The sequence below is a fragment of the Streptomyces sp. B5E4 genome, assembly GCF_039871555.1.
Classification (GTDB): Bacteria; Actinomycetota; Actinomycetes; order Streptomycetales; family Streptomycetaceae; genus Streptomyces.
On the sequence record NZ_JBDPMI010000044.1, the window covers coordinates 1 to 52,475 of the forward strand.

Genomic DNA, 52,475 nt, shown 5'->3' on the forward strand with positions numbered 1-52,475 from the left:
CGCGCGAGGTACCCGATGCCCCCCGCCGTGGCCCGGCCGCCCACCCCGACACCGCCCCGCCGCGCCCCCCACGACAAGGCCCGGGGGCCGTTTCGCCCCCGGGCCGCTGCCCTGCTCCTGCGGGTCGCGTCGTGGTGATCGGAGGAGTATCACCCCCGTCGCGTCCCGCCATCCCGTCTCACCCCGCGGTGGCTTCCCCGCTCGCCGCCGCGCTGCGTTCCCTCACTTCGTCCACGAACCTCCCCCGCTCGTTGCTCCTCGGGAACGGCCCATCCGGCACCGGCACTCCCAGGAACTCGCACAGCGGCTCCCAGCCCTCACTCACCCGGAACACCAGCAGCCGGTCCGGGTCTATCTCCTCCCGTATCGCCGCCTCGTGCTCCGCGAAGACCTTCAGAGCGTGCTCCTTCTCCGTGAACCGCCCGTCGAACACGCCGTCCCAGATCACCTCCATCGACATGTCCCGCAGCCGCACGAATCCCTCGCCCACGTCCGCCGGGGGCGGGGCCACCGCCGTGGCGTAGATGCTGCTCGCCGCGCTCGCGTACCAGCTCTCCGGGTCCCGTACCGTCAGCACCACCTTCGCTTCGGGGAACGCCCCCGCTATCTCCCGCCAGAAGCGGGCCCCCGGCCAGTCCACCGTCGAGCCGTACTTCTCGTACACCTGGCGCCAGTCCACGGGCTCACCGCGGGACGCCGCCTCCCACAGGGGTATCTGCTCGACGTCCTCGAAGAGGCCCAGCATGTGGTGGCACGGGCCGAAGCCCAGCCGTTCCAGCGCCGTCTTGAGCGACAGCGTTCCCGTACGGCCCACTCCCGCGCCTATGACTTCCAGCATCACCTTCTCCTTCCGACTTCCGGCTTCCGGCTTCCGGCTTCCGACTTCCGGCTTTTCCCTTCCGGCTCCGGTCCTCGCTTTTCGGCTTCCGGCTCCTTACGCGTCCCTACGTACCGCGCAGCAGCAGCGCCCAGACCGTCGCACCCGGCCCGCACGCCAGCACCACCCCGTGCTCTCCCGCCGCCAGCGGCCGCGTCGTCTGCAGCCGCCGCAGCACCGCCAGCACCGCCGGGGCCGCGGTGTTGCCGTACTCGCGCATCACCTCCCGTGCCGTGGCCATCGACTGCTCCGGCAGCCCCAGTGCCTCGTCGACGCGGTCGAGGATGCGCCGGCCGCCCGGGTGGACGGCCCACCACGCGACGTCGGACCAGCGGACCCGGTGCCGGGCGAGCAGGGCCCGCGCGGGTATCGCGACGGAGCCCGCGACGACGTCCGGCATGGACGGCTTGAGCCTGATGCGCAGGCCGTTGTCGCCCATGTGGACCTGGAGGTCGTCCGCGTGGGCCGGCGCGGTGAGTTGCTCGGCGTCGACGATCTCGGCGCCGCCCGGCTCACCCGCCTCGGGCGGCAGCAGCACCACTGCCGCCGCGCCGTCGCCGAACAGCGTGAGGACGACGGCCTGTTCCTTGTCGTACGGGGGCGGCTGCACATGCGGTGAGAAGAGGTCGACCGCGAGCAGCACCGCCGGGCGCCGCTTGGCCGCGACCCAGTGCGCGCACGCGGACATCGTCGGCACCGCCGCGTAGCAGCCCATCGGGCCGAGGGACAGCGTCTCGACGTCGGGGCGCAGCCCGAGTTCGGCGGCGAGGGCGTCGAGGCCGGGGGTGGAGTGGGTCGTGGTGGTGACGGTGGCGAACAGCCCTACGTCGTCGGGGCGCAGGCCGGCCTCGGCGAGTGCCGCGGTGACGGTGGTGCGGCCGAGGCGGCGGGCTTCGGCGAGGCTGCGGTCCATCCGCCGTCGCGTGGTCCAGCGGCGGGGGTCTTCCAGCAGGGCGTTGACGGCCATGCCCTTGGTGGTGATCGCCGAGTTCCGGATGACCTGGGCGACCGTGTCGCCTCCGGGGTCTGCGGCGACGAGGTTGGCGAACTCCTCCATCTTGACCAGCGGTGGGGTCCGGAACGTGACGGCCACGATCCGCGCTTGGGACATCGTGTTCTCCTGACTCTGCGAGGCGTCGGCAGCCTTCTGTCAGTGCCGGCCGGGCCGGGCGGCCTCTGCGGTCTCTGCGGTCTCGACGGCCTCGACCGGCGAGGACCCGATGACCCTGCCGCGCGCGTCGAGGGCCTGGACCTGCACGTAGTCGATGTCCCGTGCGTCGGGCGGCAGTCGCACCTCCGTATCGAGTCCCTTCCACTCCGCGCGCGCCACGGGCCGCAGCGCCGACTCCTTCTCGCCGCCCAGTACGCGCCAGTCCTCGACCTCCGTGGCGCCGTTCCACACGGCGCCGACCGCGGTGACCGTGTCGTTCACCTCGGCGTCGGGGGCGGTGTCGGGCGTGCTCTTCCAGGGGGCGCGATAGCCCCTGTAACTACTGATGTCCTTCGGCAGCGCGCCGTCGAAGACGAGCCGGCCCGAGGGCGAGAACTCGGAGATACGGCCCGAGGGCGAGCCCCAGCTCACGAAGGTGTTGCCGTTGGGCAGCGCCTGACTGCTGCCCTCCACTCCGGTCGTCAGCCGGTCCGGGTGGACCTGCTGGCGTACGAGCTCCGCGGTCATCCGCCGCTCGTCGATGCGCAGCCACGCGACCCGCGACTCGTAGCCGGGGCTGCCCATGTTCTGGTTGTCGAAGACGCGGTACGTGTCCTCGCCGGCCGGCTCGATGTTGTGCTGGCCGATGGTGCGGGCGCCGGCGCCGAGGCGGAAGTCGCTGCGCTTGCCGCCGAGTCGCCAGACGACCTCGCCGGTCTCGCGGTCGACCTTGTAGATGGTGCTGGTCTCGCGGCCGGAGAGGAGGAGATCGCCGTCGTGGTCGAGACCGACGGCGTTGAGGTGCATGTACGGGAACGGGGTGGTGGCGCCGGGGTCGGCGCGGCGGTCGGAGTCGGTGATCGGGATGTGGTCGAGGCTGTGCCAGTCCATGACCTTCTCGCCGGTGGCGATGTCGATCTCCTGCACGACGTAGTCGAGGACGTGACCGTCTTTGGGCCCGCCGACGGGGGTGAGGTCGTACGGCTCGTCGCGGTAGCTGAGGATCAGGGCCGTGCCGTCGGGGGTGAGGCGGAACTCGTGGAAGTCGGTGCGCTCGCCGGCGTCGGGGGTGGTGACGGTGGCGATGACGTCGTAGTTCTCGTCGGCGATGTACCCGGTGCCGGAGCCCGTGCCGGTGGGGGAGCTTTCGCCTTCCCACCAGGTGAGCACCTTCTCGCCCCGGTACTCCTGCACCTGGAAGTCGGCGGCGACGAAGCCCTGGGGGATCAGGTGGTACCAGACCGGGCGGCCGCGGTCGTCGACGATCTGGGGCCCGCGGGGCGTCTCGTGGCGGCCCTGGGGGGTGAGGAAGAGGAGGCCGGGGGCCAGGCCCTGGCCGCGCTTGAGCACGTCGAGCCTGGGCGGGGCCTCGCCGTCGACGGCGGCGGCCTGGTCGGCGGCGGAGCCGGGAGCGGCAGAGCCGCCGGCGGCTGAGCCGGAGCCGGTAGCGGCCGTGCCGGAGTCGGCGGCATGCTCCACCGCGGCGGCGCCGGTCGCCGGGGCCGCCGCGGTGAGTGCGGCGACCGTGACTCCGCAGAGCACGAAGGTTGCGTACGTACGCGGTAAACGGGTGGTCATCCGTAGGTCTCCCGTCAGGTGGAGGGTCCGGAGCGCTGAGCGGCCTGCGTACGGCAATGTGGTGGCGCCGCGTGGCTGCTTGATCAGCGATCTTGCTCAAACGTTGTAACAAGCGCGCGGTTACAGCGTGGTGACGCCGCAAAGGCTTGCTGACCAGGGCCGTTGAGCAGTTGGACGCCGTTGCCGCAGAGGGCGTACGGGCGATCTTGGGCGTCCTACGTTCTAGTCGACCGGCGGTGACAGGGCCGTCACGATCGACGCGGCGGGACCTTCGGAAGCCACCTGACTCCGCCCGACCGGGGCGGACATCTCTTGTCACAGGTGTGCTGCAAACGGTCCTCTGAGTGTGCTGGTGTGGTGAGGGATCTCCCTATAGTGTCGGCGACTTGAGCACCTGCGAGCACGTTGCTCAACCCGGCGCACACACCCGACCTGGGACAGGCCACCTGCCCGGAGGAGCCCGTCGATGACCGCGCACCAGGATGCAGCCCCGCCCCGGGCCTCGCGTTCCCGACTCCCCGCACCACTGTCGGCCCTGTTCGTCAGCGTGCCCGCGACCGCCGTCGCGGTACTGGCCGCGGCCGTCGTGGGACCCGAAGACCACACCAGGCACATCGTCTACGCCGGTGGCGCCGCCGCCGTCCTGCTGTGCATGGCCATCGCCGCCGCGGCCGGCTACCGCGCCAAGGCCGCCCGCGCCGACGAGCGCGCCGCCACCGCCGCCGGAGCCGCCGCCGTCTTCGCCGACCGCGTCGTGCCCGAGGTGCTGCGGAAGATCGCCGCCGGGGCGCCCGTCGACGAAGCGCTCGCCGCCGCCCCGCAGTTGGACAACCAGGCGTACCGGCGCGCCGTCCAGCAGGTCGCCGAGGAAGCGCGGCGCAGCGAGAACCGCCGGGCCGCCGCCATGGCCTCCTGCGCCAACGCCGCCGGCCGGATGCAGGCGATCACCACGAGCATGCTCGCCGACCTGCGCGAGATGGAACACCGCCACGGCGACGCCGACGTCCTCGGCGACCTCCTCCACCTCGACCACCGCACCGCGCAGGCCGGCCGCGTCGCCGACAGCATCGCGGTGCTGAGCGGCGCCCGCTCGGGCCGCCGCTGGGCGAAGCCGATCGCGATGGAGTCCATCCTGCGCGGCGCCATGGGCCGCATCGCCGGCTACCAGCGGGTGCGGCTGCGCGCCGTCTCCGAAGTGGCGGTCGCCGGACACGCCGCCGAAGGCGTCATGCACGCCCTCGCCGAACTCCTCGACAACGCCTGCAACTTCTCGCCCCCCACCACCGAGGTGCACGTCTACGTCTCGGAGGTGCCCGCCGGCGCCGTCGTCACCATCGAGGACAGCGGGCTGATGATGAGCGAGGCCGCGCAGCGCCGCGCGGAACGCGCCGTCTCGGGCACCGCCACCGACCTGTCCACCCTCACCGGCACCCGCCTCGGCCTGCCCGTCGTCGGGCACCTGGCGCAGAAGCACGGGCTGACCGTCTCGTTCCGGCCCTCCGCCATCGGCGGTACGGGCGTGGTGCTGATGATCCCGCAGGACCTGATCTCCCGCGCCCGGCCCGCCGAGCCCGTACGGACACCGGCCCTGCCGATGCCCACGGAGGACACCGGCAGCACGCCGCTCCCGCTGCCGCGACAGCGGGACGTGGCGGCCGGCGAGGACGCGGACGAGCAGGCGGGCGACGGCGGGCACGACCCGTTCGCACTGGCCGCGCTGCCGCGGCGGCGCCGCGGGCGCACAATGGCGGGCGCACACCCGGGCGGGGTGCCCGACGGCGGCGCGCCGGGTGACGCTACGGGCACGGGCACGGGCGTCGCCGGTACGGGTACCGGCGCCCCGGGTGCCGCCGGTGACGACACCGGGTCGCAGCGCAGGCGCGAACCCGCCGGCTCCGCCGCCCGGTTCGGCGCCTTCCGGCGCGCGGTGACCGGCCAGGAGCGCAGCGCCGACGACGCGGGCACGACGGGCGGCGCCCTGGTCGCCGCCGTCAACGGCCGCAAGCGCGACACCGGCCGGGCAGACGGCGTACGGAACGAAGGCGACGCACGGGCCGAAGACGGTGCACGGACCGACGACGGCGTACGGACCGAAGGCCCCGCACCCGACGAGCCCGCCGCATCCGCACCGCAAGAGCAACCCGCGGAACGCGAGGAACCCGCGGCGCCCGCCGGCGGCCCCGACTCCTCCGCCGCACCCCCTGCACGCAATGCCGCTTCATCTTCGGAGGACGACCGATGACCCAATCTCCCGCCGAGGCCACCGGGCTGACCTGGCTGCTGGAGGGGTTGCTGGAGCGCACGCCCGGCGCCAGGCACGCCCTCGTCCTCTCCCGCGACGGACTCAAGCTCTGCCACACGCCCGAGCTTTCCGAGGACCGCGCCGACCAGCTCGCCGCCATCTCGGCCGGCATCCAGAGCCTGTCGCACGGCGCCTCCGTCGAGTTCGGCGACGGCAGCGGCGGCGTACGGCAGTCGATGACCGAGTTCTACGGCGGCATCCTCTTCATCGCCGAGGCCGGCTCCGGCAGCCACGTCGCCGTGATCGCCACCGAGACGGCGGACCCCGGGCTCGTCGGGCACAACATGCTGGAGCTGGTCGAGCAGCTCGGCGAGCACCTCAGCGCGCCGCCCCGCGGGCCCGTGCCCGCGGCCGAGGGGGTCGCGGCGGAATGACCCGCCCCGGCCGGGACGACGACCCGGACCGGCTGTACACCCTGACAGGAGGGCGCAGCCGGCCCGCCAGCGACGAGTTCGACCTCGTCACCCTGGTGGTCGCCGAGGACGAGCCGACGCCGGGCATGCAGTCGGAGCACGCCGCGATCCTGCGCATCTGCCGCACCCCGACCGCCGTGGTGGAACTCTCCGCCGACCTCGGACTGCCCGTCGGCATCACCAAGATCCTGCTGTCCGACCTGCTGGCCGCCGGCCGGATCACCGCGCGCCATCCGCGGTACGCGCCCCCGCGCACGCCGGGCGGCGTCCGGTTCGCCGATCCCGAGACTCTGGAGAAGGTGCTCGTTGGACTCCGCCACCTCTGATGCCCGCGCGACCCCCACGCCGCCGGGCCGCGCGGCCGAGCGCGCCCCCCTGGCCCGTACGGCCGACAACGGGCTGAAGATCGTCGTCGTCGGCGGCTTCGGCGTCGGCAAGACCACCATGGTCCGCTCCGTCAGCGACATCCGGCCGCTGAACACCGAGGAGACGATGACCCTGGCCGGCCGCGGCATCGACGACCGCAGCGCCGTGCCCGGCAAGACCGCCACGACGGTCGCCTTCGACTTCGGACGGATCAGCCTCGACGAGCGCACCGTGCTCTACCTCTTCGGGGCACCGGGACAGGAACGCTTCTGGTTCCTGTGGGACCGGCTGTTCTCCGGGACGCTCGGCGCGATCGTCCTCGTCGACCACCGCAGGCTCGCCGACTCCTGGTACGCCATCGACCGGCTGGAGCACCACGGCACGCCGTTCATCGTCGCCCGCAACGACTTCGGCGGCCCGCCGTACACCAGCGCCGAAGTGCGCGAAGCGCTCGACCTCGACCCGCACGTCCCGCTGGTCGACTGCGACGCGCGATCCCGCGAGTCCAGCAAGGGCGTGCTGATCGCCCTGGTCGAGCACCTGCAGCGCCTCGCCGCCAGCGCGACCGCCGGCGCCCCGGCCACCGCCGCAGCCACCGTTCCCACCGCACCGGAGACCGCGACATGACCCCGACTCCCGAGGACCAGGCCGCACATGAGGGGAGCAGCAGCCCGTCGGCACCGCGTACGGGCGCGCTGGACGAGGCCCTGGCGCCGGGTGCGCCGGGTGCGCCGTCGGCCGGGCCGGGTGCGCCGGGTGCCGCGCCGGGTGAGCCGGCCGGCGGGCCCGCGCCCGCCGACGCCGACGCGCCCCTCGGCGCGAACGCGCCCCCCGGTGCCGACACACCCCCCGCCGGCTGCCCCGCGCACGCCGGCGCCGCCGGGGCCGTACCCCTCAGCGGTCCCCGCTTCCACACCGACCCCCGCGACCTCTACCGCGAGATGCGCCGCGACCACGGCCCCGTCGTCCCCGTCGAACTCCCCGGCGACATCCCCGCCTGGCTCGTCATCGGCTACCGCGAACTGCACCAGGTCACCTCCGACCCCGACCTCTTCGCGCGCGATCGCGGCCTGTGGAACCAGTGGGAGAAGATCCCGCCCGACTGGCCGCTGCTGCCGATGGTCGGCCAGGTCATGCCGTCCATCCACTTCACCGCCTCCGCCGCCGACCACCGCAGGCACGCCGTCATGGTCGGCGCCGCGCTGGAGAGCGTCGACCCCTTCGACCTGCGCCGGCACTGCGAGCAACTCGCCGACCGGCTCATCGACTCCTTCTGCTCCCGCGGCAGCGCCGAACTCGTCGGCGACTACGCCGTCCCCCTGCCCGTGCTCGTCCTCGCCCGGCTCATCGGCTTCCCCGACGCCCAGGGACGGCAGCTCGCCCAGGTCCTCAACGAACTGGCGGACGGCGGCCCCGGGGCGCTCAAGGCGTACGAGACGTTCGTCGAGCACATGACGCGACTGGTCGCCGAGAAGCGGCTCGCGCCCGGCCAGGACGTCGCCTCGCGGATGCTCGCCGACCCCATGCACTTCACCGACGAAGAGGTCATGCTCGACCTCAAGGACACCACCGCCGCCGGCTTCCTGCCCACCGCCGACTGGATCGGCAACTCCGTCCGCCTCATGCTCACCGACGACCGCTTCGCCGCCGCCCTCGGCGGCGGGCGGCACAGCGTCGGCCAGGCGATGAACGAGGTGCTGTGGGAGGACACCCCGACGCAGATCCTCGTCGGCCGCTGGGCCGCCCGCGACACCCAGCTCGGCGGCTGCCCCGTCGGCGCGGGCGACCTGCTGCTCCTCGGCCTCGCCGCCGCCAACGACGACCCGCAGATCCAGCAGGCCCTGGGCGGCCCCGGCGGCGGATACGGGAGCGCCGGCGTACCCGCGCAGGCGGGCAACAGCGCCCACTTCGCCTTCAGCTACGGCGACTTCCGCTGCCCCTTCCCGGCCCAGGAGATCGCAGAGATCATCGCCCGGACGGGCCTTGAGGTACTCCTCGACCGGCTGCCCGACCTGGACCTGTCCGTGCCGGCCCGGACGCTGGTGCGGCGGCCGTCCGCGTTCCTGCGCGGCATGACCGCCCTGCCGGTCACCTTCACCCCCGTACGCGCTGCAGGAGGCCGTCCGTGAACTGCCCGCATGCCGCCGGCTCCGCCGCCGCCCCGACCGGCTCCGGGGCCCTCCCCGGGCCGCTGGCCATCGACCCTCTCGTACGCGACCTCGCGGGCGAGACCGCGCAGTTGTGCGCCGCCCCGCCGCTCACCCGGATCGAACTGCTCGGCGCGCCCGCGTGGACCGTCACGCGGCACGCCGAGGCGCGGCAACTGCTCACCGACGCCCGGCTCGTCAAGGACATCGGCGCCTGGCGGCTGTGGCAGACGGGCGAGGTCACGGCGGAGTGGCCGCTGATCGGGATGGTCAACCCGGGCCGGTCGCTGTTCACGGTCGACGGCGCCGAGCACCGGCGGCTGCGCGCCAAGACGGCGCAGGCCATCACGCCGCGGCGGCTCGACGCGCTGCGGCCGGTGGTCGAGCGGGTGACGGCCGAGCTGCTGGACTCCCTGGAGTCCGCGGCGGCCGAGGGCGACGGGGTGGTCGACCTCAAGGAGGTCTTCGCGCAGCCGCTGCCGATGCGGGTGGTGTGCGCGCTCATGGGCGTCCCGGAATCGGAGATACCGCGGCAGATGCGGCTGTGGAAAGCCTTCTTCTCCATGCTCACGCCGCAGGACGAACGGCTCGCGGTGATGGCGGAACTCGACCGCGTGTTCACCGACATGGTGCGGGAGAAGACCGCGGCCCCCGCCGACGACCTCACGAGCGCGCTGATCCTCGCCGACGAGGGAGGTGAGCCGCTGACCGAGGAAGAGGTCGTCGGCAACCTGAAGTCGATGATCGCCGCCGGGCACGAGACCACGATCACGCTCCTGCTCACCACCGTGCGCGGGCTGCTGACCGATCCCGGTCAACTCGGCATGATCCGCGAGGGCAAGGTGACGTGGGAGACGGCCATCGAGGAGGCGCTGCGGTACGACCCGCCCGTGACCCATCTGCTGATGCGGTTCGCGACGGAGGACATCGAGATCGCCGGCACGGTGATCGAGAAGGGCGAGGGCGTCGTCATCTCGTACCGCGCGATCGGGCGCGACGCCGGGCACCACGGGGCGGACGCGGACGCCTTCGACGTGGGGCGGCCGACGCCGATCCGGCACATGACCTTCGGGCACGGGCCGCACATCTGCCCCGGCGCGGCGCTGTCGCGGCTGGAGGCGGCGGTGGCGCTGCCGGCGCTCTTCGCCCGGTTCCCGGAGCTGCGGGCGGCGGTGCCGCTGGGGGAGCTGCGGAACCTGCCGGTGATGACGCAGAACGACCTGGAGTCCTTCCCGGTACGGCTCGCCTGACGACGCCCGCCGGGGCGCGCGGAACCGGCGCGCGCCGGTTCCGGCCGGCGGTGTGCCCGCTCGGCTGTACCCTCTGGCTGCGGTCCGCCGGCTCGCGTCTCCTGCGACTGTCTGCCCGCGACCCTCGCTGTAAGGCTGCTTGTCACCCGCCTGGCCCCCCGCGGTCGCCGGCCCTCCCAGGGCACGAAACCCTGAGGGACGACGGTGAGGGTCCGCGTGTCGGCCGCAGGGAGGACAGCGCAGGAACGGCAGCGCAAGAGAGAGCAGGTGCAGCCGGTGCGGGAGGACGGCACGCAGGGCGCGGAACGGGACGCGGGCGGGCGCGGCGGACAGGACGGCGGTGAGCCGGATCACGAGGGCCACGGCCCGTACCGGGAAGGGCGCGGCCCGTACCGGGAAGGGCGCGGCCCGTACCGGGAAGGGCGCGGCCACTATGGCAACGGGCGCGCCTACCGCGCGGGCAGCGGCGCGCTGGACACGTCGGGCCGGCTCCGCCGCTCCGAGGTGACCGGCGGGGGCGAGGGGCACGTCCAGTGGGCGCTGCGGTGGCTGCCCGCCGGGCTGATCGTCGCTGGGACGCTGTTCTTCTGGTTCACGCCGCAGGGGCTCAGGTCGTCGCCGGTCTTCGAAACCACCCCGCTGCTCGCCGCCGCGCTGCTGACCCTGCGCGGCACTGTGGCGGTCGCCGTCTCCACCCTTGTCGTGTATGTCGCACTTGAGGTCCTCAACGGCACCGCCACGGCCCCCGGTGCGATCACCCAGATGGTGTCGCAGGCCGTGCTCGGTGGCCTGGCGATCGGCATCAACGTCCTCATCCAGCGCAACTACCGCCGGCTGACGTCCTCCCGCCACGTCGCCGTCGCCGCGCAGCGCGCCGTGCTGCCGAACCCGCCGGACGGCTTCGGCACCCTGCGGGTCGCCGCCCGCTACCAGGCCGCCGACGCCGACGCCCGTATCGGCGGCGACCTCTACGCCGTGCAGGAGGGCCCGTACGGCGTGCGCTGCATCATCGGCGACGTACGCGGCAAGGGGCTGGAGGCGGTGGAGTCCGTGGCCGTCGTCATCGGCGCCTTCCGGGAGGCGGCCGAGGAGGAGGCGGGGCTCGCCGGGGTGGCGCGGCGGCTGGAACGCGCGCTGCAGCGCCAGGAGACGGGGCGCAGCGGCCTCGACCGGGTGGAGGGGTTCACGACCGCGGTGCTGGCGGAGGTCGACCGCGAGGGCGGCGCGCTACGGCTGCTGAACCGCGGCCATCCGGCGCCCGTGCTGCTGGGGCCGGACGGCGCGGCGCGCACGCTGCACCCGCACGAGCACGCGCTGCCGCTGGGCATGGGCGAGCTGGGCACGTGGCCGGACGAACTGCTGGAAGTGGCGTTCCCGCCGGGAACGGCCCTCGTCCTGTTCACGGACGGCGTGACCGAGGCGCGGAACAAGGCGGGCGTCTTCTACGACCCGCTGACGCGGCTGGACGGCCTGGTCTTCGACGGACCGCACGAACTGCTGGACAGCCTCCTGGACGACGTGACCCGCTATACGGGCGGAATGGTCGCGGACGACATGGCGCTGTTCGCCCTCGCCCGCTCTCGTACACCGTTCGGAGAGCCGTCGGACCCGCCCTCGCCCCTTCACGCTCCGTAGTGGAATAGCGCCCCTCCGCATAACAACTGATGCACGATCAGCTAACGACCGGACCTCACCGCGCGTAATCAGCCCGTCAACTTGTCCGTTTCCGCTGGTACATGCCCGGATCGTCCGCGGTGAAGCACAACTGAATAACGGGAACGACTTGGAATCGAACGCCGTCGTCCGCTAGCGTGCGGTAACGCAGCGCGGTCGTCACTGCCGTCGTAAGAGGCGGCACCGTGCGCCGTCGCCGAATCCCGCACGCGTCACAACTGCAGCAACGGCAACACCTAGGGAACCGGGGAACCACCACCTTGGGGTGAATCGGGCCAACCTCCGCCAGGAGGCGGCCCGTAGGAGACCTTCCTGCTCCGAACCCGTCAGCTAACCCGGTAGGCGAGAAGGAAGGAAAGGAGTACGCCTTCGTGGCGTCCTACAGGTCTGGGCCTGGCTACGGCCATGGCTATGACGATTACGGCTACGACGGCAATGCGTCCGGCGGCTACGCCCCCGAGGGGTATGCGCCGACCGGTTACGCCGCCGAAGAGCCGGTCGACGAAGTCCTCCCCGAGGACGACCTTCCCTCTCGCGGCCGTCGGCGCCTCCCCCGGCAGCGCGGCGGCAGCATGGCGCGCAGCGGCGCCGTACTCGGCGTCGGCGTCTTCGCCGCCGTCGGCGCGGGCAGCATCGCCACCGCGCAGGAGAAGCCGCCGGTCGCGATATCCATGCCCGACCAGGTCGACACCGTTGCGAACCGGATAAGCGCCCAACTTCCGGACGCGGAGAGCCTGCCGGGCGTCGGCGACCTGATACCGAGCGAGGAAGAGCCCGCCTCCGACACGGTCGTCACCACGGCGCCGCTCACCCAGGTCAGCTACGCCGGCGACACCGACACCGCGACCCAGCCCGCCGACTCCGGCGAGGCCCTGCGGGCGCGCATCCTGCAGCAGGCGGAGCAGCAGCAGGCGGAGGCCGACGCCTCTGCCCGCGCGGCCGCCCAGGCCGAGGCCGCCCAGCAGGCGGCCGACGAGGCCGCCGAGGCGAAGGCGCAGGAAGAGGAGCGCCAGCGCCAACTGGAGGAGGAGCGCCGCCGCAAGGCGGAGGAGGAGGCCCGCCGCAAGGCGGAGGAGGAGCGCCTCGCCAAGCTCGCCGCCAGCTACGTCGCCCCGGTCGCCAACTACACGCTCACCTCGACGTTCGGCGAGTCCGGCGACATGTGGGCCGCGGGCCACACGGGCCAGGACTTCGCCGCCTCCACCGGCACGCCGGTCAAGGCCGTGCACGGCGGCACGATCACCGAGGCCGGCTGGGCCGGCTCGTACGGCTACCGCATCGTCCTCACGCTGGAGGACGGCACCGAGGTCTGGTACTGCCATCTGTCCTCCATCATCCAGTCCTCGGGTGAGGTCACGACCGGAGACGTCATCGGGCGCGTAGGCGCCACGGGCAACGTCACCGGCCCGCACCTGCACCTGGAGGTACGACCCGGCGGGGGGGACGCAGTGGACCCCCTCGCCTGGCTGCGCAACAACGGCGCCCCGGTCTGACCGACGCGGCGGGCACGGTGCCCCGGCTTTCTCGGCCGGGACGGGCGCCCGCCGCACGGACCGCAAGCCCCCATAACCCCTTTCCCACGTCTCCGGCGTGCCCGTACGCACCTTCCCCCGTGGCGTCCGTGCGCGCACCGAGACCGCCGGCGGCCCTGGTGGCCGACCCCCCGACACCAGGGCCGTCGGCTTTTTCCCGGGGCCTACTCCCCGGGCCCGCAGAGACAGAACGGATGCCCGGCGGGATCGGCGAACACCGGGCAACTGCCACCCGCTTCGGAGAGCCGCGTGGCCCCGAGCCGCAGCGCCAGCTCGCCCGCGGCGGTCGAGTCGTCGACGCCGAAGCAGAGGTGCATCTGCTGGGGATAGGTGCGGTCGAAGTCGGGCCAGAGCGGCGGCCGGTAGCCGGCGACTTCCTCGAATGCCAGCCGTGGAAAGCTGTCTTCGTCCTTGGCGATCACCATCCAGTCGTCACGAATGACCCGCATGCCGAGCAACTGCGTATAGAAGTCGGCAAGCTCGCGGGCGTCGGCGCAGTCGAGCACGATGTTCCTGACATGGGCGTCCATGGCGGCCACCCTGCCACGCACCACGGACATCGCCGGGAAACCCTGCGGCGCCTCACGCAGCCGCGGTGGCAGAAGCGGCGTCGGAGGCGCCGGCGCTGGCGGCGGCACCGGCACGAGCAGCCGCACCGGCAACTGCGTGGGCAGCCGCGGTGGCAGCCGCAGCAGCGCCGGCGGCACCACGCGGGTCCCCGGCGGCGAGCTCGCCCAGGGCGGCGCGGATCGTGTGGAGCATCCGCTGGGGCCGCTCGAAGACGTCGGCCGCGGTGAACCGCAGCATGCGCCGGACCTCGGGACAGCGCCCCAGGTCGTTGAAGCGCTCGACGTCGGCCAGATGAGCGGCCCGGCTGCCGTGGAAGGCGTAGCCCTCGATCTCCACGACGAGCCCGGCCACCGGGAAGAAGAAGTCCACTCGTATCCGCCGGCCGTTGGACGCGGTGAACGGCACTTGGCTGAGCGGCCGTAGCCCCGCGTCGTACATCCGCAGCCGCGCGACCGTCTCCGCGGGCGACTCGGAGCGCGGATCGACGAGCGCCAGCCGCTGCCGCGCCGCGACGACCCCCCGCCGCTGCCCGATACCGGCAACGGCCTCGGAAACCGCGTGCAGATCGATCACCTGCTCCCGCCACCGCCGCGGCCATCCCCCAGCGGCCCCCAACGGCCGCCGGGTCAACGCCGACTCCACGGCCACCAGCGCCGCATCCCGCTCCGCCGTACGCAGCAGGTCGACCAAAGTCCGCGCGGCGTCGGTCACCCGCAGCCCGGCAACGGTGACGATCTCCTCGTCACTCACCGCGGTCCGATGCAACACGCACCCCTCGGGCGCCCGTCCCCGCCCCCGCACGTGCGTGAACTCGGGCCGCACCCCGAGCACTTCGACCCCGAGCAGATGAGCCGCCGCACTGTGGCTCACGACCAACTCCGCCCGCCCGGCCTGCGCCACCCGCAACCGCAGCCGCAGATCATCAACCCGCCCCGGCTCCACCCAAACCCCGGCCCGAACCTTCCGCCACCCCTCCTTCCGCAACCGCCGCACCAACACCCCGGACGACCATCCGGCCGCCAAAGCCTCGGCACAAACCAACACGCCACCATTGCCCGCCGCCAACGCACCCAGCGACCCAAGTTCCCCCGTCATGCCCCCACCCTCTCCCGGATCCCCACCCTCCGCTTCCCCCTGTGGATAACTCCGGCTCCAGAGAGCTTCGGGCAGGTCAGAAGCGCTCGGCGAACTCCCCGGCCCGAACCCCCGCAACGAAGGCCCGCCACCCCGCGGCAGAGAACGCGAGAGCAGGCCCATCGGGATCCTTGCTGTCCCGCACAGGAACAACGCCGGAGGCGGCAACCGCCGGCGCGCCCACTCGACACAGCCGCCGCCATCACCGTTCCTATAGCGGACTTGATCCAGCGGATCGTGCCCAGTGGGAGCGCCTCCTTCACGAGGGGTGTCAGCTTCGGGAGCGCCTATTGCTTTCTGCTTGTTGCGCCGCCAGTCGGCGCAAGACAGCGCGGTCAGCCTGCGGGATGGAGTCCAACAGGTCCATGAACCATGGTGCGATCCACGATGAGTTCCGGTGGAGCCACTCACCTGGCGGGAGGGCAGTGCCGGGTACCCAGTTCTGGGAAGGCGGCTCGCTGCTTCGCGTGGCCGTCGCAATAACTACAGACGGCTCCGTTTCTCCTACAGACCGCCGCCCGAGCTGAGCAGTCACCCCGATCAGCCACCACTGGAACAACCGACGGGACGGCGACGCTGACTCGAGAGCCACACGCACGGTCGAGGAGACGAGTCCCACCGAATTGAATGCATCAAGCGCCAGCCCGTCCGGCGGTTCCAGGTGAGCTGCTGTTTCCTCCGTTACCAGCAGCGGTGTGTCCGGGACCTTCTCCTCAAATGACTCTGACACCCGCTCGATCTCCGCGTACGTATCCGCAGCGAGCTCGGCGTCCAGGAACTCTCTGACGCCGCCGAAGAAGTGCGGTGGCGTCTCGACCCTCAAGTCCGCCTGTGCCCTCCGTCTCAGCTCGTCGACAAGACTGGGCCACGGACGGGAGCTGCTTGGGCCGGAGCCCTGCTCGTACCAGTCCTCCTTCTTGTCGTTTGATACAAACAGCACACGGCGGCTGCCGGCCGGGAGCTTGCGGGCATGCTCGACCAGTTCTTCCCAGAGGAGGAAGTCGCCAGCGGACTTGAGCGGCGTGTCCTTGCCAGAGTCAGAGAATCCGGGAGGGATCTTGTTCGGGAACCGGAAGGCGGTGGCCTCCTCTAGACGTCCGCGCACGACGCTGTCCTCCGGCTGCTGACCGATGCCATCTCCGTAGAGTTTCGCGATGTGCACAAGGATAGGGTCTTCCGCATCAGCGGAACTTAGTGCTAATCCGTGGTCTGCTTTGAGCATGTCCAGGTGGCGTTTGAACTCGTGCCGGTACACGTCGAGGTGGGCATCAACGTCTGAACCCGCGACGAGTGCATCGAGCCCTGCTATCTCCTGCTGAGCCCTGGCATACTTGTCGAGCTGGGCGCACACGACGTTCTTGGCGTCGACGATCGCTTTGCGCGCTGCCATGAGCTTCTTGTTGACTTCTGAGGCGGCATCGGAGAGGGCCCTCTTGCGAGACTCCAGAGTGCTGCGGCGGCCGCGGACGAACTCAAGACCGACCTGGTAGGGCATCCACAGCCGTCCAGCAGTGTGCTCAAGCGCCGACAGCACCTCTTTCCTGGAGGTCTCGGTGTACTCATACAGGCTCAGCAGGACGTTTGTGTCCAGCACGATGATGCCGTCGTTGAAGAAGGAACTTCGCTCCGCGTCCTCATCCAACGGACCGGGCTGGAGCCAGGCTGCGAACCGTTGCAGCAGTACCGGATCTCCCATCTTCCCCTCCGTTTCGATCACCGCTCCCTGGCCGGTCATCTTGGCGCGAGCATCTGAATTCCTCGGAGGTCCGCGTCTGCAGCGGCCGTGCCGCCCCTTGGGCCCGGGCGCAAGGGGCGGTCCCGCTACACCTCGTCAAAGTCGACGAGCATGGTTGACACACGGGCGGGGGCTTTGTCGAGGAGAAAGTCATCGACGAACACCACGTCCGGAACTCCTCGGCTGTCGGCCGCGGTGGCGTTGCGCACCGAGCTGATGCGAGGGGAGGACAGAGCGGCGTCGGCAGCCTCGAATGGGCCCTTGGGAGCGACCCAAATCCGCTCCTTGATGAGGACCGCGGGACCGGTGCCGCCCAGGTCGTCTACGAATTTCGCCTCACCGGGCGGGAAGTCGGACGCCCAGTTCCGCAGCAGTCCTGCTGCCTGGTGGCCATGCTTGCTGCTTTCGGGGCCTGCCCCTTGGAGGATGGCCAGGAGCTCGCCGGCCAGCCGCCAGTCTAGGAGGCTGTGATACGACATATTCGTGTAGTCGCGCAGGCACTGGTAGCACGAGCCGCGGCAGGTGCGGCCGTGTGCACCGTCGGCGAAGCCGGCCAGCATCTTCTTGGCAGTCGCCATGAGCTGCTCGAAGATCTCCCGTTCCGCGAGGTGTGTGCAGTAGCCAGCACCGTTGTCCAAGGTGTCTGAGAGGAAGGCGAAGGTGCGCGCCTTGCTGCTGCCTGAGCCTGCGCCGTGGATGCCGGAAGCGATCTCGTTGGGCTGCACCTGAAGGAGCGAGCCCGCGGCCGTGCGCAGGAGGGCCGCCAGCGAGTACCAGGCCGCGCGCCTGCCGGAGCGGTCGTCGGGGAAGCCGGTGCTCTGTGGCACGGAATTGAGGTTGAGGCGCAGACCGAGCGTAGGGATCTCGCTTGCTTGGGGTCCGAGCAGGAACAGGTCCGTGCGCTGGGCGGCGCCGATGGCGGTGGTGAGCGGTTCCTCGTCGGCGGCGATGTCCTTGGCGAGCCATGGGAACAGATCGGCGACCCCTGCCTCCAGATAGGCGCCAGACCAGCGTGTCGTCGGGCTCACTCTCGAGAAGTGGAACAGGCGGCCGCCGTTGTCGTTGACCGCGTACCGCTTGCCCTTTCCGGCGTGTACCACCATGCCAGGAATCTCGATCTTCAGCGGTGCCCCGTGTTCAAGGTCTGCGGCGGTGCGGGGGGCGAGCGACCTGGCCCTCCAGGCGAAGTTACCGTCGAAGTCGCGAGCCTTACCCGCGGCGTAGAAGCCGGCCGGTTCGCGCAGTTCGATCTCGCGGTAGGAGCCATCGGTTGTCCCGCAGGCGCGGCAAGGGCGCGGCGGGCCATCCTCCTGCTCCGGCAGCGCCTGCACGTCCTCTGCAAGGTGCCCGCAGGCACGGCAGATGCCGATGAGGACGGGCTGCCCCAGCGGTTCCGGCACGGCTCGGGGGACTCGCCCGGTCGGCTCGAACGCGACAGCACCGGCGGCCGTGTGGACCTGTCCGTCTTTGACGGTCTCGGCGCCGGGAGCGAATTGAGAGATCGCGATGTCCAGAGACCGGTCGACTACCCCGCTCGGCGGCCAGGGATAGGAGTCGGAGGGGCGCTTCGTATAAAGGTAGCGGGCTGAGGTGGGGAATCCGAACATCGGCAGCAGGCCTGACTCCGCGAGTCGCTGGCTAAGTTCGTGGTGACCGCGAGGCTCGTGGGCAATCTGGGTGACGCGCTTGGTGAGTTCCTGGCCCACCCAAAGCGCCGCCTTCGCCGGAGGCCAGGCGCTGCGGGTGCGGTCGGCGAGGGCTTCGGCTAGATGGCGGATCTCGGCGTCGTGCGACTTGATCCATACACTGATCTTTTCGCTCACGGCGGGCCAGTCCGCAGTGTGGCCAAACTGGCCGTGGACGTTGCGGGTCGGGTCGGCCTCCATGTCATCCCCTGCCGCGCGCCGCACTGCCTCGAAGGCCCTGCGGAGCACTTCGGCACCGAGGACCCGCTGGAAGATGTCCTTCATATCGGTGGACAGGTAAGGCGGCGGGGTCGCATCGTTGGTGATGCGCTGGGGGTCTTGAAAATAGTGCTCGTCGTGGCTGCGGCCGCGGCACACGGTGAGCGCGAGCGCGACCGGCGAGGTGCGCCGTCCTGCCCGACCGACCCGCTGCTGGTAGTTGAACCGCGTCGGCGGCATATTCGCCATCAGGACAGCGGACAGCGGGCCGATGTCGACTCCGGCTTCCATCGTGGTGGTGACGGAGAGAACATCAAGGCTGTCGGGAAGCGTGTGCTCCTTGCCGTCGAGGAAGATGCCTTGGAATCGGGCTTGGCGGGCCTGGGCATCCAGGCGGTCGGTCTGGCCGGTGAGTTCGGCCGTGTTGAGGCGGAACTTACCGAACCGCCTCCGCGCCATCCAGGCGTAATAGTCGGCGTCTGTGCCCTCGAAAGGCTCGGGCGTCGCAGGGAGAGGTTGCCGGCACTTTGTGCACACCCCGACGCCGGGGTGGAGGTGCCGTCGGCGGCAGACGGGACAGGTCCAGGACACCGCTCGGCCGTGGCGCAAGGCGACGTGCTCGGGTTGGATGACGAAGCTCTTGACTGCATCTCCCCAGATCTGCCCTACGGTCTCGCGGAGGTCGTCTGGGTCCTGCCCGAGGTGGTCCGCTGCGCTGGCCCAGAAGTCCCGCAGCTTCTTCGGCGGTTCGTCGGCCGGGCTGCGCAGTCCTGCGAAACGACGCATGTGACCGAGGACTCGCAAGCTGGCCCGGGCCAGTGCGGCATCGGAGGCCCGCTCGGCTTCGAGCGGCGCCTGGTCGGTGGCGAGGGTGAGCCAGCCCAGGCCCAGGGACTCGAAGTCACGTCCGACGCTGCCGAACAGCCCGTTGAGCAACTCGCCAGTGAGGGATTCACGGATGTCCTGGCGCAACTGCTCTTGCCGTTCGCTCAGGACCAGGCTGGATTCGTCACGTACTTTGCCGCCGGGGAGCTCGGGCCACTGATACAGAGAGGTCCAGGACTGCGGCTGGGAGCCCTTCTGGTAGCTGGTCTGCTGCAGGGATGCCTTCGGGCCGCCGGGATTGATGCCGCACTGGAGCAGCCGTTCGGCGACGGCGGAGCCGTGGCTGTCGAGGCTGGGCACCCGGCTGAGGCGGCCGTAGAGCGCGGCCTCTTCTGCCGGGTCGGGGAGGTCGTCGTCGAGATCGTCGAGACTTTCGGATGCCTTCTGGAGCTTCACCCAGGCGTCGTAACTCTCCGGATCGCGGATGCGCAGCCGGTCGCGGGCGGCTTTGGCCGTCTCCTTATCGACGGGGTTGTCGGGGGACTTGCGGTAGAAGCCCGAAACGGCTGCCAGGTCGGCGACTGGATCCCCCTGGCCGTCGACCTCCTCGGCGAGCAGCAGGCGTAGGAGATCCTGGTAGTGGCGAAGCCCCAGGCCAGCGGACAGCTTCGCTGCATCCTGGCGGCTGTCGGAGAAGACCACGGCCTGCCTGTTCTGCAGGTGGGAGAGGATCCCGGTGGTCAGCACCTGGTTGACCTTTTCGAAACCAGTGCGCATGGACCTGACCGGCGTACGCATCCGGCGCGGGTCGGCCAGGCTGAAATGCTCGGTCCCAACCTGCCTGACTTCCCAGTTGTCGGCGCAATTGGGGCACTGGGTCGGTGGGGCGGGGAGGTCCTCTGCTCTGAGCCGGGGCCGCCCCTTCTTGCGCTGCGGCAGACCCGTGTGGAAGGACCAGCCGGTGTGGTCACGCTGGTTGCGGAGGATGCCGGTGCGCGGGTCGTACTGGCTGCGCTTGAACTCGAAGTGAGCGCTCAGCGCGCCCTTGTCCGAGGTGGAGCTCCACTGCAGCTTCTCCACCGCCGGCTTGTCCTTGCGTGGCCAGTAGACGATGTAGTTGGCCGCGCTCGGCCCCATAGCAGCGGCGTCAGGCAGGGAGTCCAGGTCGGGCAGGTCCGCGAGCAGGCCGGCTTCGAAGTGCCCCTTGGCCGCGTTGCGAAAGGCGGATGCTGGTGCATACCCGCCGAGGAATGCATCTCCGCAGGTCTGGCAGTAGAGAAGTTCCAGTACGCGAGCGTCGCAACTGCATCGCGGCGTGGGGCGCGAGTACAGTTTACCGATTGTCCTCTCCACGCCTTCCCGGCGCGGGGCGTCGGGGCATCGGGGGTCTGAGCAGGCCCAGACGCCGGGGATGTTGCGGAAGAAGAGATGTCCGCGCAGCTTGGGTGTCCGGGAATCGGCTGAGCGACGCAGTGCGATGAGGACTCCGCGCAATGCCCTTTCCTGCCCGGCGCCGTCGGCTGCCGGGAAGATGCGGGCGGCGACAGCGTCGTCAAAATCGGCGATAAGCTGGTCACCATCCCGCAGGGCGTTGACCAACGCGTCACCGGCGCCAGTATCTGCCAGTAGCTGGTCCGCTTGGGCGGGCCCGGTGTCCGGGGCCAGGGCGGCGTAGGCGTCGGCGTGCCCGGAGATGTCAGTGCGAGTGTGCGTCGGCAGCACAAGCTTCCCGCCGAGGACCACGAACCGGTTGCGGTCGACGCCGAAGAACTCCTGTAGGAAGTCCAGGTCACGCGGGGCTTCGAGGGACGCGGAGGCGGCCAGGATGCGGAACTTGTCCGGCCTGTGGTCAAGGCCGAGGCGGTGGCGCAGGTTGCGCAGAAGATAGGCGATCTCCGTGCCTGCGGTGCCCCGGTACATGTGGAGCTCGTCGACGACCAGGGTGAAGCGGGCGTCGTGCACCTCCTCCAGCCAGCGGCGCGTCTTGTCGAAGATCCGCGACTCGCGCGAGCGCATCAGCATGACGTTGAGCATGCTGTAGTTTGTGATCATGATGTCAGGCGGGGCCTGGATCATGTCCCAGCGGCAGCGCATTTCGGCGCCGTCCAGCCGGGGGATGAAGTATCGGCCGTTGCCGGGGGCGTTCTGTGCCTGGCGGGCGCGCTCCTCCGTAGCAGCGAACTCCCTGCGTAACGTCTTGACGCCGGCTGCCGAGCCGACCTCGCCGGGGACGGGGGTTGCTCCTGTGTAGCGGCCGAAGTAGAAGTGGTGGCCGGGCCGCGACCGGGCAAGCCACGCCCTGGTGTCGTCGCTGTCCAGGGCCGTGCGGAGACGCATCATCTGGTCATCGACGAGCGCGTTCATGGGATAGAGGATGAGGCCGCGTACCGCTGCGTGTCGGCCTGTCTCGCCTGCCCGCTGGGGCTGGTAACTGCCGTCGGGTGACGCCCACCAGCGGTTCGACGGCAGCGAGTCGACCGGCCAGTCGGCAGATTCGCGGACGAGGTCAGCCAGGATGGGCAGCATGAACGACTCTGTCTTGCCCGAGCCCGTACCGGCCGTGACGACGACATCGCGTCCGTCCCGCGAAGCGGCGACCAGCGTCCGGTGCTGGTGCTCATACAGGGAGGGGACGTCCTGCAACAGTCCGAGCTCCACCAGCTCCGCGAGGTCGGGGTGGGCTCCTGCTGCCCTCACGGATTCCGCGATGCCTGCGTCCATCTGAACGTAGCGCGGGCGGACCTCGAGCAGGGGACGCCGCCAGGCTCCGCCGTTCACGTCGAACAGATCCTGGCGCTCGCGTTCGAGGTGCTCATCAGCGAGTCCGAACGGCGTGTTGTAGTAGCGGAAGAGCGCATCCTTCATGTGCTCGAACGAACCGAGGATATCTACGTCGCGATCGGAGTAACCGGGCAGTTGGGAAGGGGTGTCACTCATCGTTCTCCCTCAGGTGCTGTCCGAGCGATTGGGCGATCCTGACAGCAATGGCGTAGGGCACGTTGTCGTAGGCGAGGTTTTCGGCCTGGGCATTGATGCGGGGCGCGAGGCCGCAGCACATCACTGCCACGCGCCGGTGCAAGTCGGGCAAGGGATATCCCCAGTCGACGAACAGGGTCCCGAACCTCTGGCGCCCTGAGTCCTTCTCCGGCCGCCAGCGCAGCACGTCGGCAGCCCGGCTCCGGGTCTCCAGCACACGGTAGATGCCCTGCTCGTGGCTAGTCTCATACCATTCGCCGTCGCGCAGGACCTGGCATACGCGCTTGCCGTCGCGCCGCTTGAGCCGGTACAGACCCTCGCCCTGTGGCCGCGGGACAAGCCGGTATTCGCCGCGCGCGAAGTCGTAGTGTTCCAGCGGCCTGCCGAACTCCGGCGCAGACGTCGGCGCTCCGGGGCTCAAGGGTGGCAGCAGCGAAGCACCTTGCAGAGCGAAGCACGGTGTGTACGAGACGCCGAGCTCGACCGCCCAGCTCGCGATCCCTGCTTCGTCGTCGAACTGGACGATGAGGGACGGGGGCAAGGGGATGTCCGTGGGCGGGCGGGCGCTGGACACCCGGAACAGCTCCAGCAAGCCATTCTCCATCGCCCGCGCTACGTCTGCGTCGAACGCGGCTGTCCGGCTCCCGGTGAGTACCGCCAGCCCTCGCGCCTGCGGCAGGCGGGTCAGGACTGGAGGGGCCGCGCACCAGCGCCCGTTGCGCCAGTCGATGTCGATGTAGGCGAGGGAGACGGCGTCACGCAGCCAGCGGCCCGGGGCTCCCGGTTCGATGTCCGGGCAGTACTTCACTGCGAACCACCACATGCCCCGCTTGACGTCAGACAGTGTCCCGGCGCCCTGCTCGCTCAGCCAGCGCAGCAGTAAGCCTCCTGTATCGGCCATCAAGCTCCCTGCCTTCCGCTGATCGCTTCGGCTGCCGCTACATAGTCGAGCCAGACGCGATTCTGCAGACGCTGGGCGGAGCTGAGGATGGCGTACGCCCAGGCGTAGTCCTCGGGCGTCGGCGTGGGAGCCGCGATGTCAGCTTCTGCTGCCAGCGCCCTGACCGACCAGCGAGTCGCCGTGCGGTAGACCAGCCAGACGTAGCCGTCCGGCACCTCGACCTCGAGGCAGGGGCCAAGGGCTGCGGCCGGCAGACGGGAAGCCATCCAGGCCGGGATCTGCTGCTGTTTGGCCCTGCGCACACCCCCGTGGGGATCGAGCAGCACGGCTTCCAGAACGCTTGCGCGCAGCAGCTCGGTCCGCGGAAGACTGATGCTGCTTGCAGCTTCAGCCCCGCGGATGGCGGCCTTGGAGCCCTCAACGTCGCTGGGCCCGGGTTGGGCGGCACCGTCGCCGAGGTACCCCAGCGTCCCGGTCCCCGGAGGCAGGCCCTCGTGAAGTCCGTCGTGCATCGTGAAGACCTGGCTGCTATCGGCCGTACCGACACAGTGCTCTCCCTCATCGAGGGGGATCAGGCAGAGCGGAAAGGGCACTCGGGGATCAGCGCGAAGTTTCTCGGTGCGGCCGTCGAGGACGACTTCCACACGGCCGTCCGGAGAGTCGCTGGCCGGCAGCATGAGATCGGGAGCACCACCTCGGAGGAAATGGCCGACCACTCCGGCACCTGCCCGGTACTCAGGGGCGATACGCAGCCCACCAGACAACGCGGCATGATTCCGGATCTGGGGCTCGAGGACGTGCGCGTGGTCTCCTCCCCGATCGAGAGCGCGTGTGAAGGCCAGCCCGTTGACGGCGCGCACACCCTTGAACAGCTTCCACCCCGGCACCGGTGCCGGAGCCTCGCGGACTGTACGGCCGCTGAGGACATCGACCATGGAGCGCACTGCGCGGACAGCAGAGTCGGCTGCCAGAATCAGGTGCTGCTCGCCGGGCTCAAAATACTCAGTACTCACCCACTCCCCTAGGTGCGGGTGCAGCCGCAACAGCACCACTTCCTGTGGTGCCCACTCAAGAACCAGCTCTTCCCCCTGAAGGCGCAGTCCGTGTCCCAGTTGCTGCCAGGAGGGGTGTAACGACTCTAGCCCCTCGTAGACGTCCCCATAGCCCTTGTGCAGCGTGAACGAACGGCCGCCTAGCACTGCGACGCGCGCCTCGTCGATCCCGTCGCATGCTTCGGCGAGCCATTCGAGACGCCTGCCGCGGTTCGCAACTACGAGCCTCAGTCCGATGGCACGGCGCCGGTGCTCGCGCTGCGGCTCGTGAAGGGTGCCGTCCCAGTCATCGGCGAGCCGTTTGACGAGGCCCGTGATCAGGGTGTCGCCCGTATCCGGGGCACTGACGAGCTCCTCCATGAGCCGGGGCGACAGGCGCCTGTCTCGCCCTGCTGTCCATACACGCAGGCGCCGCAGCAACTCGCGGCCGGAAACCCCATGGGGGTTGTGCGTCCGTAAGCGGGTAGCGGCAAAGAACCGAGTGAGGATCTGCCGGTCTGAGCCGCGTACTAGCGCCTGCGAGATCGGGTAGCCGATCTTCCAGTAGAACTCATCAGTGCTGACAGTGCTCGCACCGTAGAGGCCGCCCGTCTCATCAAGCCAGGTACCGAGTTCCTCCCACATCACTGCCACGTCCCGAAACGCTTGCTCTAGCTTGTGCGCCCGAGGGCTGGAGGATTGCTCGCCGAACAGCTGGATCCACCGCCCGTAGAAGTTGGACTTGAGCATGCCATCCGTGGAGGCCATACAGGTAGCCGCCAGCACGGACAGGGCGAGCACCGGCAGGCTCGGCGGAGGGCCTCCACGTCCGTGCTGCTCCCAGATTGCGCACTCGTGCTGGACGCGGCTGAACAGTGGTTTTTCCGTGTCGCTCCAGTTGAGTTCACCGGCGACAGCCTGGGCAAGGTCCGTTCCTATGCGCTGGGCCAGCTCCTGTTCGACTTCAGCGTCGACGTACAGGACGGTGCTCCGTAGCGCATTGCCCGCACCGAAGAACTCTGCCGAGAGCACCTCATGCCACTGCTTGTACTCAGACCTCATCTAACCTTTCCAGCTCCACCGCCGCAGCCGCATGCTCGTCTACCAGCTGCGAAGACATGCCCCGCGTCCCAGGCACTATCGCTTGCCCCGCTGCGTTCGGGCGACCCTGCCATCAGACCAGTCCAGCCAACGCTACCCATGGGGATCCTCACGCGATAGGCATATGCGTATCTTTGTGGCCGTTGGAACTTACGGGCGTGTGGCCGCTCATCCTCGTCGACGGGCGCTTGAGAGTCGGCGACCTTTCTCGCATCGGAACGGTGCTCCGTGCCGCTCAGGATCACGGAGCATCGAAGTTGCAGGTTCCCCCTACCGCTCAATGCCTGTGTCTGGTCGAACGAGTGTCCATTTCGGTTGATCGCGGCAGGAGTGGCGGCCGAAGGCAGGGCGGGCCAGGTTGGCCACCTATCCGGCCAGCGCCTTGTCCAATACGTGCCGCGGCGACTCACGTTCGGGCCCCGATTCCTCGTCGACGAAGCACGTGCTGCTGGGGGCCGATGGCCCGGGCGGCCCGCCTGGCGGATCTGCCGGGCCAAGGGCTAGTGGCGCGCGTTCGTCAAGCACAAGAGCCACGCCAAGAACGCCGGGAACTGCCGCGGTTCACGATGACCGGGTGCGGCGCAACTTCACCGCGGACGGGCTGAACCGGCTGTGACTTACGGACACGCTAAGCATGCGACCGGCGAGGAGGCAAGCGGTACCGGTTTGCGATCAAGGACGTGTATTCCGGCTACATCGCGGGCCTTGCCATCCACGCCCGGATGAAGTGCCGCCTCGCGGTGGCCCCGTTGGAGTCCGCTGTCGTCCAGCGTGGTGCTCATCCGGCAGGGATTGGTCGGCTCGATCGGCCGGGTCGAGGGTCGTCGGCGAGCTTCTTCGCACTGCTGCAGAAGAACGTCCTGGAGCCCGCACCTGTGCCATCTGGCGGGAGATGCGGTTGGCGATCTTGACCAGGATCGAACGCAGGCCACTGGTGTCTTGTGATTCTGTTTGTGGAACTTGAGGCGTCTGTGATCGTTGAGTCTGGTATGGATCTCTCCTCTGAACAGATGGCCGAGCTGCGGGAGTTGGCGGGTTCGCGGGATGCGCCGGCTGTCGTGGCGCTTCGGGCACGGATCGTGTTGTGGTCGGCTGAGGGGCGGCGGCGCAAGGACATCGCCGAGCTGGCCGGTGTGGCACCGCTGACGGTGGACCGCTGCAAGGCCCGCTATGCCGAGCGGGGTGTGGCCGGGCTGGAGGACAAGCGCCGGGGCGGGCCGCGAACTCAGGTGCCGCCTCGGGTGCGGGCCCGGGTGATCGCTTTGGCGAGGATGTCCCCGCCGGCGGATTCCGGGCTCTCGCACTGGTCGACGCGGACGCTGGCCGATCACTTGAAGCGGCGCGAGGGCATCTCGGTGTCCTGGCATTATGTTGCCCGCGTCTGGCGTGAGGAGAATCTGAGACCGCACCGTTCGGGTACCTTCAAGATCTCGAAGGACCCGGCGTTCGCGGAGAAGGTCACCGATATCGTGGGTTTGTACCTGTCCCCGCCTGGTGGCGCGGTGGTGCTGTCGGTCGACGAGAAGACGCAGGTGCAGGCCCTGGACCGGACCCGGCCGGTGCTGCCGGTGGCCTTCGCGGTCACCGAGAAGCGCACGCACGACTACGTGCGGCACGGCACCACGAACCTGTTCGCCGCGCTGAACGTCACGACCGGTGAAGTGCTGGGCGAGTGCAAGCCGGACCGGAACGGCGCGAACTTCCTGGCGTTCCTGAAGAAGGCCGTCAAGCCCCACGCGGGCAAGGAGGTCCATGTCGTCCTGGACAACCTGTCCACGCACACCACCCCGGACGTGAAGGCGTGGCTGGCGGAAAACCCGAACGTCCACTTCCATTTCACCCCCGTCGGGTCCTCGTGGCTGAACCGAATCGAGATCTGGTTCGGGATCATCACCCGGCAGTCCATCCGCCGTGGCACGTTCGCAAGCGTCCATGTCCTGGTCAAACAGATCCGCGACTACATCAACTCCTGGAACGAGAACCCGAAGCCCTTCACCTGGACCGCCACCGCCGACGAGATCCTCGCCAAGGTCAGACTCGTCCAGACCAGCGTGAAGAAACTCGTCAATAACAACTCGAAGTAACGCAATCAAGGTCACAAGACACTAGCGTCCCCTGACCGAAATCGTCGCCTCAAGGAGCGGCGAAGGTCCCGCCAGCAAATTAGCTGATCTTCGAGCGTTGCTCAGCGAAAAGTACGTGGCGTCGGTGGTCATCCTGTCCGATGAAGCCCTGGAAATCTCCCAGACTGAACGCCACTGCGCCAGATGACCGTTCTTTGGTCCTGAGTTCGAAGTCTCGGCTGAGGTGGTTCAGGTGACGTTCGACGGTGGGCTGGCTCATGACGATGCCTCGCTGTGCGAGTTTCGAGATCATCTGTTCGACGGTGAGAGGCCGTCCATGACTGTGGAGCAGCTTGTATACGGGATCAAGAACGACATCTGTAGTCTCAATCAGTTTGCCAGGTTCACCCTCTCTCATCAGGGCGCTTTTGATGGCCTCGCCGACGGCCTTGGCGACCGGCGGAGGGAAGGCATTGCCAATCTGCCGGTACACACTTGTTTTGCGGCCCTTGAAATCCCACGAGAATTTTTCGTTGTCCCAGCCTTGAAGCCGCTTGACCATATCGATGGTGAGCTTGGGGCCAGGCGCATCTCCTTTTGGTGCCCAACCGGCCATCGGTGGCTCATTGGCAATTCCCATGGCGTCGACACCAAGTTCCGCCCAGGCCCGCTTGGCGCGAGTAGGGCCCAGGTCCGCACCGCCGTGCTTTTTCGAGCCTCCGACGATCGTTGGAGCGATCCCACAGGCACGCTTTACCCAGGCTTCGACGTTCTCGCTCTCCCAGCCATTCGAACCCATCAGGCCCCGGAGGAGTTCACCTACGGTCGGAGGCTCATGGGCCTGGGCTTCCGGCCACTTGAAGTAGGGTGCGTATTCCTCCAGGACGGCAACGAGCACGAATCGTGGCCGGAACTGCGAAACGCCGAAGTCCTTGGCATGCAGAAGCTGCCAGTCTGGGACGTAGCCGATGTCCCGAAGACGGTCGAGCGTGTGCTGACGGTACGCGGCGAACCGGTTAGAACTGAGCCCGCGCACATTCTCCAGCATAAGAGCTTTGGGCTTGACAGTTGCGCACAGTTGAACGGCCCACGCGAACAGATCGCGCTCGTCCTTCGTGCCGAGCTGTTTGCCCGCGATGCTGAACGGAGGGCACGGAACTCCGCCGGCCAGGAGGTCGACTCTTCCCTCGTACTCTTTGGGGTTCCAGACATTCTCGTCTGCCACGTCGCCGACTCTGACCACGTACTCGCCGTTGGGCAGGTTGGCGCGCAGAGTGTCAGCGGCGCTGTGGTCCAGCTCAACTGCCAGAAGGTGACTGAACTCAGCCCGGTGCAGTCCCAGTGACTGACCGCCAGCGCCGGCGCAGATCTCGACAACCTGAAGCCCATCCTCAGCATCTGGTTCCGGCATGTGCTCTACCTCCAGGCGATCGACGTCCGGCGCTTGCGCATCATGAGCAGTTCCAGCCTCTTCGGCTGCAGAAGTTAACCGCAGATGCTCCAGCACCTGAGCGAACAATACTCGCAGGTCGCGCAGCCTGCCGGAGAACCGGCCCAGATACGGCGTGCCAGCGGGGCCCAGCCTCCGGCACCGGTACGAGCGCGGCGCGTCAGCGTGACAGGGACGAGCGCACAGCGCTACGAGCTTCCTCCGGCAGGCGCCGGTAGGCGCTCCAGACCCGGTCTGCGGGCGACGGCTTACGCTGCCCGCGTTCGATCCACCTGAGCAGCCGCCGCCGGTCGCTTTCGTCGAGTTCGGCGGCGGCTTGCAGGATCTCGTCGGTCCGCGCGGGTACAGCACCTCGTCCTGCCCGGCACCTCTTGCACTCCGTGACCAGAGGTGTGATCTCTGTGCCGTCAGGCATGACGGTTACTCTGCGGACTACGACGAGGGCCGCCGTCTGGTTCGAGTCGTCTAGGTACGGCTCGGCCGACGAGATGCCGCACACCGTGCACATGAATTCGTCCCGCTCGAGGGCCGCCTGCCTCTCCTTGCTCGTGACGGCGCGCTGTGTTTCAGCAGCCCTGCGCGCCACCGGGTCCCATACTGCAACCCCCTGCTTGACGAACCGCTGTTGCTCCGAGGCGAGTCTCGCGTCATCCGTACTGGTGTGGATCACCCAGCCGTAGCCCCGCAGATCCCTGATGCGGCGGTCTGCCTGAGCTACGCCCTGGAAGGCGTCTCGGACGTCTTCCTTCGTGAACGTCCCGCCTTCACCAATCTGCTGGATCAGCCACAGGGCGCCGCGGATCATCGTCCCTCTCTTGACACCTGGTTCGTTCCATGCGGGCAAGGCCATGGCGTCCTCCGTCGGGCAGGGCGGCTTCCGGCCCATTATCAAGCATGCGCCTTTGCTGTCGGCGCCCCCTGGCATGATGCACCCAGTCCGGACGGCGGGTTTCGTGGGAGGGTTCCCAAATGTTCGAAGAGTTCGGTTCGCCCCCTCTTGCCGAGGAGAACCGCGCAATGGTCGCGGAACGCCTGAAGCAGGCTAAAGCGGAAGAAGGGGCGAAGGTCACCGTTACCTTCCGCGGTGAGCAGCGGTACCTGCATGTGATCGCGATGCCAGTGGAGATGCTGTACTTCAACCCCGATACCCACCGTGTCCGTGCCCAGCGGTCACTCGACTCTGAGCGCAGCCGGACCCTGGACGGCCGGCCTTGGAGCGATGAGGCGCAGGAGTATCTCCACTACCTCCTCACCCGCCAGCCGTCTAACCCTGCACAGACCGACCCTGAGTACATCGAGTTGCGTGAGGAACTGGAAGATTACGGACAGCGCGAGTCTGGGATCATCACGCCTGACGGAATCCTCGTCGACGGCAACACGCGCTGTGCCGCCCTGCGGGAGCTTGGAGTCAAGGATATCCGAGTCGGCGTCCTGCCTGCGGACACTGTCTACCGGGACATTAACGACGTTGAGATGTCATTGCAGTTGCGCCATGACAAGCGCCGAGACTACTCCTATATCAACCAGCTCATAGCGATCGAGGACGAACTTGCCCGTAGCCGACGTGAAGAGGATGTGGCGCGGGACTTCAACATCAAACTCAAGACGCTCAGGACCGACCGCCGTGTCTACCAGATGATCCTTGAGGCCATCGATCGGAGTGTCACGGCCGATGGAGTGAAGCTGCGTCTGGTGGACTTCGAGGGACACCAGGAGAAGCTGCGTGAGCTGCAGCGGGACTACGTGACGTGCGCTGAGACTGATGCGGATGCGGCCGAGATGCTGAAGGAGTCCCGGTTGGCCATGGTCGTACTCAACTACCCCAAGACCAGCCTCCGGCTGGCTGAGGCGGACTTCCACAGCGACTTCCTTGCCCCTCGGCTGCCAGACGAACTGCGCCCGGGAACAGCAGAAGCCGCTGACAAGGCAATCCCCGGTCTGCCTGGGGTCATCCTCCCGGCAGAGCCGGAACCGGTCAGAGCGGTCAAGGCGCTCACCGACACCCTTCTGCAGGCTAAGGCGGCACAGCAGGCTGATGGACAGTTGGAGCCGCCTCTGGTGGCCGCCGCCAACGAGAAGATTACGAAGGCGAGGGAAACTTTCGACGTAGCAGTCAGAATGGCCGGACAGAACGCGCAGCTTAAGAAGCGACGGGCAGCCGTGCCAGACCGCCTGACAGATGCGGCTGAGCATGTGAGCCAGTGCGTTCTGGAGTTTGCCGATGCCCGGGCCAAGCGCGTGCTGGACGAGGACTCCTTCGACGACGGCCTGATCGCGCTGCGTGACAGTCTGGCCCGGCTGGCCAGACTGGCAGGCCGGACCTTCGACTCCCCCGGCGACGGAGTTGCCTGGCTGCTTGATGCCACGAGGGGCAAGTGATGCGAGCCGAGGCCAGCCCCAGTCTGCAGTTGAGGTTCGGGGACAGCGCCAATCGGGTGCGAATCCGGGTGCGTGACGGGCTCGAAGCGGAACTTCGGCGCATCGCTCTGCGCTTTAGCAGTGGGGTGCACGCCTCGCCGACTACGCTCGACATCAATCTGGACGATCTGCTGACGAACCTCGCGGCGCTCGCGGACTGGCCAGAGCCAAGCGGGGTCATCTGGGAACCTGAGCTGCAAACGCTGGTCACCGGCACGCATAACGACGCCCGTATTGCGGCTGAGCGCCTCGACACCGCAAGGAGTGGGCCTGCAGAACTGGACCCCGGAGATCTAGACAGCCTGCTCGGACCGGAGTGGACCGGCGAGCTGACAGACTTCCAGCGCCGGGACACCGCCCGGCTGCTTTCCATGCACCATGGTGCCAACTTCTCCGTCCCTGGAGCAGGCAAGACCCGTGTCGCGCTGGCGGTCTTCAGCATTCTGCGCCAAACCCGTGGGATTGAGCGGCTGTTGGTCGTCGGTCCTAAGTCATCTTTCGAGGCGTGGCAGGAGGAGAACGCCACCTGCCTGGCCAAGCCGCTTCGTATGGCCGTGGCCGCGCAGGACGCAGACCCGGCAGCCGAAGCCCTGATCGTGAACTACGAGCGCCTCCGTTTCGATGGTGTCGTCAACAGCCTCGGCCAGTGGCTCGCGGCACGGCCGTCTCTGCTGCTGCTGGACGAGGCTCACCGGACGAAGCTCGGCGCCCGGGGCACATATGGCTCTGCCTGTTTGGCACTTGGCCCGCGCGCCCGGCACCGGCTGGTACTCACGGGCACTCCCGCACCCAACGGTGTGCGCGACCTTGAGAATCTGTTCAGCTTCGTCTGGCCGGGTTACGGGGGTCAGCATGTCACTCAGGCAGTCGCCGGTGGGGACCTGGCCAAGGCTAGCCGAGTACTGCGGCCGCTGTTCGCCCGCACGACGAAGCAAGAGCTGGGCCTGCCTCCAGTGACCACGACACGGAGGCCTGTTCCTCTCCCACCACTCCACCAGGAGGTGTACGAGGCACTCACCGGGCGGTTCTCAGCGCGCTCTCACAATGCGGAAAATGAATTCCAGGCGCTTGGAAGGATCGCAGTCTATCTTCTCATGGCCGCAATCAGTCCTGCCCTCCTGTCCGTTGGGACGACAAAGTACGAGCCGCTGTCGTACCAGGTTCCACCGCTGGCAGTGCCAGAGGGGACGCCGCTCTTCCAGCTTATGAAGAACCTGCCAAGCTACGAGATGTCATCGAAGTACCGCGAGGTTCTCGCGATCGTCGCCCAGAACGCTGCCCTCGGACGGAAGACGCTGGTCTGGTCGACGTTCATCCGCAGCCTCACCACGCTGCGGCGCATGCTGAATGAGTTCTCGCCCTCGATCGTCTACGGGGGCACCGAAGAACGTGAGGCAGAGATCGCCCGGTTCCGTGGCGACCCCGATTGCATGGTCCTGCTGTCCAACCCCGCTACCCTCGGTGAGGGAATCAGCTTGCACCACCACTGCCATGACGCTGTCTACGTCGACCGTGACTTCGCCGCCGGGCGGTACCTGCAGAGCCTGGACCGGATCCATCGCCTTGGGCTGGCTTCTGACGCAGAAACCCGTGTCACCGTTCTGGTTTCCGAGGGGACCATCGACGAGGTGGTGGACCAGCGTCTCGCCGACAAGCTTCTGTTCATGGGCAGCATCCTCGACGACCCGTCTGTACGTGAGCTTGCTGATCTGGATGAGGAGCCCGCTGTAGGAGCAGGTCTGGACCAGAAGGATCTGCAGGCACTGATGGGCTACCTCCGTGCCCGTACCGCCTGAACCCATACTGAGGGGGGCCGTAAGGTGGCTGACGCACCTTGCGGACTCAGGCCCAGCTCGCTGCCGGGCACTGTTCGCGACGCACCACGCCTACAGCGATCTCACCCCCACTCAGTACGAGACTGCCTATGGCTGGCTCCGTGCCGGAGGGCTGCTGGACAGCCCGGACGCCGTCCAAAGACCCCAGCACAGGGTCCTGGCGCATGCGCTCACCGAGGCGACGCCGTGGTTTGCGGACATGGATGTGCTTGTCACGACGCCCGATGAGCTTCCCGGCGACGCGCTGAGCGCGGCCCGAGCGGTTGGCCTCGGCGCCGAGGAAGCGTTTGCCTGCGTGCAAGCCGCATGGGGCAAAATGACACGGCGCAGCGGGAGCGCATCGGGGAGGCCGGCGAACGGGCGCTCGTCCGTCTGCTCCGCGAGGGCCTGCCCGAGGCGGCGGAGGTTCTGCACGTCGCAGCAGAAGCTGATGGCTTCGGCTACGACATTGGCGTGCGTGCAGCTGGACTGTGCGTCCACATCGAGGTGAAGTCGACTACCCGCCACAGTCGGCTCCCGGTGTATCTCTCACGCAACGAGTACGAGACTATGCGCAACGATGCCACCTGGCAGCTCGTTGCAGTGCGGCTGACAGAAGGGCTGAAGCCGGCCGCTGTCGCTACTGTTCCAGCTGACTGGATAGCCGCGCAGGCTCCGGCAGACCGAGGAGCCGCAGCGAGGTGGGAGTCCTGCCGGTTCGACGTTCCACGTGATGTCCTTGTCCCCGGAGTCAGCGGGCTCCGGGAAATAGTTGATGAGGCCGCTCCTGCGATGCTCGGCGGTGCTGTCGACTGGCCTGGCTGATTCCGGCTGCGGTGACGGCTGCCCTCCGGCAGGCTATGTCGGCTCCTCCCGGCGCCTTCGCACGGTGTCGGCGATCTGGTGGGCGCATGCCACAGGATTCTCGTGCTCCCAGTAGCGGAGCACCGCCCAGCCTGCATCGGCGAGCTGTTCATCGGTGTCGCGGTCCCTGGCGACGTTCTTAGTCACTTTTTCCGACCAGTAGCCCTTGTTTGTCCTGGGAGGGATGTAGTGCTCCGGGCAGCCGTGCCAGTAGCACCCATCGATGAACACTGCGACCTTTGCTGGACGGAACACCAGGTCCGCAGTCCGCCGCAGGTCCGGAAGCGGCCGTGCCGCCACTCGGTACCGGAGTCCGAGTGCATGCACCAGGCGTCGGATCGTCAGTTCCGGTTTGGTATCGCGGTTACGGATTGCCTGCATATTTCGGCGGCGGGCAGCAGAAGAAGCCCACGACCCGTCTGGCGCGCGCCAGGACTTCTGCTCACCATCCCCTATGCCGGGGGGATCGGGCTCTTCAGGCATCGGAGTTTCGCGTTTTCGGGAGCATTGGCGCTGGCTCGGCCGGGTCCTGGTCTTCAGCTACCGCCCACCAGGCGCCGTCCAGGTATGCGCGTGGCCTTGCGTCCTGGTCTTTTTGCACCCGCGTTACGCGCACACTGACGAACTCCCCTTCTCGGGGGACCGGGACCTGCAGATCCGCTGCAACTCGCTGGTGCTTTCGGTAATCTCCCATAATGAGAATGCCGTGACGGCGGAGGCTGGATCTTGCTCCTCCGTTACCGCGGACCCTCTTCATGTAATCCTTCTGCTGGGCGGCTGTACGGACCACGTTTCTCGTGATTCTGCGCTGCTGGACCCGCCTGAACAGTTCGTTCACGCGTGCCTGGCCGCTCTTCTGCGCGAGGACAGCATCGCGATCGGCTGCAGGCATGTGTAGAAGTACGTTCTCTGGGAGCCTCCCGTCGGGTGTGACCCAGTAGATCTTATTCCTGTGCTCAGCCTTGATCGTGAGCTTCCGGTCGCGATTGGACTTCTGGTTGAGGATCTCCTCTTGGATCCGGATGAGCCCGGCTTGCCACTGGCTCTTCAGGTCATCCGCCCATACCACCAAACAGAGATGCCCGATAGCTTCTGGCGGTATCATCCAGGAACCGAACCTCTGCGAGAATTTGCAGTCGACCTGGATTCCGGCGATACGATAATCCATCGCTTCGCCGTCGGCAAACTTGAATTCTCTCTGCAAGTTGATCTCTACCAGGCTGCCGGCATGTGTCTTCTCTGTCTTAAGCAGTGTGCCCCAGTCGTAACGGCCCGTCACCTCACCGTTCAGAAGCTGGTCGATCGTATCCCGGAGTACAAGGGAGAAGCGCTCTCCGTTGGGATCGAGCCGAATGAGATGATCCCGGACGGCGATCAGTTCGGGATCGGATGATGCTGAGCTGGTCGCTGCGGCGTTCAGCGCGGCCGAGTAGTCCAACGGAAGCATTCAGCAACCTCGCGTCTGGCTTCAGAGTGTGCGCAGTTGGGTTTCGAGGGGCGTAGCGTACCGCTGCTGGCGGGCAGTGCGGTTCGCCCCCCGGCTACGCGGGCCTGCTGCCAGGCGCAGCGAAGGGGATGCGTTGCGGGGAGTGGGGAGTGCCTGGCGGTGGGGGCCAGGGGTGTCTTTGGGGTGGGGTGGTGGTGTAGGCGGCTCTGGTGAGGGCTGGTTGGGCCAGGGCCTTGTTCTGCCACATGGTCGTGAGCAGCGCCTGTTCGCGTGCCGCGAAGTCCTTTGCCGGGCGGCCCTGCGTGGCCTGGGCGCGGAGCAGGGCCAGGGTTGTCGCCGCGCGTTGGTAGTCCGCCACCGCGCGGCGGGCCTCGTCGCCGTGGGTGTGGCGGGCCAGGCTGCGGGCGATCTTGCGGATGCGCAGCGAGGACAGGGCCACCGGTTCCGCGGGGACCAGCCAGCCGGCCTGGGCGTAGACGGGGAGCTGGTTCCGTATCGTGCGGAGCTTGCCGCCGCGGGACCAGACGGCCAGCCACACCAGCAGGCCGAACACCGGCGCCATGACGAAAGCGTAGGCGCCCAGGAAGGCGTAGCCGTTCATGACCGCCGAGCCGTTCCACAGCGAGTGCAGCGCGATCGCCAGCAGCAACCCGGCCACCGGCAGGAGCACGCGGCGTATTCGCTGACGCGCGAGGGTCATGGCCGCCAGGCCGAAGCCGATGCCGGCCATCGCCGTGAACAGCGGGTGTGCGAAGGGGGAGAAGACGATGCGGGCGATGAACGTCACGGTCACCGTGGCCAGCGGGCCGGAGTCGCCGAAGGTCTGGTTCTCCTCGTAGGCCCTGCCCAGGTACAGGATGTTCTCGGTGAAGGCGAAGCCCGTGCCGATGATCCCGGCCAGCACCAGGCCGTCGACCAGGCCGGCGAAGTAGTGCCTGCGGAAGAGGAACAGCAGCAGTATGGCCGCCGCCTTCGCGCTCTCCTCCACCACCGGGGCCACGACCGCCATCCCCCACAGGTCCGCCTCGCGCGACGACGCGGTGGGCAGCCCGGTGGCGATCCAGCGGGCGGCGAAGGTGTTCGCCAGCATCGCGACGAGCGTCGCGGCGAAGGCGCCCCAGGCGAACGCGAAGATGCGGTAGCGCCACGGTCCCGGCGCGACCCGGTCCAGCCATAGGAAGCCCGCGATCAGCAGCGGCACCGGCAGCAGCGCCAGCCCGCTGCCCACGAGCATCCCGTGCGTGCCGGTCTCCGTCCACACCAGCACCAGGATCGCCAGGCCCGCCAGCGTCAGCACGGTCGCCACCGCGCCTATTCGTACGCCCCTCCTGCGCCAGAACCGTCGGCGGGCGGGCGGGTGTGCGGCGGGTTCCACCGGTTCCGGGCGCGCGTCTCCGTACACCGGGCGCGGCCCGAATCCCTCGGGCTCCCGCGGCCGGGACATGAGCTGAGCGCCTTCGTGCTGCACACCTCGACCCTAACCAAGCCCTCCGTCGTGCGCGACGGGCTATTTATCGCGGATGCGGCGGAAGAGGAGATCGTTCACGATGTGCCCCTTTCCGAGCCCCTGCCCCTCGAAGCGCGTACGCGGGCGGTAGTCCGGCCGCGGCGCGTAGCCGCCGGGGTGGACGTTCTCGAAGTGCGGCGACGCCTCCAGCGTCTCCAGCATCCACTCCGCGTACGGCTCCCAGTCCGTCGCGCAGTGCAGCACCGCCCCCGGCGCCATCCGCGAGGCCGCGAGCGCCAGGAACTCCGGCTGGATGAGCCGGCGCTTGTTGTGCCGCTTCTTGGGCCACGGGTCCGGGAAGTAGATCCGCATCCCCGCGAGCGCGGCCTCGGGCAGCATCTCGCGCAGCAGGACGACGGCGTCGCCGTTGCCGATGCGTACGTTCGTCAGTCCCCGCTGCTCCATGAGCCGCAGCAGGTTGCCCTGGCCCGGGGTGTGGACGTCGACGGCCAGGATGCCGGTCGCGGGGTCGGCGGCGGCCATCTCCGCGGTCGCCTCGCCCATGCCGAAGCCGATTTCGAGGACGACCGGGAGGCCGTCGAAGAGATCGTCGAGATCGAGGACGGACGCGCCGTCGATGTCGAAGCCCCACTTCGGCCAGAGCCGCTTCAGAGCCTCGCCCTGCGCGAGGGTCACGCGGCTGCGGCGCGGCACGAAGGAGCGGATACGGCGCTCGTTGTGCGGCCCGGCGGGCGCGGGGGCGGGGCCGTCGGGGAACCTGGGCTGGGGACGATCGTGCTGATCGGAGTGGTCGGACACAGTGTCCCTATTTTACGGACGCTCCCGGGCCGGTGTAGGGCGGTCCCCGGCTGGTCACAGTAAGGCGAGCGTCCTGCGGGCGATCTCCCTGCCGATCGGGAGGGACGCGGTCGCGGCCGGGGACGGCGCGTTCAGGACGTGGATCGTGCGCGGCCCTTCCGCGAAGCGGAAGTCGTCCACCAGCGACCCGTCCGGCAGCACCGCCTGGGCCCGCACCCCCGCCTGCGCCGGGCGCAGGTCCTTCTCGTCGACCGCGGGCAGCAGCCGCCGTACGGCATGGGTGAACGCCCGGCGGGAGAAGGAGCGGCGGAGTTCGCCGGCGCCGTAGCGCCAGTGGCGGCGGGCTATGCGCCAACTGCCGGGGTACGTGACCGTGGCCGCGGCGTCGCGGGGGCTGAGGCTCGTACGGGAGTAGCCCTCCCGGGCCAGTGCGGGGACGGCGTTGGGGCCGAGGTGGACGGCGCCGTCGATGCCGCGGGTGAGGTGGACGCCGAGGAAGGGGAACGCGGGGTCGGGGACGGGGTAGACGAGGCCGCGGACGAGGTCGGCGGCGTGCGGGGCCAGCTCGTAGTACTCGCCGCGGAAGGGGACGATGCGCAGCCCGGGGCGGTCGCCGGCGAGGCGGGCGATGCGGTCGGAGTGCAGGCCGGCGCAGTTCACGAGGGCACGGGCGCGGATGACGTCGCTGGCGGCGGTGCGGACGGCGACACCGGGGCGGGCGGCGACACCCGGGCGGGCGGCGGCGCCGGAATCACTGGCGTCGGTGGTACGGGCTTCCCCGGGCCCCGGGCGCCTCGCGATCACCCGTACCTCCGCCCCGTACCGGACCTCCGCGCCCGCCTCCCGCGCCAGCTCCGCCAGCGTCCGCGCCACCGCCCGGAAGTCGGCCACTCCCGTCGTCGCCACGTGCAGCGCGGCCAGCCCGCGCACATGCGGCTCGTACTCCGTGATCTGCGCCGGCCCCAGCTCGCGCACCGGGATGCCGTTCTCGCGCCCGCGCTGCGCGAGGGCGTGCAGGCGCGGCAGCTCGTCGCGGTGCGTGGCGACGACGATCTTGCCGGTGACCGCATGCGGCAGCCCGTGCTCGGTGCAGAACCTGACCATCTCGCCGGCGCCCTGGACCGCGTAGCGCGCCTTGAGCGAATCCGGCCGGTAGTACAGCCCGCTGTGGATCACGCCGCTGTTGCGCCCGGTCTGGTGCTGGGCCGGGCCGGGTTCCTTCTCCAGGACGAGGACGCGGATGCCGGGGGCGGCCCGCGTGAGCGCGTACGCCGTGGAGAGGCCGACGATGCCGGCGCCGATCACTAGTACGTCGCAGTCGTCGGCCATGTCACCTCCGGCAGGGGTCGGCCCCATCATCCCCCGACCGGGCGGGCCACCGCCAAACCCGGGGGTCGGGGCGGTGCACAGCGGGCGTCGGCCCGGCGCGGCGGCCGATGTCAGTCATGACGGCCGATGTCAGTGGTGGGGCCTAGCGTGGATCATGCAGGCAGCACCGACGAGTTCAGTTTCTACGCCGCGTACGACTGCGCCCTGTACGACCCGAGCCTCTACGACCACGCCCCGTACGACCCCGGCCCCCGCCCTACAACGGCAGCCGCGGCGGCACCCCGCCCGCCACCGCGCGCTGGCGCGGTGCCGCATCGCCCGTCCAGCACGACCCGCGCCGCATCAGCAGCCGCTGCAGCCACAGCTCCGTCGAGACCAGCTCCGCCAGCCCGCCCAGCGGCAGCGGCTCGCCGTCCGCCGCCGCGCGCAGCGCCTTGCGTACGACCCGGCCCTCCACCAGACCCGCGTCCGCCAGCAGCGGCCGGTGGAAGAGGTCGGCCAGCTCCGTCGAGGCGCGGCGCAGGCCGATGCGCTCCGCCGACGCCGCGGCCGCCGCGGGGCCGGTCGTCGCGCCCCAGCCCGGGGGCAGGCCGCGGATGCCCGCGCCGTCGAGCACGGCGCCGAGCACCGCCGCCCGCGCGCCCGGCTGGACGCGCAGTGCCTCGGGCAGGGCGCGGCAGGCCCGTACGACCTGGTTGTCGAGGAAGGGAGCGTGCAACCGCTGGAACCGGACCTCCGCGGCCTGCTCGAAGACGCGGTAGTCGGCGCCCAGTTGCGCCAGCGCCGCGGCGGCACGGCGCTCGCCGGGGCGGCCGGTGCCGTCGCCGTTCGCCGTGCCCGCGGAGCCCCGGAGCCGTACCGACACCTCGGCCAGCGCCTCGCCCGTCAGCCACCGCGCGGCCGGCCCCGGGCGGCACCAGCTCAGCGCGGCGAGTGACGCGTCGAGCGCGCCCCGGCTGCGCCCGGGAGCGCCGCCGAGCACGCCCGCCGGGTCGTCGAGGAGCGCTTCGGCGCCCTCGGAGATGCCTTCCCAGTACGTCGTACGGGCCAGCCGACGGGCCGCGCGGTAGACGGTCAGCGGCGCCAGCACCGACCCCTCGGCGCGCGCCAGCGCCGTCACGGGCCGGAACAGGGAGCGCCGTCTGCGGTCCAGCAGCAGGTCCGCGAGCCGCGCCGGGTGCGCGTCGAGGACTTCGCGGGCGCCGACGCCCACGAGGTGATCGGCGCTGCCCGCGGTCAGCCGGCGCCGGTGCCGGGCGGCGGCGACCAGCGAGGGCCCCGGCTCGTCGGTCAGCGGCATGCTCTCCAGATCCGCGTACGGCAGCGCCGCCTCGCCCGCGGCCACCACCACGTGGTGCAGCCGCGGGTTGGCGGCGATGGTGCGGGCCCGCTCCAGCTCGGCCTCGTCGGCCCGCGCCGTCAGGTCGTTGAACGTCACGGCCACCAGCCGCTCGCCCTGCCCGGGACCCAGCCCCGGCGGCGTGCCGGGCGCCCCGGGCAGCCCGGCGGCCAGCAGCGCGAGGGTGCCGGAGGCGATGCCGCCGGACAGGTCGGCGCCGATGCCGGGCGCGGGGCCGCGGGAGGCGCGCCGGTCGGCGGGGCCCATGCCGGGTACGGGGCCGGGGTCGAGGCCGCCGTAGCCGGGTTCCGGCGCGTGGCGCGGGGCGGCCAGCCGGGCGCGTACGGATTCCACCAGCGCGTCGCGTACGCCCGCCACCGCCGGTTCGGTGTCCAGCGACGGCGCGGCGACGGCGAGGGAGGCGCGCGGCTCGTAGCCGGTGATCTCCTTGGCGCCCTCGCGGAGGATGAGCCCGTGGCCGGGGGGCACGCGGTGCACGCCGGAGTACGGCGTGCCGTCGCCGAGGGCCTCCGGCACGTCGGGGCAGGCGAGTTGGGCGGCGAGGTGGGAGACGTCCAGCTCGGCTTCGATCAGGTCGGCGAGCGGCAGCGCGGCGGTCGCGTACGCCGTGCCGCCGTCCCAGGCGGCGTGGAAGACGGGGCGCGCGCCGGCGAGGTCGCCGAGGACGGTGGTGCGGCGGCCGACCTGCGCGACGGCGGTGTACCCGCCGGACCAGGCGGTCAGGTGCCGTACGGCGCCGCCGCGGGCGGACAGCAGGCCCACGCGCAACTGGTCGTCGCTCGCGCCGCAGGTGCCGAAGATCGCCAGCCGGATCAGCGGCGCGACGTCGACGACCCGGATCTCGTCCGGCCGCCAGTCGCCGACCGCCCACAGCGGATCCGGGCCGCCCCAGACCAGTTGGGCGCCGACGGGGTGGAGGTCGTAGTCGTCCGGTGACTGCGCCCCGTCGAGGAACGAGGGCGCGGCGGCGGAACTGCTCCACCCCACCAACCACCGCATCCGCGCCTCCTCGTGGGCAACTGGGGACGTATCGGCATATGCCAAGCGAGTCAGGCGAGCCGGGATATCGGCATCAACTCCGCCACGCACAGGGCGTACTGCCGCTTCGTCAGGACCAATGCTGCCACGAGAGGGGCGCATGTGAGTGGATGCGGTCGTGCGGGAGTCTGCCCGTCACGGCCGGAAGCGCCCCCGCGGGTGATCGTGCGGGCCGGCGAAGGGTGCCGCACGGCCTGCCGGCGTCCCCGCAGAGGAACCGGCGGCGGCGCGGCGGAGGAAGAGGATCAACAGGCCCGGCGGACCGGCCCCCGCGCGCCGTCCGGAACGCGGTACGGACACCCGGGCGGTGCCCGGACTCCGGTGCGGGCGTCCCGTACGCCCGGATCTACACCCGTCGCGAGGGGCGTCATTCAGCCATTCTGTACACGGCGCAATCCCGGCCAACCAAGCCCGTCCCGCGGGCTTGTGTGGTCCGGGAAGCGTCCCGCGCTCCCCGGACCGTGAGCCGCCGCCCGCGGGGATGAATGACGGCGGAGTTCCCCAGGCCCGCCGCTTTCCCAGGCGCGGCGAACCGACCCACGGACAACCAGCCAAGCGTGCGCGGCTCCATGCGTGCAGAGCGCACGTACGGCGCACCGCCACACGACCCCGGAGCACGCGCGCTGCAATCCCGCCATCCGGAAACATTCCTCTTAACGGTCGGGATCCGGCGAACTACGCTGGGTGCATATGCGACCCGGCCGGATCCCCACCTGCCGGACGGGAGCCGTCGGTGGTCGAGGGGTGTGCATGTCCAGGACGCCACGCGGGCCGAACGAGAAGCTGGGCCACATGCTCGCGCTCGCCGGGATCAGCAACGCCGGACTCGCCCGCCGGGTCAATGACCTCGGCGCGCAGCGCGGCATGACGCTTCGGTACGACAAGACGTCCGTCGCCCGCTGGGTGACGAAGGGGATGGTGCCCCAGGGGGCCGCGCCCCACCTGATCGCCACCGCCATCGCCGGCAAGCTCGGCCGCCCCGTGCCGCTGCACGAGATAGGGCTGGCCGACACCGACCCGGCGCCCGAAGTGGGCCTCGCCTTCCCGCGCGACGTCGGCGAGGCGGTGCGCTCGGCCACCGAACTGTACCGGCTCGACCTCGCCGGGCGGCGCGCCGGCAGCGGCGGCATATGGCAGAGCCTCGCCGGCTCCTTCGCCGTCAGCGCGTACGCGACGCCCGCCTCCCGCTGGCTGATCACGCCGGCCGACGGCTCGGTCGCCCGCGGCCTCGACGGCGCCGACCCGCAGCACGCGCCCGCCGCGGAGGGCTCCGGGCCGCGGCGCGTGGGGCACAGCGACGTCGCCAAGCTGCGCGACGCGGCCGACGAGGCGCGGCGCTGGGACTCCAAGTACGGGGGCGGCGACTGGCGGGCCTCGATGGTGCCGGAGTGCCTGCGCGTGGACGCGACGCCGCTGCTGCTCGGCGCGTACACCGACGAGGTCGGGCGCTCCCTCTTCGGCGCGACCTCGGAACTCACGCGGCTCGCCGGGTGGATGGCCTTCGACACCGGCCAGCAGGAGGCCGCCCAGCGGTACTACATCCAGGCGCTGCGGCTCGCCCGGGCGGCGGCGGACGTGCCGCTCGGGGGGTACGTCCTGGCGTCGATGTCGCTGCAGGCGACGTACCGCGGCTTCGCCGACGAGGGCGTGGATCTCGCCCAGGCGGCGATCGAGCGCAACAGGGGGTTGGCGACGGCGCGTGCGATGAGCTTCTTCCACCTCGTCGAGGCGCGGGCGCACGCCCGCGCACAGGACGAGGCGTCGTGCGGCACGGCCCTGGCGGCGGCGGAGAGCTGGCTGGAGCGCGCCCGCGAGGGCGATCCGGACCCGGCCTGGCTGGACTTCTACGCCTACGACCGGCTGGCCGCCGACGCCGCCGAGTGCTACCGCGACCTGCGGGTGCCGCGGCAGGTGCGGCGGTTCACCGAACAGGCGCTGGCGCGGCCGACGGAGGCGTTCGTCCGCTCGCACGGGCTGCGGCTGATCGTGGCGGCCGTCGCGGAGCTGGAGTCGGGGAACCTGGATGCGGCGTGCGCGCAGGGCACGCGGGCGGTGGAGGTCGCGGGCCGGATCTCGTCGGCGCGGACGACGGAGTACGTGAAGGATCTGCTGGCCCGGCTGGAGCCGTACGGCGACGAGCCGATGGTGGTGGAACTCCGCGAGCGCGCCCGCCCATTGCTGGTCGCGCCCGCGTAGGGGGTACGTGCCCGGGCGCACGGCGGCGCGGGGCGTACGGGCCTGCGCGCGGGCGCCGGGCGGCGCGGTCAGCGGCAGTCGATGACCGAGTCCGCCCAGCCCGTCAGCATCGCGGTGTGCAGGGGGTGCTGCGGTTCCGCTTCCAGCCGGATGGTCTCGGTGCCGGACGGCAGGCCCACGTCGACCACGGCCGCCTCCTCGCCCGCCTCGACCCAGTCCGAGCGCCACAGCCGGGCGTCGTCGCCGTAGACGGTGAACCTGGCGGCGCCCGTGCGGTACATCATGTCGTCGATGCCGGCCGCCGCCCGGTAGTGGGTGCAGGACCGGTTCAGCTCGATGACCAGTGACGACTTCGAGGACACGCTGACGCCGTGGGCGTAGGTCCGGCCGCCGACGTCCAACTCCTCGCGCTGCCACCACCAGCCGCTACGGCTCGCGACGATCTCCGGGTCCGTGCCGTCGCCGAGGACGTCGGCGTCGAGGCCGGCGACGCGGTACGGCCCGGCGGGAGGCGGCGGCGGGGGCGGTGGGGGCGGCGGCTCCGGCGCCGGGGTGGGCGTCGGGGTCGGCGTGGGCGTGGGTGTCGGGGTGGGACTGGGGGAGGGGGGCTCCGGCGTCGGCGTGGGGGTCGGCGTCGGCGTGGGTTCCGCCGGCTCGGGGGCGGGGGGCGGGGGAGCGGGCTCCGGCTTCTTCGCGGGCGGGGGCGCCGGCGGCGGTGCCGGGGGCGGTGCCGGCGCCGAGGTGGCCGGCGGGTCGGCGACCGGCTCCTTCACGCCGTCGCCGCCGGACAGGACGAGCGCAAGTGCCGCTGCCGCCGCCGCCACGACGATGCCGGCCGCGGCCGCGACCTTGACCGGCGCACCGACCCCCTCGCCCACCGCCGCACCGGCACCGCCGGCCGCACCCGGGCCCGCGCCGCTCCCGACGCCGCCCGCCGCCGCACCCGAGCCCGCACCGGCGGCACCCGCCGCCCCCGCACCCGCGCCGACTCCCGCGAACCCGGCGGCCTTCGCCGCCGCGGCCGACGCGAACCAGCCGACCACCGCGACCGGAAGCAGCGTGCTGAGCCGGGAGTTGACGTCCGCGACCTCAAGCGCCGCCATCCGGCACCGCGCGCAGTCGTCCAGGTGCTTGCGCAGCCCCCGCTCGGCGCGCATCCGCAGCCCGCCGCGGGCGTAGGCGCCGAGCCGGTCCGCGTACCGGGCGCAGTCGCCGCCGGCGGTGAGCGCCGTCGAGACGTGCGCCTGGAGGTACGCCTGCTTGAGGCCCTCGCGGGCGCGGTGCGCCAGCACGGCGGTGGCGTTGGCGGTGAGCCCCAGCAGTGGCGCGACCTGGCTGGGCGACTCGTCCTCCACCGTGGTGTGCCACAGCACGGTCTGCCAGCGCTCGGGCAGGCTGCGGAACGCCTGTACCGCCATCGACTGCTCGGCCTCGTGCATGGCCTGCACGTCGGCGCCGAGGTCGAGGGTGTCGTCGTCGGAGACCGGCCGGGCGGCCTGGGTCGCGAAGACGGCGAAGTCGTCGACGAGTTGCTCGCGCTTGGCGGTCTTCGTCCAGGCGGCGGCGACCCGCCGCACGGTGGTCAGCAGATACGCCCGTACCGCGGTCTCGGGACCGGCGCCGCCGCGGACCGCCTGCAGCGTGCGGGCGAACACCTCGGCGGTCAGGTCGTCGGCGGTGTGCGGGTCGCGGCAGCAGCTGCGCGCGTACCGGCGGACCGCCGGGGCGTGCCGCTGGTACAGCTCCTCGTACGCGCTGTCGTCGCCCGTACGCATCCGGGCGACCAGCTCGGTGTCGGAGGGCAGGGGGCCGGTGACCCCTTCGTCCCGCCGCTCACGCTGCTGGGGAATCGCGCCCACGGCCTCATCGGCGCCGCCGGAAGCCCCGCCGTCCATGGCATGCCCGCGATCGTCCCGATCGTCAACTGCCATGCCGCAAGCTCCCGTAGACGCTCGTCCCGCCCGTCATTCGGGTGAGCGTGTCACAACGGACCGTGTCCGCCGTCCGCGTTGAACGGCCAACCACCCGTTGGAGGGTTTTCCCGTTCGCGGCGCACTACCGGTCACGCTTTCGGGGTACACGCCCGCCTCGCTTGACGGCGGGGACGGTACGCCGGCCACGGAAGCCGGTATGCAGCGAGAGACACCCTGACGGGCGACGCCGTCAACACGAACCATCGCCGAAGAGACCCCCCGTCAAGGGGAACCTCCACCGGGGCCCGTCAGGGCACGCCGAGGCACACCCCGGCGCACCCCCGTCGGGCGATCGCCCGGCTCAGCCCTCCGCGTGCGGCCGCAGCCCGTCCAGCAGAATGTCCAGCAGCCGCGCGGACGCGACCGCCTGCTGCTCCGGGTCCGGCAGGGACGGCGCCGCGGTGGCTATCACCAGCAGCACGTCCGACACCGATACGTCCGCGCGCAGCGACCCCGCGTCCCGGGCGCGCGCGACCAACTGCCCGACCACGTCGAGCAGCGCCGCCGCGTCCGTACCGCCGACGCTCGCGCTCTCCGCAGCCGCGACCGCACCCGCGACCGCCCCGCCGACCTGCGGCGCCGTGCCGTCCGGCGAGGGCCGCTGCTGCGGCACCCGCGGCTCGCCCTCCGGCGCCTGCGCCGTCACGCCCAGCACCTGCGGCGGCAGCAGCCGCCCGGCACCGGAGTCGACGGACGCGCGCAGGAAGCGGGCCAGCGCGGCCCACGGCTCGTCCTCCTGCTGCAGCGCGGCCCTGGCCTGCTCGGTCAGCCGCGCGGTCTCCGCCTCGGCGATGCGCTTGACCAGCACTTCCTTGCTCGGAAAGCGGCGATACACCGTGCCTACGCCGACCCTGGCGCGGCGGGCGACGTCCTCCATCGGGGCGCCGTAACCCAGCTCCCCGAAGACCTCGCGCGCGGCACGCAGGACGTGCTCCAGATTGCGCTGCGCGTCGACCCGCAGCGCCGACCGGCCATTCGTCGGAAGTTCGCCCGAACTATCCGATCCCGGCGTGTTTGCTGACAGACGACTGCTCTGAACCTGCATCTCTGTTTCCCCCGGTTATGACAGTCTCCCCCCGGAGACTCCCCACCCTGCTTACCGGAGTGCATCTGGTCGGGCCACTCCGGCTCGTACGAACATAGTTCAGCAGAAGTCAAGAGAGAAGGGGCTGTGGATAAGGATCGGCCGCGGGTCGGACACCTCGGGCGCCGGAAATCCTTCCCCCGCCTGTGGACAAAAGTCCGAACGCGGTGCGTCATGGGTGTTCCGAGGTCGCCGTCGGCGGCCTCGCCCCGAGCCCGCACCGCCGCCGGCGGTGCGCGGCGAGGCCGGGCCCCGGGCGGGACCCCAGGCAGGAGGTTGCCCATGACGGATCCGACACGCGTGCTCGTCGTCGGTGGCGGCAACGTCGGGACGGCCGTGGCGATGCGGCTGCAGAAGCACCTGGGCAAGCAGCTCAGAAGCGGCGCGGCGCAGATCACCGTGGTCGCCCCCGACCCGTACATGACCTACCAGCCCTTCCTCGCCGAGGCCGCCGCCGGCTCCGTCCAGCCGCGCCACGTCGTGGTGCCGCTGCGCCGGGTGCTGCCCCGCTGCCGCGTGCTCGCCGGCCGTGTGACGTCCGTCGACCACCCCGGGCGCACCGCCTGCGTCACGACGCTCGCCACCGAGGAGACCGGCGAACCGCAGATGGAGCTGGCGTACGACCAGCTCGTGCTGGTGCCCGGATCCGTCTCCCGGGTGCTGCCGGTGCCCGGGCTCGCCGAGTACGGCATCGGCTTCACCTCGATCGAGGAGGCCATAGGCCTCCGCAACCACGTGCTCGAACAACTGGACATCGCCTCCTCCACCCGCGACGCCGCCGTCCGCGAGGCCGCGCTGACGTTCGTGTTCGTGGGGGGCGGCTACGCCGGCGTGGAAGCCCTCGCCGAGCTCGAAGACATGGCGCGTTACGCCACCCGCTACTACACCGGCGTACGCCCCCAGGACATGCGCTGGATCCTCGTCGAGGCCAGCGACCGCATCCTGCCGGAGGTCGGCGAGCGGCTCGGCGCGTACGCCGTCCGCCGGCTGCGCGAACGCGGCATCGACGTACGCCTGGAGACCCGCCTGTCGAGCTGTACGGACCGCGTCGCCCGACTCGACGACGGCGCCCGCTTCCCCACCCGCACCCTCGTGTGGACCGCCGGCGTCCGCCCCCACCCCCTGCTCGCCGCCACCGGCCTGCCCCTCGACGACCGCGGCCGCCTGCGGTGCACCGCAGGCCTACGCGTCGAGAGCGAGGACGCCGTCTGGTCCGCCGGCGACGCGGCCGCCGTCCCGGACCTCACCGCCGACGAGCCCGGCGCCCTCTGCGCCCCCAACGCCCAGCACGCCGTCCGCCAGGCCCGCGTCCTCGCCGACAACCTGGCCGCCGCCCTGCGCGGCGCCCCCCTGCGCGACTACCGGCACCGCTACGCCGGCTCCGTCGCCTCCCTCGGCCTCCACAAAGGCATCGCCTATGTGTACGGCCACCGGCTGAAGGGCTACCCTGCCTGGCTCATGCACCGTGCGTACCACCTAGGCAAGCTCCCCACCGTGGGCCGTAAGGCCCATGTGCTCGCCGAGTGGACGCTCGCCGGACTGTTCAAGCGGGAGGTCGTCGCCCTCGGCTCGCTGGAACACCCCCGGGCGGAATTCGAACTCGCCACCCGGTCGGGTCGCGGCCCCGACGGCGACTGAGGCGGGGCATGTGACCATGGACGGGCACGAAACGGCACGGAGCGAACCGAACGACCAACGAGTGGACCTGGGACTGGCACGCTTGAACTTCACGCGCTGGAGCCCCCGGCTCCCCGGATCCCCGCGCCGCACCGCCGCCGCGCGGGGGTTCCGCGGTGCCGTCCCCTCCGCCCGCGCCGGACGGCAGGGCCGCCGCGCCGCGGCGGAACCGCCCCCCGGCGTCGAGCCGGACGCCGACCCCGGCGGTACGGCGAGCGGCGGCGGCGACACGGGCCCCGAACCCGAACCCGATACGGAACACGACGTCGACCCCGGCATCGAGCTGCCCGTCAGCGCCACCCTCGGCCGGCTGCCGGCACCCGTCGCGGTCGTCCACGGCCCCGACCACCGCATCGCCTACGTCAACGACGCCTACGCCGCCGTCTTCGGCGCCCGCGCCCCCGGCAGGCCCGCCCGCGAGGCGCTGCCCGAACTCGCCGAGCTGGGGCTGCTGCCGCTGATGGACCAGGTGCTGCGCAGCGGCACACCGCGCACCGTCAAGGCCCGCCGCGCCCCCGACGCCCGCTCGTACACGTTCACCTGCAGCCCCATCGACGTCGGCGAGAGCGGCGGCGTGCTCGTCTCCGCCGCCGACGTCACCGACCAGGTGGAGGCCGCCGAGCGGCTGCGCGCCGGCGAGCGCATGCAGCGCGAGGCCGCCGTGGCGCTGCAGCGCAGCCTGCTGCCGGAGAAGCTGGAGCACCCGGACGACCTGCGGGTCGCGGCCACGTACCAGCCCGGCGGCACGGACGCCGCCGTCGGCGGCGACTGGTACGACGTCATCACCCTCGGCGCCGGCCGCACGGCCATGGTCATCGGCGACGTGATGGGGCGCGGCGTCCGCGCCGCCGCCGTCATGGGCCAGTTGCGCACGGCAGTACGCGCGTACGCGCGCCTGGACCTGCCACCGCACGAGGTGCTGCAGCTTCTCGACGGCCTCGCCGCCGAGATCGACCCCAACCAGATCGCCACGTGCGCGTACGCCGTCCACGACCCGCACGAGGGCCGCCTGGTGCACGCCTCCGCGGGCCATCTGCCGATCCTCATCCGCGACGCGGACGGCACCGTGCGCCGCGTCGACGAACCCACCGGCCCGCCGCTGGGCACCGGCGGCTGGGTGCACAGCTCCGCGGAACTGCCCTTCCCGCCCGGCTCGACCGCCGTCCTCTACACCGACGGCCTCATCGAACGCCGCGGCCAGGACATCGAGGAGGGCGTGAACGCGCTCGTGAGCGCGTTCGCCGGCGCCGCCGGCGCACCCGGCGTCGTCTGCGACCGCCTCATCCGCTCCCTCGGCGTGACCGCCGAGCACGACGACGACGTCGCCGTCCTCGTACTGGAGCACCCGCTGCGCGACGACGGCGAGGCCGAGCTGTTCCGCAGCGCGGCGCTGGACCTCCTCGGCGGGGTCGAGGCGGCCCCGCGCGCCCGCGCCTTCGCCGACGGCGTCCTGGCGAGCTGGCGCTTCCCGGCGGAGCTGCGCGAGCTGGGCGTGCTGGCGGCCAGCGAACTCGTCGCCAACTCCCTGCAGCACGGCTCCCCGCCGATGCGGCTGCGCCTGCGGCGTACGGACCGCAGGCTCATCGTCGAGGTCACCGACGGCGACGACCGCCTGCCCCGCCGCCGCCAGGCGGAGCCGGGCGACGAGAACGGCCGCGGCATCTCCATCGTCGCGACGATCGCCTCGACCTGGGGCTCCCGCCGCACGCTGGGCGGCGGCAAGGCGGTGTGGTGCGAGTTCGCCCTGCCGGGCGAGCACAGTCACTGAGGACGCGTACGGGGGCGGGAGCCGCCCCCGTACGCAACCCCGCTAGGCCGCCCGGACGGGCGCCGGCTCCGCCCCGGCCGCCGCCGGCTTGTGGGCCGCCACCTGCACGGTGCCCGCGAGCCGCGGGCAGTCCTGCACCGGCGTCAGCCGCCGGCCCAGCCGCAGCCCCATCACCGTGATCCCCAGCGAGCACACGACGAGCATGGAGATGTACGCCCCGTACGCCCCGGCCCCCGCGAGCAGCCCGCCGACCGCGGGCCCGATGGCCAGCGCCAACTGCTTGACCAGCGCGAACACCGAGTTGTAGTGCCCGATGTGGGAACCCGGCGCCAGATCCGCCACGAGAGGCGCCACGGTGGGCGACAGCATCGCCTCGCCCAGCCCGAAGAGCGCGTACGTGGAGATGATCGCCGCGGTCGCCATCGCCTGCCCGCCGGCGACCCACCCGGAGGCCCCCGCCACCAGCCACGCGAACGTCCATATGAGCCCGACCGCGGCGATGACCCGGCTGCGCCGCCGCCGCTCCACCAGCCGCAGCACGGCGAACTGCGCCACGACGATCACCGCCGTGTTCGCCGCCAGCGCCACCCCGAGCGTCGACGGGGATATCCCCGACACCTCGACCGCGAACGCCGACAGCCCCGACTCGAACTGCCCGTAGCAGGCGAAGAACATCACGAAGCCCAGCGCACAGAGCCACACCATCGCCCGGTCCGCAAGCAGCACCTGCCACCGCCCCCGCGCTCCCTCGCCGGCCGGCACGGCATGCGCAGCCCGCGTCCCGCGCGGCAGCCGCACCGTGGCGACCACGGCGCCGAGCACCAGGAACATCACCGACTCGATGGCGAAGAGCCGCACGAACGACCCCGCGTGCTCCTCGTCCACGAGCAGCCCGCCCAGCAGACCGCCGACACCGAGCCCGAGGTTGTTGAGGAAGAACTGCGTCGCGAACGCCCGTGACCGCGTCACCGTCGTCGAGCACCAGACGATCATCGTCGCCAGCGCGGGCTGGATGACCGCCATCCCGGCGCCCATGACCAGCGTCGACGTGAGCACCATCGGCGCCGTCGAGGCCAGCCCCAGCGACAGGGCCCCGGTCGCGGCCGCGACCGTACCGGCCAGAGCGACGGGCAGCGGCCCGCGCCGGTCGATGAACCGCCCGGTGAAGGGCAGCACCAGCAGCGCGGCCATGGCGAACCCGGCGAGCGCGACACCCGCCGTGGTCGAGCCCAGATCCCGCACCCGCGCTACGTACAAGAACGTGTACGGCACCGTGAAGCCGCTGCCGAAGGCACTCAGCGCGTTCCCCACCTGGACCCTGCGGAGGGCCGCCGTGCCGGTCTCGCGTGTCACTACTCACCACCCATACACACGTGCGCCCCGGCGCCGAAGAGCTACCGGGTCGAAGACTTCGATGCTAAAGTTCAGACCTAAAGAGTACACGGCTGAGAACTTCGACGCGAACGAGATTGGTGGAATACTGCGCGCCATGTCCGACAGCGACGCCCCGGCCACCGATGCCGAACGGACTCCCACGCAGGAGCTGAGCTCGCTCGACGAGCAGATCGCCCTCTACCAGCGGGAGTTCCAGGACCTCGACCCCCAGGTCGAGCAGATCGTCTCGGCCCTCAGCCGCCTCAACCGCCGCATGACCGTCGCCTACGGCCGCCACCTCTCCGACATCGGGATCAACAGCGCGGAGTGGGAGGTACTCAAGGCTCTCGTCCTCGCCGGCGCCCCCTACCAGCTCGGCCCCGGCGAGCTGGCCAAGCGCCTCGGTCTCACCCCCGCCGCGATGACCCACCGCATCGACCGCATGGTCGCCGAGGGCCTGGTCACCCGCGAACGCGACGAGGCCAACCGCGTCCGGGTCATCGTCGGCATCACCGAGCTGGGCCGGGACAAGTGGTTCGCGGCCATGCGCATGGGCACGGACTGGGAGGAGGACCTGCTCCAGGACCTCACCCCGACCGAACGCACCCTGCTCGGCGAACTGCTGACCCGCCTCCTCCGCCGCGTCGAGGACGCCCAGCCCGACGCGAGCGGCCGACTGTCCGATTTGGACTAGCCCTTGATCGCGCTTGACAGGGGACAGGCCGCTCCGTAAGGTTCGTCGGGTTGCCACGGGGCCGGTGAGGTTCCGGAGTGCGGCGGTGGCCGTCCTTGAGGGGCGGCTCGTTCCATCTTCTCGTTGTGTGATCGTCTCCCTTTCGTCGGGGTTGAATCGGCATGCCCGGTTCTTTTCGGCGGGCGGCCGGATTT

At 70.5% G+C, this 52,475-nt stretch carries 36 protein-coding genes, 1 pseudogene and 1 riboswitch; of the genes and pseudogenes, 16 read left to right on the forward strand and 21 right to left on the reverse strand.

Annotated features, from left to right (window positions below):
* Positions 1-178 precede the first annotated feature (178 nt).
* From ABGA99_RS33985 to ABGA99_RS33995, 3 genes are all read right to left on the reverse strand, one after another.
* Positions 179-838: a sulfotransferase family protein gene (locus ABGA99_RS33985; protein ID WP_347584139.1), complete on the reverse strand. Its 660-nt coding sequence runs from the start codon at positions 836-838 to the stop codon at positions 179-181.
* Positions 839-944: 106 nt separating this feature from the next.
* A complete protein-coding gene (locus ABGA99_RS33990; protein WP_347584140.1) occupies positions 945-1,988 on the reverse strand; it encodes a 3-oxoacyl-[acyl-carrier-protein] synthase III C-terminal domain-containing protein in 1,044 nt (347 codons plus the stop codon).
* Between the two features lie 39 nt (positions 1,989-2,027).
* The gene (locus ABGA99_RS33995; RefSeq protein WP_347584141.1) at positions 2,028-3,605 is read right to left on the reverse strand and encodes an arylsulfotransferase family protein; all 1,578 of its coding nucleotides are present in this window, start codon (positions 3,603-3,605) and stop codon (positions 2,028-2,030) included.
* Between the two features lie 466 nt (positions 3,606-4,071).
* Here ABGA99_RS33995 and ABGA99_RS34000 point away from each other — a divergent pair, with 466 nt between their 5' ends.
* The 8 genes from ABGA99_RS34000 (at position 4,072) to ABGA99_RS34035 (ending at position 13,250) form a co-directional block, all read left to right on the forward strand.
* Positions 4,072-5,847 (forward strand): ATP-binding protein, encoded by a 1,776-nt coding sequence (locus ABGA99_RS34000; RefSeq protein WP_347581734.1) that lies wholly within the window; start codon positions 4,072-4,074, stop codon positions 5,845-5,847.
* Complete coding sequence (locus ABGA99_RS34005) at positions 5,844-6,281, forward strand: roadblock/LC7 domain-containing protein (protein ID WP_347581735.1); 438 nt, start codon at positions 5,844-5,846, stop codon at positions 6,279-6,281. Before ABGA99_RS34000 ends, ABGA99_RS34005 begins: the two co-directional genes overlap by 4 nt.
* The gene (locus tag ABGA99_RS34010) at positions 6,278-6,646 is read left to right on the forward strand and encodes a DUF742 domain-containing protein (RefSeq protein ID WP_347581736.1); all 369 of its coding nucleotides are present in this window, start codon (positions 6,278-6,280) and stop codon (positions 6,644-6,646) included. Before ABGA99_RS34005 ends, ABGA99_RS34010 begins: the two co-directional genes overlap by 4 nt.
* Positions 6,627-7,313, forward strand: coding sequence for an ATP/GTP-binding protein (locus ABGA99_RS34015; RefSeq protein WP_347584142.1), 687 nt, complete (start codon positions 6,627-6,629; stop codon positions 7,311-7,313). Before ABGA99_RS34010 ends, ABGA99_RS34015 begins: the two co-directional genes overlap by 20 nt.
* Positions 7,310-8,815: a cytochrome P450 gene (locus ABGA99_RS34020; RefSeq protein WP_347584143.1), complete on the forward strand. Its 1,506-nt coding sequence runs from the start codon at positions 7,310-7,312 to the stop codon at positions 8,813-8,815. The genes ABGA99_RS34015 and ABGA99_RS34020 overlap by 4 nt, the downstream gene beginning before the upstream one ends.
* Complete coding sequence (locus ABGA99_RS34025) at positions 8,812-10,083, forward strand: cytochrome P450 (RefSeq protein ID WP_347581739.1); 1,272 nt, start codon at positions 8,812-8,814, stop codon at positions 10,081-10,083. Before ABGA99_RS34020 ends, ABGA99_RS34025 begins: the two co-directional genes overlap by 4 nt.
* A gap of 216 nt (positions 10,084-10,299) precedes the next feature.
* Entirely contained in the window at positions 10,300-11,718 is a 1,419-nt protein-coding gene (locus ABGA99_RS34030) for a PP2C family protein-serine/threonine phosphatase (RefSeq protein ID WP_347584144.1), read from the forward strand.
* Between the two features lie 223 nt (positions 11,719-11,941).
* A riboswitch (cyclic di-AMP (ydaO/yuaA leader) is annotated at positions 11,942-12,117 on the forward strand.
* A gap of 11 nt (positions 12,118-12,128) precedes the next feature.
* Positions 12,129-13,250 (forward strand): M23 family metallopeptidase, encoded by a 1,122-nt coding sequence (locus ABGA99_RS34035; protein ID WP_347584145.1) that lies wholly within the window; start codon positions 12,129-12,131, stop codon positions 13,248-13,250.
* Positions 13,251-13,453: 203 nt separating this feature from the next.
* On the opposite strand, the gene ABGA99_RS34040 is transcribed toward ABGA99_RS34035, so the two are convergent.
* From ABGA99_RS34040 to ABGA99_RS34070, 7 genes and pseudogenes are all read right to left on the reverse strand, one after another.
* A complete protein-coding gene (locus tag ABGA99_RS34040) occupies positions 13,454-13,819 on the reverse strand; it encodes a VOC family protein (RefSeq protein WP_347581742.1) in 366 nt (121 codons plus the stop codon).
* Between the two features lie 52 nt (positions 13,820-13,871).
* Entirely contained in the window at positions 13,872-14,609 is a 738-nt protein-coding gene (locus ABGA99_RS34045; protein WP_347584146.1) for a hypothetical protein, read from the reverse strand.
* Between the two features lie 421 nt (positions 14,610-15,030).
* Positions 15,031-15,220, reverse strand: a pseudogene (locus tag ABGA99_RS34050) (DUF397 domain-containing protein).
* 44 nt (positions 15,221-15,264) lie between these two features.
* Positions 15,265-16,710, reverse strand: a complete 1,446-nt coding sequence (locus ABGA99_RS34055; RefSeq protein ID WP_347584147.1) for a PIN-like domain-containing protein — start codon at positions 16,708-16,710, stop codon at positions 15,265-15,267.
* A 104-nt stretch (positions 16,711-16,814) separates the two neighbouring features.
* The gene (locus ABGA99_RS34060) at positions 16,815-22,394 is read right to left on the reverse strand and encodes a DEAD/DEAH box helicase (protein WP_347584148.1); all 5,580 of its coding nucleotides are present in this window, start codon (positions 22,392-22,394) and stop codon (positions 16,815-16,817) included.
* Positions 22,387-23,334 (reverse strand): hypothetical protein, encoded by a 948-nt coding sequence (locus tag ABGA99_RS34065; protein WP_347584149.1) that lies wholly within the window; start codon positions 23,332-23,334, stop codon positions 22,387-22,389. Before ABGA99_RS34065 ends, ABGA99_RS34060 begins: the two co-directional genes overlap by 8 nt.
* Complete coding sequence (locus ABGA99_RS34070; RefSeq protein WP_347584150.1) at positions 23,334-25,427, reverse strand: hypothetical protein; 2,094 nt, start codon at positions 25,425-25,427, stop codon at positions 23,334-23,336. Before ABGA99_RS34070 ends, ABGA99_RS34065 begins: the two co-directional genes overlap by 1 nt.
* Positions 25,428-26,455: 1,028 nt before the next feature.
* Between ABGA99_RS34070 and ABGA99_RS34075 the strand changes: the two genes are divergently transcribed.
* Complete coding sequence (locus tag ABGA99_RS34075) at positions 26,456-27,550, forward strand: IS630 family transposase (RefSeq protein ID WP_347584151.1); 1,095 nt, start codon at positions 26,456-26,458, stop codon at positions 27,548-27,550.
* A gap of 79 nt (positions 27,551-27,629) precedes the next feature.
* Here the strand turns inward: ABGA99_RS34075 and dcm are convergent, their stop codons facing one another.
* Complete coding sequence (gene dcm / locus ABGA99_RS34080; RefSeq protein WP_347584152.1) at positions 27,630-29,036, reverse strand: DNA (cytosine-5-)-methyltransferase; 1,407 nt, start codon at positions 29,034-29,036, stop codon at positions 27,630-27,632.
* A 103-nt stretch (positions 29,037-29,139) separates the two neighbouring features.
* Entirely contained in the window at positions 29,140-29,829 is a 690-nt protein-coding gene (locus ABGA99_RS34085) for a hypothetical protein (protein ID WP_347584153.1), read from the reverse strand.
* Between the two features lie 119 nt (positions 29,830-29,948).
* Between ABGA99_RS34085 and ABGA99_RS34090 the strand changes: the two genes are divergently transcribed.
* From ABGA99_RS34090 to ABGA99_RS34100, 3 genes are all read left to right on the forward strand, one after another.
* The gene (locus ABGA99_RS34090; RefSeq protein ID WP_347584154.1) at positions 29,949-31,358 is read left to right on the forward strand and encodes a transcriptional regulator; all 1,410 of its coding nucleotides are present in this window, start codon (positions 29,949-29,951) and stop codon (positions 31,356-31,358) included.
* Positions 31,358-33,193, forward strand: coding sequence for a DEAD/DEAH box helicase (locus ABGA99_RS34095; RefSeq protein ID WP_347584155.1), 1,836 nt, complete (start codon positions 31,358-31,360; stop codon positions 33,191-33,193). Before ABGA99_RS34090 ends, ABGA99_RS34095 begins: the two co-directional genes overlap by 1 nt.
* 345 nt (positions 33,194-33,538) lie before the next feature.
* Positions 33,539-34,036: a DUF3883 domain-containing protein gene (locus tag ABGA99_RS34100; protein WP_347584156.1), complete on the forward strand. Its 498-nt coding sequence runs from the start codon at positions 33,539-33,541 to the stop codon at positions 34,034-34,036.
* Positions 34,037-34,069: 33 nt separating this feature from the next.
* Here ABGA99_RS34100 and ABGA99_RS34105 read toward each other — a convergent pair whose 3' ends face one another.
* The 6 genes from ABGA99_RS34105 to ABGA99_RS34130 form a co-directional block, all read right to left on the reverse strand.
* Positions 34,070-34,558 (reverse strand): very short patch repair endonuclease, encoded by a 489-nt coding sequence (locus tag ABGA99_RS34105; protein WP_347584157.1) that lies wholly within the window; start codon positions 34,556-34,558, stop codon positions 34,070-34,072.
* Positions 34,551-35,522: a NaeI family type II restriction endonuclease gene (locus ABGA99_RS34110; protein WP_347584158.1), complete on the reverse strand. Its 972-nt coding sequence runs from the start codon at positions 35,520-35,522 to the stop codon at positions 34,551-34,553. Before ABGA99_RS34110 ends, ABGA99_RS34105 begins: the two co-directional genes overlap by 8 nt.
* A 94-nt stretch (positions 35,523-35,616) precedes the next feature.
* Positions 35,617-36,966: a PrsW family intramembrane metalloprotease gene (locus ABGA99_RS34115; protein WP_347584162.1), complete on the reverse strand. Its 1,350-nt coding sequence runs from the start codon at positions 36,964-36,966 to the stop codon at positions 35,617-35,619.
* Between the two features lie 63 nt (positions 36,967-37,029).
* On the reverse strand, positions 37,030-37,788 hold the full coding sequence (gene trmB, locus ABGA99_RS34120; protein ID WP_347581749.1) for a tRNA (guanosine(46)-N7)-methyltransferase TrmB: 759 nt from the start codon (positions 37,786-37,788) through the stop codon (positions 37,030-37,032).
* Between the two features lie 54 nt (positions 37,789-37,842).
* Positions 37,843-39,117: an L-2-hydroxyglutarate oxidase gene (lhgO, locus tag ABGA99_RS34125; RefSeq protein ID WP_347584159.1), complete on the reverse strand. Its 1,275-nt coding sequence runs from the start codon at positions 39,115-39,117 to the stop codon at positions 37,843-37,845.
* Between the two features lie 256 nt (positions 39,118-39,373).
* A complete protein-coding gene (locus ABGA99_RS34130; RefSeq protein WP_347584160.1) occupies positions 39,374-41,476 on the reverse strand; it encodes an asparagine synthase-related protein in 2,103 nt (700 codons plus the stop codon).
* 789 nt (positions 41,477-42,265) lie between these two features.
* Between ABGA99_RS34130 and ABGA99_RS34135 the strand changes: the two genes are divergently transcribed.
* A complete protein-coding gene (locus ABGA99_RS34135; protein WP_347581752.1) occupies positions 42,266-43,711 on the forward strand; it encodes an MFS transporter in 1,446 nt (481 codons plus the stop codon).
* A 68-nt stretch (positions 43,712-43,779) separates the two neighbouring features.
* On the opposite strand, the gene ABGA99_RS34140 is transcribed toward ABGA99_RS34135, so the two are convergent.
* Complete coding sequence (locus tag ABGA99_RS34140) at positions 43,780-45,642, reverse strand: sigma-70 family RNA polymerase sigma factor (protein ID WP_347584161.1); 1,863 nt, start codon at positions 45,640-45,642, stop codon at positions 43,780-43,782.
* Positions 45,643-45,985: 343 nt separating this feature from the next.
* Positions 45,986-46,729: a helix-turn-helix domain-containing protein gene (locus tag ABGA99_RS34145; protein ID WP_347581832.1), complete on the reverse strand. Its 744-nt coding sequence runs from the start codon at positions 46,727-46,729 to the stop codon at positions 45,986-45,988.
* A gap of 321 nt (positions 46,730-47,050) precedes the next feature.
* On the opposite strand from ABGA99_RS34145, the gene ABGA99_RS34150 reads away from it, so the two are divergent.
* Both ABGA99_RS34150 and ABGA99_RS34155 read left to right on the forward strand, forming a co-directional pair.
* Complete coding sequence (locus tag ABGA99_RS34150) at positions 47,051-48,406, forward strand: FAD-dependent oxidoreductase (protein ID WP_347581831.1); 1,356 nt, start codon at positions 47,051-47,053, stop codon at positions 48,404-48,406.
* A gap of 82 nt (positions 48,407-48,488) precedes the next feature.
* Positions 48,489-50,213: a SpoIIE family protein phosphatase gene (locus ABGA99_RS34155; protein ID WP_347581830.1), complete on the forward strand. Its 1,725-nt coding sequence runs from the start codon at positions 48,489-48,491 to the stop codon at positions 50,211-50,213.
* A 42-nt stretch (positions 50,214-50,255) separates the two neighbouring features.
* Here ABGA99_RS34155 and ABGA99_RS34160 read toward each other — a convergent pair whose 3' ends face one another.
* On the reverse strand, positions 50,256-51,566 hold the full coding sequence (locus ABGA99_RS34160; protein ID WP_347581829.1) for an MFS transporter: 1,311 nt from the start codon (positions 51,564-51,566) through the stop codon (positions 50,256-50,258).
* A gap of 136 nt (positions 51,567-51,702) precedes the next feature.
* Between ABGA99_RS34160 and ABGA99_RS34165 the strand changes: the two genes are divergently transcribed.
* The gene (locus ABGA99_RS34165) at positions 51,703-52,281 is read left to right on the forward strand and encodes a MarR family transcriptional regulator (protein WP_347581828.1); all 579 of its coding nucleotides are present in this window, start codon (positions 51,703-51,705) and stop codon (positions 52,279-52,281) included.
* Positions 52,282-52,475: the final 194 nt, after the last annotated feature.

What these genes read in the sequence shown, in the direction of transcription:
- ABGA99_RS34040 (WP_347581742.1), bottom strand. Translation starts at nt 13,819, where the DNA reads ATGGACGCCCATGTCAGGAACATCGTGCTCGACTGCGCCGACGCCCGC.
- ABGA99_RS34090 (WP_347584154.1), top strand. Translation starts at nt 29,949, where the DNA reads ATGTTCGAAGAGTTCGGTTCGCCCCCTCTTGCCGAGGAGAACCGCGCA.
- ABGA99_RS34010 (WP_347581736.1), top strand. Translation starts at nt 6,278, where the DNA reads ATGACCCGCCCCGGCCGGGACGACGACCCGGACCGGCTGTACACCCTG.
- ABGA99_RS34110 (WP_347584158.1), bottom strand. Translation starts at nt 35,522, where the DNA reads ATGCTTCCGTTGGACTACTCGGCCGCGCTGAACGCCGCAGCGACCAGC.
- ABGA99_RS34145 (WP_347581832.1), bottom strand. Translation starts at nt 46,729, where the DNA reads ATGCAGGTTCAGAGCAGTCGTCTGTCAGCAAACACGCCGGGATCGGAT.
- ABGA99_RS34115 (WP_347584162.1), bottom strand. Translation starts at nt 36,966, where the DNA reads ATGTCCCGGCCGCGGGAGCCCGAGGGATTCGGGCCGCGCCCGGTGTAC.
- ABGA99_RS34100 (WP_347584156.1), top strand. Translation starts at nt 33,539, where the DNA reads ATGGGGCAAAATGACACGGCGCAGCGGGAGCGCATCGGGGAGGCCGGC.
- ABGA99_RS34165 (WP_347581828.1), top strand. Translation starts at nt 51,703, where the DNA reads ATGTCCGACAGCGACGCCCCGGCCACCGATGCCGAACGGACTCCCACG.
- ABGA99_RS34140 (WP_347584161.1), bottom strand. Translation starts at nt 45,642, where the DNA reads ATGGCAGTTGACGATCGGGACGATCGCGGGCATGCCATGGACGGCGGG.
- ABGA99_RS34060 (WP_347584148.1), bottom strand. Translation starts at nt 22,394, where the DNA reads ATGAGTGACACCCCTTCCCAACTGCCCGGTTACTCCGATCGCGACGTA.
- ABGA99_RS34020 (WP_347584143.1), top strand. Translation starts at nt 7,310, where the DNA reads ATGACCCCGACTCCCGAGGACCAGGCCGCACATGAGGGGAGCAGCAGC.
- ABGA99_RS34005 (WP_347581735.1), top strand. Translation starts at nt 5,844, where the DNA reads ATGACCCAATCTCCCGCCGAGGCCACCGGGCTGACCTGGCTGCTGGAG.
- ABGA99_RS34105 (WP_347584157.1), bottom strand. Translation starts at nt 34,558, where the DNA reads ATGCCTGAAGAGCCCGATCCCCCCGGCATAGGGGATGGTGAGCAGAAG.
- ABGA99_RS34130 (WP_347584160.1), bottom strand. Translation starts at nt 41,476, where the DNA reads ATGCGGTGGTTGGTGGGGTGGAGCAGTTCCGCCGCCGCGCCCTCGTTC.
- ABGA99_RS34085 (WP_347584153.1), bottom strand. Translation starts at nt 29,829, where the DNA reads ATGGCCTTGCCCGCATGGAACGAACCAGGTGTCAAGAGAGGGACGATG.
- ABGA99_RS34135 (WP_347581752.1), top strand. Translation starts at nt 42,266, where the DNA reads ATGTCCAGGACGCCACGCGGGCCGAACGAGAAGCTGGGCCACATGCTC.
- ABGA99_RS34075 (WP_347584151.1), top strand. Translation starts at nt 26,456, where the DNA reads ATGGATCTCTCCTCTGAACAGATGGCCGAGCTGCGGGAGTTGGCGGGT.
- lhgO (WP_347584159.1), bottom strand. Translation starts at nt 39,117, where the DNA reads ATGGCCGACGACTGCGACGTACTAGTGATCGGCGCCGGCATCGTCGGC.
- ABGA99_RS33995 (WP_347584141.1), bottom strand. Translation starts at nt 3,605, where the DNA reads ATGACCACCCGTTTACCGCGTACGTACGCAACCTTCGTGCTCTGCGGA.
- ABGA99_RS34150 (WP_347581831.1), top strand. Translation starts at nt 47,051, where the DNA reads ATGACGGATCCGACACGCGTGCTCGTCGTCGGTGGCGGCAACGTCGGG.
- ABGA99_RS33990 (WP_347584140.1), bottom strand. Translation starts at nt 1,988, where the DNA reads ATGTCCCAAGCGCGGATCGTGGCCGTCACGTTCCGGACCCCACCGCTG.
- ABGA99_RS34000 (WP_347581734.1), top strand. Translation starts at nt 4,072, where the DNA reads ATGACCGCGCACCAGGATGCAGCCCCGCCCCGGGCCTCGCGTTCCCGA.
- ABGA99_RS33985 (WP_347584139.1), bottom strand. Translation starts at nt 838, where the DNA reads ATGCTGGAAGTCATAGGCGCGGGAGTGGGCCGTACGGGAACGCTGTCG.
- ABGA99_RS34095 (WP_347584155.1), top strand. Translation starts at nt 31,358, where the DNA reads ATGCGAGCCGAGGCCAGCCCCAGTCTGCAGTTGAGGTTCGGGGACAGC.
- ABGA99_RS34070 (WP_347584150.1), bottom strand. Translation starts at nt 25,427, where the DNA reads ATGAGGTCTGAGTACAAGCAGTGGCATGAGGTGCTCTCGGCAGAGTTC.
- ABGA99_RS34065 (WP_347584149.1), bottom strand. Translation starts at nt 23,334, where the DNA reads ATGGCCGATACAGGAGGCTTACTGCTGCGCTGGCTGAGCGAGCAGGGC.